At 71.8% G+C, this 56,797-nt stretch carries 52 protein-coding genes, 1 rRNA gene and 1 pseudogene (1 of these 54 cut by a window edge); 38 read left to right on the forward strand and 16 right to left on the reverse strand.

All coding sequences use genetic code 11. The features are described 5' to 3' along the window. The first annotated feature begins 115 nt into the window (after window positions 1-115). From rrf to AQJ27_RS09625, 3 genes are all read left to right on the forward strand, one after another. Window positions 116-232 (forward strand): 5S ribosomal RNA (rrf, locus tag AQJ27_RS09620). A 230-nt stretch (window positions 233-462) separates the two neighbouring features. Further along, complete coding sequence (locus tag AQJ27_RS57315; RefSeq protein WP_162489347.1) at window positions 463-1,878, forward strand: hypothetical protein; 1,416 nt, start codon at window positions 463-465, stop codon at window positions 1,876-1,878. Further along, complete coding sequence (locus AQJ27_RS09625; protein ID WP_341866069.1) at window positions 1,770-2,645, forward strand: tetratricopeptide repeat protein; 876 nt, start codon at window positions 1,770-1,772, stop codon at window positions 2,643-2,645. Before AQJ27_RS57315 ends, AQJ27_RS09625 begins: the two co-directional genes overlap by 109 nt. A gap of 105 nt (window positions 2,646-2,750) precedes the next feature. Here the strand turns inward: AQJ27_RS09625 and AQJ27_RS09630 are convergent, their stop codons facing one another. Further along, the gene (locus tag AQJ27_RS09630) at window positions 2,751-4,043 is read right to left on the reverse strand and encodes a DUF1015 domain-containing protein (protein WP_067364880.1); all 1,293 of its coding nucleotides are present in this window, start codon (window positions 4,041-4,043) and stop codon (window positions 2,751-2,753) included. A gap of 72 nt (window positions 4,044-4,115) precedes the next feature. Between AQJ27_RS09630 and AQJ27_RS09635 the strand changes: the two genes are divergently transcribed. From AQJ27_RS09635 to AQJ27_RS09650, 4 genes are all read left to right on the forward strand, one after another. Beyond that, on the forward strand, window positions 4,116-5,144 hold the full coding sequence (locus tag AQJ27_RS09635) for an HAD hydrolase-like protein (RefSeq protein ID WP_067364882.1): 1,029 nt from the start codon (window positions 4,116-4,118) through the stop codon (window positions 5,142-5,144). Window positions 5,145-5,236: 92 nt separating this feature from the next. Continuing rightward, window positions 5,237-6,280, forward strand: a complete 1,044-nt coding sequence (locus AQJ27_RS09640; protein WP_067364884.1) for a FecCD family ABC transporter permease — start codon at window positions 5,237-5,239, stop codon at window positions 6,278-6,280. Continuing rightward, a complete protein-coding gene (locus AQJ27_RS09645) occupies window positions 6,277-7,320 on the forward strand; it encodes a FecCD family ABC transporter permease (RefSeq protein WP_067364887.1) in 1,044 nt (347 codons plus the stop codon). The genes AQJ27_RS09640 and AQJ27_RS09645 overlap by 4 nt, the downstream gene beginning before the upstream one ends. Further along, window positions 7,317-8,234, forward strand: coding sequence for an ABC transporter ATP-binding protein (locus AQJ27_RS09650; RefSeq protein WP_079064888.1), 918 nt, complete (start codon window positions 7,317-7,319; stop codon window positions 8,232-8,234). The genes AQJ27_RS09645 and AQJ27_RS09650 overlap by 4 nt, the downstream gene beginning before the upstream one ends. Here the strand turns inward: AQJ27_RS09650 and AQJ27_RS09655 are convergent. Beyond that, window positions 8,218-8,565, reverse strand: a complete 348-nt coding sequence (locus AQJ27_RS09655) for an SCP2 sterol-binding domain-containing protein (RefSeq protein WP_060901712.1) — start codon at window positions 8,563-8,565, stop codon at window positions 8,218-8,220. The genes AQJ27_RS09650 and AQJ27_RS09655 overlap by 17 nt on opposite strands. Window positions 8,566-8,607: 42 nt before the next feature. Between AQJ27_RS09655 and AQJ27_RS09660 the strand changes: the two genes are divergently transcribed. The 6 genes from AQJ27_RS09660 (at window position 8,608) to AQJ27_RS09685 (ending at window position 14,835) form a co-directional block, all read left to right on the forward strand. Next, window positions 8,608-8,919, forward strand: a complete 312-nt coding sequence (locus AQJ27_RS09660; RefSeq protein ID WP_067364891.1) for a hypothetical protein — start codon at window positions 8,608-8,610, stop codon at window positions 8,917-8,919. 7 nt (window positions 8,920-8,926) lie between these two features. Further along, entirely contained in the window at window positions 8,927-9,742 is an 816-nt protein-coding gene (locus AQJ27_RS09665) for a TlyA family RNA methyltransferase (protein ID WP_067364893.1), read from the forward strand. Beyond that, a complete protein-coding gene (locus AQJ27_RS09670) occupies window positions 9,739-10,644 on the forward strand; it encodes an NAD kinase (protein WP_067364895.1) in 906 nt (301 codons plus the stop codon). The genes AQJ27_RS09665 and AQJ27_RS09670 overlap by 4 nt, the downstream gene beginning before the upstream one ends. Window positions 10,645-10,782: 138 nt before the next feature. Further along, window positions 10,783-12,501 (forward strand): DNA repair protein RecN, encoded by a 1,719-nt coding sequence (recN, locus tag AQJ27_RS09675; RefSeq protein ID WP_067366328.1) that lies wholly within the window; start codon window positions 10,783-10,785, stop codon window positions 12,499-12,501. A gap of 194 nt (window positions 12,502-12,695) precedes the next feature. Beyond that, on the forward strand, window positions 12,696-13,439 hold the full coding sequence (locus AQJ27_RS09680) for a hypothetical protein (protein ID WP_067364897.1): 744 nt from the start codon (window positions 12,696-12,698) through the stop codon (window positions 13,437-13,439). Window positions 13,440-13,698: 259 nt separating this feature from the next. Next, window positions 13,699-14,835, forward strand: a complete 1,137-nt coding sequence (locus AQJ27_RS09685) for a glycosyltransferase family 4 protein (protein WP_067364900.1) — start codon at window positions 13,699-13,701, stop codon at window positions 14,833-14,835. A 15-nt stretch (window positions 14,836-14,850) separates the two neighbouring features. Here AQJ27_RS09685 and AQJ27_RS09690 read toward each other — a convergent pair whose 3' ends face one another. The 3 genes from AQJ27_RS09690 to AQJ27_RS09700 all read right to left on the reverse strand — a co-directional run bounded on the left by AQJ27_RS09690 (window position 14,851) and on the right by AQJ27_RS09700 (window position 19,867). Then, the gene (locus AQJ27_RS09690) at window positions 14,851-16,503 is read right to left on the reverse strand and encodes a PucR family transcriptional regulator (protein ID WP_425275196.1); all 1,653 of its coding nucleotides are present in this window, start codon (window positions 16,501-16,503) and stop codon (window positions 14,851-14,853) included. Between the two features lie 57 nt (window positions 16,504-16,560). After that, window positions 16,561-17,898, reverse strand: a complete 1,338-nt coding sequence (locus tag AQJ27_RS09695; RefSeq protein ID WP_067364902.1) for an FAD-binding oxidoreductase — start codon at window positions 17,896-17,898, stop codon at window positions 16,561-16,563. A gap of 166 nt (window positions 17,899-18,064) precedes the next feature. Continuing rightward, window positions 18,065-19,867, reverse strand: coding sequence for a glycoside hydrolase family 15 protein (locus tag AQJ27_RS09700; RefSeq protein ID WP_067366332.1), 1,803 nt, complete (start codon window positions 19,865-19,867; stop codon window positions 18,065-18,067). A gap of 496 nt (window positions 19,868-20,363) precedes the next feature. On the opposite strand from AQJ27_RS09700, the gene AQJ27_RS09705 reads away from it, so the two are divergent. The 12 genes from AQJ27_RS09705 to AQJ27_RS09760 all read left to right on the forward strand — a co-directional run bounded on the left by AQJ27_RS09705 (window position 20,364) and on the right by AQJ27_RS09760 (window position 34,256). Further along, on the forward strand, window positions 20,364-22,013 hold the full coding sequence (locus AQJ27_RS09705) for a CTP synthase (RefSeq protein ID WP_067364904.1): 1,650 nt from the start codon (window positions 20,364-20,366) through the stop codon (window positions 22,011-22,013). Between the two features lie 86 nt (window positions 22,014-22,099). Continuing rightward, on the forward strand, window positions 22,100-22,726 hold the full coding sequence (locus AQJ27_RS09710; RefSeq protein WP_067364906.1) for an NUDIX domain-containing protein: 627 nt from the start codon (window positions 22,100-22,102) through the stop codon (window positions 22,724-22,726). Between the two features lie 159 nt (window positions 22,727-22,885). Further along, a complete protein-coding gene (locus AQJ27_RS09715) occupies window positions 22,886-24,994 on the forward strand; it encodes a tetratricopeptide repeat protein (RefSeq protein ID WP_067364908.1) in 2,109 nt (702 codons plus the stop codon). Window positions 24,995-25,159: 165 nt separating this feature from the next. After that, the gene (ald, locus tag AQJ27_RS09720; RefSeq protein ID WP_067364910.1) at window positions 25,160-26,284 is read left to right on the forward strand and encodes an alanine dehydrogenase; all 1,125 of its coding nucleotides are present in this window, start codon (window positions 25,160-25,162) and stop codon (window positions 26,282-26,284) included. 423 nt (window positions 26,285-26,707) lie between these two features. Continuing rightward, a complete protein-coding gene (locus AQJ27_RS09725) occupies window positions 26,708-27,835 on the forward strand; it encodes a ParA family protein (protein ID WP_075027827.1) in 1,128 nt (375 codons plus the stop codon). After that, window positions 27,820-28,389 (forward strand): hypothetical protein, encoded by a 570-nt coding sequence (locus AQJ27_RS09730; RefSeq protein WP_067364913.1) that lies wholly within the window; start codon window positions 27,820-27,822, stop codon window positions 28,387-28,389. The genes AQJ27_RS09725 and AQJ27_RS09730 overlap by 16 nt, the downstream gene beginning before the upstream one ends. A gap of 18 nt (window positions 28,390-28,407) precedes the next feature. Next, the gene (locus AQJ27_RS09735; protein ID WP_067364915.1) at window positions 28,408-29,559 is read left to right on the forward strand and encodes a segregation and condensation protein A; all 1,152 of its coding nucleotides are present in this window, start codon (window positions 28,408-28,410) and stop codon (window positions 29,557-29,559) included. Continuing rightward, a complete protein-coding gene (gene scpB / locus AQJ27_RS09740) occupies window positions 29,556-30,212 on the forward strand; it encodes an SMC-Scp complex subunit ScpB (protein WP_067364916.1) in 657 nt (218 codons plus the stop codon). Before AQJ27_RS09735 ends, scpB begins: the two co-directional genes overlap by 4 nt. Beyond that, on the forward strand, window positions 30,212-31,384 hold the full coding sequence (locus AQJ27_RS09745) for a pseudouridine synthase (RefSeq protein ID WP_067364918.1): 1,173 nt from the start codon (window positions 30,212-30,214) through the stop codon (window positions 31,382-31,384). Before scpB ends, AQJ27_RS09745 begins: the two co-directional genes overlap by 1 nt. A gap of 295 nt (window positions 31,385-31,679) precedes the next feature. Further along, window positions 31,680-32,423, forward strand: a complete 744-nt coding sequence (locus AQJ27_RS09750; RefSeq protein WP_067364920.1) for an NUDIX hydrolase — start codon at window positions 31,680-31,682, stop codon at window positions 32,421-32,423. After that, a complete protein-coding gene (locus AQJ27_RS09755; RefSeq protein ID WP_067364922.1) occupies window positions 32,420-33,445 on the forward strand; it encodes an ADP-ribosylglycohydrolase family protein in 1,026 nt (341 codons plus the stop codon). The genes AQJ27_RS09750 and AQJ27_RS09755 overlap by 4 nt, the downstream gene beginning before the upstream one ends. Before the next feature lie 25 nt (window positions 33,446-33,470). Beyond that, window positions 33,471-34,256 carry a nucleotidyltransferase domain-containing protein gene (locus AQJ27_RS09760; RefSeq protein WP_425275197.1) on the forward strand — a complete coding sequence of 262 codons (786 nt, stop codon included), beginning with the start codon at window positions 33,471-33,473 and terminating at the stop codon, window positions 34,254-34,256. Here the strand turns inward: AQJ27_RS09760 and AQJ27_RS09765 are convergent. The 4 genes and pseudogenes from AQJ27_RS09765 to AQJ27_RS09780 form a co-directional block, all read right to left on the reverse strand. Next, window positions 34,152-34,937: pseudogene (locus AQJ27_RS09765) on the reverse strand (nucleotidyltransferase domain-containing protein); the annotation flags it as partial. The gene AQJ27_RS09760 and the pseudogene AQJ27_RS09765 sit on opposite strands and share 105 nt — an antisense overlap. 19 nt (window positions 34,938-34,956) lie before the next feature. Beyond that, a complete protein-coding gene (locus tag AQJ27_RS09770) occupies window positions 34,957-35,394 on the reverse strand; it encodes a Rieske (2Fe-2S) protein (RefSeq protein WP_067364928.1) in 438 nt (145 codons plus the stop codon). Next, window positions 35,391-35,984: a DUF6529 family protein gene (locus AQJ27_RS09775; protein ID WP_067364930.1), complete on the reverse strand. Its 594-nt coding sequence runs from the start codon at window positions 35,982-35,984 to the stop codon at window positions 35,391-35,393. Before AQJ27_RS09775 ends, AQJ27_RS09770 begins: the two co-directional genes overlap by 4 nt. Window positions 35,985-36,090: 106 nt before the next feature. Continuing rightward, window positions 36,091-36,759, reverse strand: a complete 669-nt coding sequence (locus tag AQJ27_RS09780; protein WP_067364933.1) for a hypothetical protein — start codon at window positions 36,757-36,759, stop codon at window positions 36,091-36,093. A gap of 217 nt (window positions 36,760-36,976) precedes the next feature. Between AQJ27_RS09780 and AQJ27_RS09785 the strand changes: the two genes are divergently transcribed. The 6 genes from AQJ27_RS09785 (at window position 36,977) to der (ending at window position 42,280) form a co-directional block, all read left to right on the forward strand. Continuing rightward, a complete protein-coding gene (locus AQJ27_RS09785; protein ID WP_425275198.1) occupies window positions 36,977-37,411 on the forward strand; it encodes a YidB family protein in 435 nt (144 codons plus the stop codon). 155 nt (window positions 37,412-37,566) lie between these two features. Beyond that, window positions 37,567-37,929, forward strand: coding sequence for a chorismate mutase (gene aroH / locus AQJ27_RS09790; RefSeq protein ID WP_054234458.1), 363 nt, complete (start codon window positions 37,567-37,569; stop codon window positions 37,927-37,929). After that, entirely contained in the window at window positions 37,926-39,011 is a 1,086-nt protein-coding gene (locus AQJ27_RS09795) for a prephenate dehydrogenase (protein WP_067364935.1), read from the forward strand. Before aroH ends, AQJ27_RS09795 begins: the two co-directional genes overlap by 4 nt. A gap of 340 nt (window positions 39,012-39,351) precedes the next feature. Further along, the gene (gene cmk, locus AQJ27_RS09800; RefSeq protein WP_067364937.1) at window positions 39,352-40,047 is read left to right on the forward strand and encodes a (d)CMP kinase; all 696 of its coding nucleotides are present in this window, start codon (window positions 39,352-39,354) and stop codon (window positions 40,045-40,047) included. Beyond that, complete coding sequence (locus AQJ27_RS09805) at window positions 40,005-40,718, forward strand: lysophospholipid acyltransferase family protein (RefSeq protein ID WP_067364940.1); 714 nt, start codon at window positions 40,005-40,007, stop codon at window positions 40,716-40,718. Before cmk ends, AQJ27_RS09805 begins: the two co-directional genes overlap by 43 nt. 77 nt (window positions 40,719-40,795) lie before the next feature. Next, window positions 40,796-42,280, forward strand: coding sequence for a ribosome biogenesis GTPase Der (der, locus tag AQJ27_RS09810; RefSeq protein WP_067364942.1), 1,485 nt, complete (start codon window positions 40,796-40,798; stop codon window positions 42,278-42,280). Between the two features lie 63 nt (window positions 42,281-42,343). Here der and AQJ27_RS09815 read toward each other — a convergent pair whose 3' ends face one another. Together AQJ27_RS09815 and AQJ27_RS09820 are read right to left on the reverse strand one after the other, a co-directional pair. Then, window positions 42,344-42,751, reverse strand: a complete 408-nt coding sequence (locus AQJ27_RS09815; RefSeq protein ID WP_067364945.1) for a hypothetical protein — start codon at window positions 42,749-42,751, stop codon at window positions 42,344-42,346. 240 nt (window positions 42,752-42,991) lie between these two features. Continuing rightward, the gene (locus tag AQJ27_RS09820) at window positions 42,992-43,765 is read right to left on the reverse strand and encodes a hypothetical protein (RefSeq protein ID WP_067364947.1); all 774 of its coding nucleotides are present in this window, start codon (window positions 43,763-43,765) and stop codon (window positions 42,992-42,994) included. Window positions 43,766-44,304: 539 nt separating this feature from the next. Here AQJ27_RS09820 and AQJ27_RS09825 point away from each other — a divergent pair. Together AQJ27_RS09825 and AQJ27_RS60140 are read left to right on the forward strand one after the other, a co-directional pair. Further along, window positions 44,305-45,021, forward strand: a complete 717-nt coding sequence (locus AQJ27_RS09825) for a transglycosylase family protein (protein ID WP_067364950.1) — start codon at window positions 44,305-44,307, stop codon at window positions 45,019-45,021. A gap of 100 nt (window positions 45,022-45,121) precedes the next feature. After that, a complete protein-coding gene (locus AQJ27_RS60140; protein ID WP_425275199.1) occupies window positions 45,122-45,583 on the forward strand; it encodes a transglycosylase family protein in 462 nt (153 codons plus the stop codon). On the opposite strand, the gene AQJ27_RS09835 is transcribed toward AQJ27_RS60140, so the two are convergent. The 3 genes from AQJ27_RS09835 to AQJ27_RS09845 are packed head-to-tail and all read right to left on the reverse strand — an operon-like array spanning window position 45,580 to window position 49,453. Then, window positions 45,580-46,236, reverse strand: coding sequence for an ATP-binding cassette domain-containing protein (locus AQJ27_RS09835; protein ID WP_067364953.1), 657 nt, complete (start codon window positions 46,234-46,236; stop codon window positions 45,580-45,582). The genes AQJ27_RS60140 and AQJ27_RS09835 overlap by 4 nt on opposite strands. After that, complete coding sequence (locus AQJ27_RS09840; protein WP_067364956.1) at window positions 46,233-48,959, reverse strand: ABC transporter permease subunit; 2,727 nt, start codon at window positions 48,957-48,959, stop codon at window positions 46,233-46,235. Before AQJ27_RS09840 ends, AQJ27_RS09835 begins: the two co-directional genes overlap by 4 nt. Beyond that, window positions 48,959-49,453: a hypothetical protein gene (locus AQJ27_RS09845; RefSeq protein WP_067364959.1), complete on the reverse strand. Its 495-nt coding sequence runs from the start codon at window positions 49,451-49,453 to the stop codon at window positions 48,959-48,961. The genes AQJ27_RS09840 and AQJ27_RS09845 overlap by 1 nt, the downstream gene beginning before the upstream one ends. Window positions 49,454-49,584: 131 nt before the next feature. Between AQJ27_RS09845 and AQJ27_RS09850 the strand changes: the two genes are divergently transcribed. The 4 genes from AQJ27_RS09850 (at window position 49,585) to AQJ27_RS51935 (ending at window position 53,508) form a co-directional block, all read left to right on the forward strand. Further along, window positions 49,585-50,127, forward strand: coding sequence for an MTB12 C-terminal domain-containing protein (locus AQJ27_RS09850; RefSeq protein WP_067364962.1), 543 nt, complete (start codon window positions 49,585-49,587; stop codon window positions 50,125-50,127). A 48-nt stretch (window positions 50,128-50,175) separates the two neighbouring features. Continuing rightward, window positions 50,176-51,438 carry an ABC transporter substrate-binding protein gene (locus AQJ27_RS09855; protein WP_067366342.1) on the forward strand — a complete coding sequence of 421 codons (1,263 nt, stop codon included), beginning with the start codon at window positions 50,176-50,178 and terminating at the stop codon, window positions 51,436-51,438. A gap of 134 nt (window positions 51,439-51,572) precedes the next feature. Then, a complete protein-coding gene (locus tag AQJ27_RS09860) occupies window positions 51,573-52,403 on the forward strand; it encodes a hypothetical protein (protein ID WP_425275200.1) in 831 nt (276 codons plus the stop codon). A gap of 67 nt (window positions 52,404-52,470) precedes the next feature. Next, the gene (locus tag AQJ27_RS51935; protein WP_107120675.1) at window positions 52,471-53,508 is read left to right on the forward strand and encodes a helix-turn-helix transcriptional regulator; all 1,038 of its coding nucleotides are present in this window, start codon (window positions 52,471-52,473) and stop codon (window positions 53,506-53,508) included. Here AQJ27_RS51935 and ctaD read toward each other — a convergent pair. Beyond that, entirely contained in the window at window positions 53,390-55,084 is a 1,695-nt protein-coding gene (gene ctaD, locus AQJ27_RS09865) for an aa3-type cytochrome oxidase subunit I (protein WP_067364965.1), read from the reverse strand. The genes AQJ27_RS51935 and ctaD overlap by 119 nt on opposite strands. Window positions 55,085-55,498: 414 nt before the next feature. Here ctaD and AQJ27_RS09870 point away from each other — a divergent pair, with 414 nt between their 5' ends. After that, window positions 55,499-55,714, forward strand: a complete 216-nt coding sequence (locus AQJ27_RS09870) for an I78 family peptidase inhibitor (protein ID WP_067364968.1) — start codon at window positions 55,499-55,501, stop codon at window positions 55,712-55,714. A 107-nt stretch (window positions 55,715-55,821) separates the two neighbouring features. Here the strand turns inward: AQJ27_RS09870 and AQJ27_RS09875 are convergent, their stop codons facing one another. After that, window positions 55,822-56,797: the 3' portion of a phosphatase PAP2 family protein gene (locus AQJ27_RS09875; protein WP_067364971.1), read on the reverse strand. Its footprint extends 65 nt past the window's final position; the window shows 976 of its 1,041 coding nt (coding positions 66-1,041); the start codon falls outside the window, past its right edge; the stop codon is at window positions 55,822-55,824.

The raw sequence follows: 56,797 nt of genomic DNA on the forward strand, positions 1-56,797 counted from the left end.
AGTTCCCAGACAACGAACGGTTGTGCTGGCTGAACAGTTCCACTAATCAATTGAATAGTGTGCTTGTTCGCTGCCCGTTCAAGACTCCGCTTTATCGCGGGGTGTCTGAAAGGGTTTCGGTGGTCATAGCGTGAGGGAAACGCCCGGTTACATTCCGAACCCGGAAGCTAAGCCTCACAGCGCCGATGGTACTGCAGGGGGGACCCTGTGGGAGAGTAGGACGCCGCCGAACAATCTTTGGAGGACCTCTGGTCCCAGCGACTCGCTGGGACCAGAGGTCCTTTTTTGCTTTTCCGAAGCGCGCCGGGTACCCGGCTGCGCGAGAATGACTTGCGGTACCGATGACAGGAGTCACCATGTCCACCAACTCTCCCGACGAGCGACCGGAGCGCGATCAGCGCCGCCGGGACAGTGGTGACCGCGGCGGTTACCGCGGAGGTCCGCGCCGCGACAACGACCGGCGTGACGACCGCCCCAGCGGTGGTCCGCGTCGTGACGACGACCGGGGTGGGTTCCGTCGGGACGACAACCGCGGTGGTGGTGGCGGCGGTTTCCGGCGCGACGACAACCGGCGCGACGACAACCGGCGCGACGACAACCGGCGTGACGACAGCCGTGGTGGCGGCCGCGATGACAACCGTGGCGGCGGCGGTTTCCGTGGCCGTGACGACCGGCGTGAGGGCGACCGGGGCGGTCGCCCGCCGTTCCGCCGTGACGACCGACCCACCAGTGGTCCGCGTCGCGACGACCGTGACCGTGGGGTCCGTCGGGACGGGGACCGTCCGGCGTTCCGTCGTGACGACCGCCCCAGCAGCGGCCCGCGCCGCGACGACCGCCCCAGTGGTGGTCCTCGTCGTGACGACGACCGCGGTGGGTTCCGTCGGGACGACAACCGTGGTGGCGGTGGCGGCGGTTTCCGGCGCGACGACCGCGGTGACTTCCGTCGTGACGACCGTCGGGACGACCGGCGTGACGATCGCCGAGGCGACGACCGCGGTGGGTTCCGTCGCGACGATCGCCGTGATGACCGTCGCGACAGCGGCGACCGCGGCGGCTTCCGCCGTGATGATCGCGGTGACTTCCGGCGTGACGACCGTCGGGGCGACGACCGTGGCGGGTTCCGTCGCGAAGGGGACCGTCCGGCGTTCCGTCGTGACGACCGGCCCAGCAGCGGCCCGCGCCGCGACGACCGGCCTAGCAGTGGCCCGCGTCGTGACGACCGCCCCAGCAGTGGTCCCCGTCGTGACGACGACCGCGGTGGGTTCCGTCGCGATGACCGCCGTGATGACCGTCGCGACAGCGGCGACCGCGGTGGGTTCCGTCGTGACGAGCGCCCCAGTGGTGGTCCTCGTCGTGACGACGACCGCGGTGGGTTCCGTCGGGACGACAACCGTGCTGGCGGTGGCGGCGGTTTCCGGCGCGACGACCGCGGTGACTTCCGCCGTGATGACCGTCGGGACGACCGCCGTGACGACCGTCGTGAGGGCGACCGTCCGGCCTTCCGCCGCGACGACAGGCGGGACGACCGGCGCGACGACCGTCGTGACGACAGCCGTGGCGGCGGTTTCCGCGCCCGTGACGACCGGGGGCGCGACGACCGCGGACGCGGTGGCCCCCGTCGTGACGACCGGGGTGGCCGTCCCGGTGGCACCGGTGGCCCCGGTGGCTTCCGTGGCCGTGACGACCGTCGGGGCGACGACCGACGCGGTGGCGGCTTCCGTGGCCGCGACGACCGCGACCGGGACCGGGACCGTGAGCCGATCAAGCGGCTGCCGATCCCCGATGACGTCACGGGCGAGGAGATCGACGCCGACGTACGGCAGGAACTGCTCAGCCTGCCGAAGGGGCTTGCGGAGGACGTCTCCAGGAACCTGGTGATGGTCGCCCGGCTCATCGACGAGGACCCCGAGGGCGCGTACGCGTACTCGAAGATCGCCCTGCGGCTGGCGTCGCGTGTGGCCGCCGTACGCGAGGCGGCCGGGTTCGCCGCGTACGCCAACCAGAAGTACAGCGAGGCGCTCGCCGAGTTCAGGGCGGCTCGCCGTATGACCGGGAACGTGGACCTGTGGCCCGTCATGGCGGACTGCGAGCGCGGCCTGGGCCGGCCCGAGAAGGCGCTGGACATGGCGGGTGCGCCCGAGGTGCACAAGCTGGACAAGGCCGGTCAGGTCGAGATGCGGCTCGTGGCGGCCGGCGCCCGGCGCGACATGGGGCAGCTCGACGCCGCCATCGTGACGCTCCAGAGCCCGGAGCTCGCCTCGAACTCCGTGCAGCCCTGGACGGCCCGCCTGCGTTACGCCTACGCCGACGCGCTGCTGGCCGCCGGTCGTGAGGACGAGGCGCGCGAGTGGTTCGCGAAGGCCGTCGAGTCCGACAAGGACGGCAGCACGGACGCCTCCGACCGGCTTGCCGAACTGGACGGCGTCGAGTTCGTCGACGCGCTCGTCGAGCACGAGGACGACGTCGAGGTCGAGGTCGAGGTCGCGACCGAAGCTGAGGCTGAGGACGAGATCGAGGCCGACACCGACATCGAGGTCGGGACCGAGGACGACGATGAGGACGACGATGACTTCGACATCGTCGAGGCCGAGCAGACCAAGCCGGTCGTCGAGGCCGACGACGATGACGATGCTCCGCGGGGCTGACGTACAGCGGTAGTCGTAGGACACGGGCGGCGGGATTCCGGAAGGGATCCCGCCGCCCGTGGCGTTTCAGCCCCTGTTCTCGCCTGGGAGCCTCGCCTGGGCGCCTCAGAGAGGCAGCGCCCGCAGTACCAGCCCCGACGCCGGCTTCGGGCCGAACGACGTCGACTTGCGGGGCATCGTGACGCCCTGGCGGGCGAGGTCGCGTACGACCTCCTCGCGGACCGGATGCATCAGGACGGCCGTGCCGCCGTCGCGCTCCGCCTTGTCCACCGTGGCGGCCGTGTCGTGGATGTACGCGATGTGGGCGGGCGAGTCCTCCGGGATGCCCCAGATGTGGGCCAGGAGTGTGGCGTGCAGGACGGTCGCGTCCAGGGTGCGCCAGGCCTCGGGGCGGTCCGCCGGGACCGTACGGGCGAGGAGGTCCGGGGAGGGGCGGTCGACCAGGTGGAACGAGCCGTCGCCCGCGAGGAGGAAGGCGTTGCCCTCGGCGGCGGCCGCGGCGAGGGCTTCCAGGGCCTCAGGGAGCGGAACGTCGAGGTGACGTACGCGGAACGAGTCCGTGAGGGCGGTCAGCGCCTCCGCGACCGGCAGATTGTGCAGCAGGCGGTGGATCGCGCGGACCCGGAGCGGGTAGCGCGCGGTGTCCACCAGGAGCACGAGACCGTAGTCCCAGGGGCTGGGCGAGGGGTGCTCGGCGCGTAGCCGCAGGTACGTCGCCCAGCGGTGGTGGCCGTCCGCGATGAGAGCCTGGTGCCGGCCGAGATCCGTCTGGATCTCGGCCAGGTCCGCCGGGTCGGTGATCGCCCACAGGCGGTGGTTGAAACCGTCCTCCGTGGTCGTCGAGAGCAGCGGGTCGCCCTCCGCGGCGCGCTCGATGACGGCGGCCGTGCCCACCCGGGAGCCGTTGCCGCGGTAGGTCAGCAGCAGCGGTTCGAGGTTGGCCGAGGTGGCACGCATCAGGGCCGCACGGTCCGCGATGATGTGCGGCATGACGTCCTCGTGCGGGAGAACGACGCCGGCGGACGGCTCCGACAGGCGCAGGGCGCCGATGATGCCGCGTTGCAGCATCCCGTCGTCGTGCTGCTCGTAGACGTACAGGCCCGGCTCGGGGTCGGCGGCCAGGACGCCTTCGGACACCCAGTCGTGCAGGGTGTCCGCCGCCTGGCGGTTGCGGGCCGTCGGGGTCGTGTCCTGGGGGAGGATCAGCCTGACGATGTTGTGCGGGTCGGCGGACTCGAGGTGGAGCAGACCGTCCGGCCGCACGATGACGTCGTACGGCGGAGATGTCACGGCGGCGAGGCTGCCGACCCGGTCGGGGTCGTAGCGCAGGCCCCGGAACGGGGTCAGTTCGAGGCCGCTGCGCGCCGGGGTCTCCTCCGCGGGACCTGCATAGTTCATTGAGGCATCGTAAGTGTGCAGACGCTGTGCGGGATGATCGGGGGAAAGAGATCGAACGAGGAGCGATGCGTAATGAGCCAGACCGCCAGGACCCGGCCCGAGGCCAGTGAACAGGCCCTGAGTGACGCCTACGACACGGCTCTGCTCGACCTCGACGGCGTGGTGTACGCGGGCGGCAACGCGATCGCGCACGCCGTGGCGTCACTGGGCACGGCCCGTTCGGGAGGGCTGCACCTCGCGTATGTCACGAACAATGCGCTGCGTACGCCCGATGCGGTGGCGGAGCATCTGAGCGAGCTCGGCATACCGACGGTCGCCGATGACGTCATCACCTCGGCGCAGGCCGTGGCGCGGCTGATCAGCGAGCAGGTGCCCGCAGGTGCGCGCGTGCTGGTCATCGGCGGCGAGGGACTGCGGGTCGCGCTGCGCGAGCGCGGGCTCGAACCGGTCGAGTCGGCGGACGACGACCCGGCGGCGGTCGTCCAGGGGTTCGGCGGTCCCGACCTGCCCTGGGGGCGCTTCGCGGAGGCCTCCTACGCCGTCGCGCGCGGGGTGCCGTGGTTCGCGTCCAACACCGACCTGACGATCCCGAGCGCGCGGGGGATCGCGCCCGGGAACGGGGCCGCGGTGGAGGTCGTACGCATCGCCACGGGCGCCGAGCCGCAGGTGGCGGGCAAGCCGTTGCCCCCGATGCACCGCGAGACGATCCTGCGGACCGGGGCGAAGCGGCCGCTGGTGGTCGGCGACCGGCTGGACACGGACATCGAGGGCGCGTTCAACGGCGAGGTGGACTCGCTGCTCGTGCTCACCGGGGTGACGGACGGCGCACAGCTCCTCGCCGCCCCGCCGCAGCACCGGCCGACGTATGTGGACGAGGATCTGCGCGGGCTGCTCACCGGGCAGCCGGAGGTCGTGGAGGAGGGTGACGGGTTCCGCTGCGGCGGCTGGACGGCGCAGGCCGGGAGCGAGCATCTGGAGCTCGCGGGCGACGGTGAGGCGCTCGACGGGCTGCGGGCGCTGTGCGCGGCGGCGTGGACGGCCGCGGGGGACGGGACGTGCGAGCTGGACGGGGGGAAGGCGCTGGCGCGGCTGGGGCTCTGAGGGCCCAGGGCTCGTCGGCGGTGGGGCTCGTCGGCGGTGGGGCGTAGTCACCCGGGATCGAAGCGTGAGCGAGGGTAGGCTAACCTAACCACGTGTTGGTCGACAGTCCCCCCGAACAGCGCGCGGAGACCGCCCCCGCGCCCCCAAGCCGTCAGGCGATACGCGCCGCTGGGCTCCTCGCGTCCCTGGCCCTCCTGGTGCTCGTCGCGTTGGCGAGTATCGCGATCGGTGCGAAAGCGCTGCCGCTGGACCAGGTCTGGCACGGCCTGTTCCATGGCACCGGGACGTACTCCGACGTCGTGGTGGACGACCGGATCTCGCGTACCGTCCTCGGGCTGCTCGTCGGCGCCGCGCTCGGACTGTCGGGCGCCGTCCTCCAGGCACTCACCCGCAATCCGCTGGCCGACCCCGGGCTGCTCGGCATCAACGCGGGTGCGTCCGCCGCGGTCGTCACCGCCATCACCTACTTCGGTGTCACGAGCCTGAGCGGCTATGTGTGGTTCGCCTTCTTCGGCGCGGCCGCGGTCGGGGCGCTGGTCTGGTTCCTGGGTGGCAGCCGCGGCGCCACCCCGGTGCGGCTCGCGCTCGCCGGCACGGCGATCAGCGCCGCGCTCTACGGCTATCTGCAGGCCGTGATGATCATGGACGACGCTGCGCTCGGCAAGATGCGCTTCTGGACGGTGGGTTCGCTGGCCTCGGCCACCGACTCGACCATCAGGCAGGTGTTGCCCTTCCTGGTGGTCGGTACGGTCGTCGCGCTGGCGCTCGCCCGGCCCCTGAACGCCATGGCCATGGGCGACGACACCGCCCGCGCGCTCGGCGCCGACCTGAACCGCACCCGGGCGCTGTCCATGGCCGCCGCCACCGTGCTGTGCGGCGCCGCGACCGCCGCCTGCGGGCCGATCGTCTTCGTCGGGCTCATGGTCCCGCATGTGGTCCGCTCCTTCACCGGGCCCGACCTGCGCTGGATCCTGCCGTACGCGACCGTGCTGTCGCCCGTGCTGCTCCTCGGCGCCGACGTCGTGGGGCGGATGGTCGCTCGGCCCGCGGAGCTGCAGGTCGGCATCGTCACCGCGGTCCTCGGCGGGCCGGTCTTCATCTATCTCGTACGACGGCGGAGGACGGCCCAGCTGTGACGACCACACGTACCCGAGCCGTGCGGACGCGCGGCGGCCTCTCCGTCCGGTTCGACGTCCGGGCGTTCACCGTCGTCGTGCTGCTGCTGGTGGCCGCGCTCGCCGCGAGCGTGGTGCTGATCGGCACCGGCGACTTCCCGATCCCGGCCGTCGACGTCCTCAAGACGCTCGTCGGCAACGGGAACGCGGGCCAGGAGTTCATCGTCAACGACCTGCGGCTGCCTAGGGTGCTCGTCGGCCTGCTGGTCGGGGCCTCGCTCGGGCTCGGCGGGGCGCTGTTCCAGTCCATCTCCCGCAACCCGCTGGGCAGCCCGGACGTCCTCGGCGTCGGCCAGGGATCGACGGCCGGGGCGCTCATCATGATCGTGCTGTTCTCGGGCAGCGCGAACGAGGTCGCGCTGGGAGCGCTCGTCGGCGGCCTGGTGACCGGGTTCGCCATCTATCTGCTCGCCTGGAAGCGGGGCGTGCACGGATACCGACTGGTCCTGGTCGGTATCGGAGTCTCCGCGATCGTCACGGCGGTCAACGGCTATCTGCTGACCAAGGCGGACATCGTCGACGCGGCCCGCGCGATCGTCTGGATGACCGGCTCCCTCAACGGCCGTGACTGGGCGCAGGTCTGGCCGCTGCTCGTCCTGTGCGCCGTCCTCGTCCCGTTCGTCCTCGGCAACGCGCGCGGGCTGCGCATGATGGAGATGGGCGACGACGTGTCGTACGCCCTCGGAGTGCGCGTCGAGCGCGTACGACTGCTGCTGATGCTGGCCGCCGTGCTGCTCACCGCCGGTGCCACCGCGGCCGCGGGCCCGGTCGGCTTCGTGGCGCTCACCGCGCCGCAGCTCGCCCGGCGGCTGACCCGCTCGCCGGGGCCGAACCTGGTGCCGTCGATGTGCATGGGCGCGACCCTGCTGATCGTCGCTGACTGGGCCTCGCAGCGGGCCTTCGGCGCCGATCAGCTGCCCGTCGGCGTCGTGACGGGGGTCCTGGGCGGGATCTATCTGCTGTGGCTGCTGGTCACCGAGCGCAAGGCGGGCCGGATATGAGCGCCGCGGCGAACAGGAACACCCAGGCGCTTGTGAACACCCAGGCGCATAAGAACACCCAGGCGAACAAGAACACTCGAAGGAGCACTGTGAACCGCCTGTCCGCCGACAACGTCACCCTCGGCTACGACCAGCGCGTCATCGCGGAGAAGCTGTCGGTGGAGATCCCCGACAACTCCTTCACCGTGATCGTCGGCCCGAACGCCTGCGGCAAGTCCACGCTGCTGCGCGCCCTGTCGCGGATGCTCAAGCCCTCCGAGGGACGGGTGCTGCTCGACGGGCAGGTCATCCAGTCGATGCCCGCGAAGAAGGTGGCCAGGACGCTCGGGCTGCTGCCGCAGTCGTCGATCGCGCCGGACGGGATCACGGTCGGCGACCTGGTCGGCCGGGGCCGCTATCCGCACCAGGGCCTGCTGCGCCAGTGGTCGGCGCAGGACGAGCGGGTCGTACAGGAGTCGATGGCCTCGACCGGCGTCGCCGAACTGGCCGATCGCTATGTCGACGAACTGTCCGGCGGCCAGCGGCAGCGCGTGTGGATCGCCATGGCACTCGCCCAGCAGACCCCGCTGCTGCTGCTCGACGAGCCGACGACCTACCTCGACATCCAGCACCAGATCGACGTGCTCGATCTGTGCGCCGAACTCCACGAGGAGCAGGGACGCACCCTGGTCGCCGTCCTGCACGACCTCAATCACGCGGCCCGGTACGCCACCCACCTCATCGCCCTGCGCGAGGGCCGGGTCATCGCCGAGGGCGCGCCGAACGACATCGTCACGGCCGAACTGGTCGAGGAGGTCTTCGGGCTGCGCTGCCAGGTCATCGACGACCCGGAGACCGGGACGCCGCTGGTGGTGCCCGCGGCACGCAAGGCCCGCGTGAAGGTCGCCGCCGCAGCCGCTACAGAAGCTTCCTGAGGCGGAACAGGTCGAGCAGGGCCGCCTCCAGCCGCACCCGGCCCGAGCCCCAGGCCTTCGCGAAGTTCAGCTGCCCGTCGACCATGGCGACCAGATCGTCGCCGGACATGGCGAGTCTGATCTGGGCCTTCTCGACGGGTGGGCCCTGGAGGGTGTCGAGCACCTCGATCCGGCCGTCCTTGAGGCGACCGACGAAGGTGATGTCGAGGTCGGTGATTCGGCAGCTGAGCGAGCGGTCCAGGGCCGCCGCCTCGCGTACGTTCCCGTCCGCGCCCGCCATGTTGTCCGAGAGCTTGTCGAGTGCGCTGCGGCACTCCTCAATCGTGGCCATCGCGGTCGACGGTACCGCAGCGCTTCGAGGTAGCGTCGGGGCATGAACGAGTCAGTGTCGGAGGCCGGGGCTCCGCAGGGCCCGACGCCGGAGCCCGAGGTTCCGGTCGAGGTCGAACCCGAACTCGAGTACGACCCCGCCGCCCCGGCCCCGCTGGACGTGGACCGCACCCCCACCGGGAACGCCGAGGTCGACGCCCAGCTCGACCGGCTGGGCGACGCCGACCACCTCGCCACGGACGGACATGTCGAGGTGTACGAGGATGTACACCGGGGGCTGCGCGACGCGCTGACCGCGCTCGACGCCCGCCCGGGACCTCCGGCGCCCCCTACACCGTACGACCGCAGGAGCTGAACCCAACGTGGCAGGAGTGGCACGCCGCCGCCTCGACGCCGAGCTGGTCCGCCGGAAGCTCGCCCGCTCGCGCGAGCACGCCAGCCAGCTGATCGCCGCCGGCCGGGTGAGCGTCGGCAAGACCCTCGCGACCAAACCCGCCACCCAGGTGGAGACCGCGGCCGCGATCGTGGTCACCCAGGACGACAGCGACCCCGACTACGTCTCGCGCGGCGGGCACAAGCTCGCGGGCGCCCTGGCGGCCTTCGTACCCCAGGGACTGAAGGTCGAGGGGCGGCGGGCGCTGGACGCCGGAGCGTCCACCGGAGGCTTCACCGACGTACTGCTGCGCTCGGGCGCCTCCCATGTCGTCGCCGTCGACGTCGGCTACGGTCAACTCGCCTGGTCTCTGCAGAGCGATGAACGCGTCACCGTCAAGGACCGTACGAACGTACGCGAGTTGACGTTGGAGGCGATCGATGGGGAGCCCGTGGATCTTGTTGTCGGGGATCTGTCCTTCATCCCGCTCGGCCTGGTGCTGCCCGCCCTCGTGCGGTGCGCGGCGCCCGACGCCGATCTGGTGATGATGGTCAAGCCGCAGTTCGAGGTGGGGAAGGAACGGCTGGGGAGTGGTGGAGTCGTACGCAGTCCGGAACTGCGCGCCGAGGCGGTGCGCGGAGTGGCCCGGCGGGCCGCGGAGCTGGGGCTCGGGGTGAAGGGCGTGACCGCGAGTCCGCTGCCCGGACCCTCGGGCAATGTCGAGTACTTTCTGTGGCTGCGTGCCGAGGCACCCGAACTCGACCCGGCCGACGTTGACCGTGCAGTGGCGGAGGGGCCGCGTTGACAGAGACCCGAGCTCGTACTGTTTTCCTGCTCGCCCACACCGGGCGGCCGGCCGCGATCCGCAGCGCAGAACTCGTGGTCCAGGGGCTGCTGCGCTCCGGGATCGGGGTGCGTGTGCTGGAGGCGGAGGCGGCCGATCTGCCGCTGCCGCCCGAGGTGGAGCTGGTGAAGGAAGCCACTCCGCAGTGCCTCGACGGATGCGAACTGCTGATCGTGCTCGGCGGTGACGGCACACTGCTGCGCGGCGCCGAGTTCGCCCGCGCCTCCGGCGTGCCGATGCTCGGCGTCAACCTCGGCAGCGTCGGCTTCCTCGCGGAGGCCGAGCGTGACGACCTCGACAAGGTCGTCGACCGGGTCGTGACCAAGGCGTACGAGGTCGAGGAACGCATGACCGTCGACGTCGTCGTCCACCAGAACGGCGACATCGTGCACACCGACTGGGCGCTCAACGAGGCCGCCGTGCAGAAGGTCTCCGCCGAGAAGCTCCTCGAGGTCATCCTGGAGATCGACGGGCGGCCGGTCACCGGCTTCGGCTGCGACGGCATCGTCTGCGCGACCCCGACCGGGTCCACGGCGTACGCCTTCTCCGCCGGCGGACCCGTCGTCTGGCCCGAGGTCGAGGCGCTGCTCATGGTGCCGATCAGCGCGCACGCGCTGTTCGCCAAGCCGATGGTGACCTCGCCGAACTCGGTGCTCGCGGTGGAGGTGCTGCCGCACATTCCGCCGGGGGTGCTGTGGTGCGACGGGCGGCGGACGGTGGAGCTGCCGCCGGGGGCGCGGGTCGAGGTACGGCGGGGGGCCGTGCCGGTGCGGCTGGCCCGGCTGCACCACGCCTCGTTCACCGACCGGCTGGTGGCCAAGTTCGCGCTGCCGGTTTCCGGCTGGCGCGGGGCGCCGCACTGACACTCCCGTCAGGTCCACTCCCGTGGGTGACAAGGCACTGTTTGTAGGTGCTTGTCACCTGCGGGTTCGCGGCTGCGGGGCGGGGGCCGTCGCACATCCGTGGCTGGACCTCGTAAGGTCGTGTCCGTGTTGGAGGAGATGCGGATACGGTCGCTCGGAGTCATCGACGACGCGGTCGTCGAGCTGTCACCAGGCTTCACCGCCGTGACCGGTGAGACCGGTGCGGGCAAGACGATGGTGGTCACCAGCCTCGGGCTGCTGCTCGGCGGGCGCGCGGACCCCGCCCTCGTACGGATCGGCGCCAAGAACGCCGTCGTGGAGGGGCGGATCACCGTACCCACGGGCGGTACGGCGATCGTACGGGCCGAGGAGGCGGGCGCCGAGCTCGACGACGGCGCGCTGCTGATCAGCCGTACCGTTTCGGCCGAGGGACGCTCACGGGCACACCTGGGCGGCCGTTCCGTCCCGGTCGGCGTGCTCGCCGAGCTGGCCGACGAGCTGGTGGCCGTGCACGGGCAGACCGACCAGCAGGGGCTGCTCAAACTGTCCCGGCAGCGGCAGGCGCTCGACCGGTACGCCGGGGACGCGGTCGCCGTGCCGCTCGCCAAGTACGCGGGGGCCTACCGGCGGCTGCGGGCCATCTCGGCCGAGCTGGACGAGATCACCACACGCGCGCGTGAGCGGGCCCAGGAAGCCGACCTGCTGCGCTTCGGACTCGACGAGATCGCCGCGGTCGAGCCGCGCGCCGGCGAGGACGCGGAACTGTCGGCGGAGGCGGAGCGGCTCGGGCACGCGGAGGCGCTCGCGTCCGCCGCCACGGCCGCCCACGCCGCGCTCGCGGGCAATCCCGAGGACCCCGAGGGCATCGACGCGGCCACGCTCGTCGCGGGCGCGCACCGGGCCCTGGAGGCCGTACGGTCGCACGACGCCGCGCTCGCCGGGCTGTCCGGGCGGATCGGGGAGATCAACATCCTGCTGCGCGACGTGGCGGGGGAGCTGGCCGGGTACGCCGACGACCTCGACGCCGATCCGTTGCGGCTCGCGGCCGTGGAGGAGCGCCGCGCCGCGCTCACCCAGCTGACCCGGAAGTACGGCGAGAACATCGACGCCGTACTCGCGTGGGCCGAGCAGGGCGCCGCGCGGCTCCTCGAACTCGACGGCGACGACGAGCGGATCGACGAGCTGACCGGCGAGCGGGACGCGCTGCGGGCCGAACTGGGCGGGCTTGCGCAGGCGCTGACGGATGCCCGCACCGAGGCCGCCGAACGGTTCGCCGCCGCCGTGACCGCCGAGCTGGCCTCGCTCGCCATGCCGCACGCGCGCGTGTCGTTCGAGATCCGGCAGAGCGACGACCCCGAGGGCGTGGAACTCGGCGGGCGCACCGTCGCGTACGGGCCCGCGGGCGTGGACGAGGTCGAGCTGCTGCTCGCCCCGCATCCCGGGGCGCCGCCGCGGCCCATCGCCAAGGGGGCCTCCGGTGGTGAGCTCTCACGCGTGATGCTCGCGGTGGAGGTCGTCTTCGCGGGGACCGACCCTGTGCCGACGTATCTCTTCGACGAGGTCGACGCCGGTGTGGGTGGCAAGGCCGCGGTCGAGATCGGGCGGCGGCTGGCCAAGCTCGCCAAGAGCGCCCAGGTCGTCGTGGTGACCCATCTGCCGCAGGTCGCCGCGTTCGCCGACCGGCAGCTGCTGGTCGAGAAGACCAACGACGGGTCTGTGACGCGCTCCGGGGTGAAGGTGCTCGAGGGGGAGGAGCGGATTCGGGAGCTGTCCCGGATGCTGGCGGGGCAGGAGGACTCGGAGACGGCCCGGGCGCATGCGGAGGAGTTGCTGGCCACGGCTCGGGGCGACCGGTAGTTCCCTGCGTCCGCGGGCGGGGCCGGCTTTTTGCGTCGCTCCGCGACGGGCGCCTTGACCGCTCCGCGGTCCTTATCTTCGCCGCTCCGCGGCGCGTTCCCCGCCCCTTCGGCCGCTCCGCGGCGCGTTCCCCGCCCCTTCGGCCGCTCCGCGCCCCCGACCCCGCCCGCTCCGCGGGCCCCTGGAGTCGTCGCATGATCACCAGCTTCGGTACCGCCGTCGCCGCCACCCGCGCCACCCTCGCAGGCCTGCGCACCAAGGCCCCGGGTGGCCCGGAGCGCTGGCAGCGTACGAACTACGCCGGACGCACCGTCGAGTTGTACGCCGGCCCCGCCACCGCCCTCGGAGCGGCGCTCGCGGCCGCGCGCGTCCACCGGGGTGCCGGGGCCGCGGTCCTGGCCGCCGGGGCGTGCGGCGCGTACGACGACGTGGTCGGGGCGGGGGACCCGCGCCGGGGGTTCCGGGCGCATCTGGGGGCGCTGAAGGACGGTGAGGTGACCAGCGGGGCGGTCAAGCTGTTCGGGATCTCGGCCGCGGGGCTGGTGGCGGGGGCGCTGCTCAAGGAGCGGCCTGTGGACAAGCTGCTCGCGGGGGTCGTGATCGCCGGGAGCGCGCACTTCGTCAACCTCGTGGATGTCCGGCCGGGGCGGGCCGCCGGCGCGGTGCTCGCGCTGGGGGCTCCGGGGCTGCTGCGGGGCGGACCCGCCGGGCGGCTGTCGGCCGCGGCGATGGGCGCGGCGGCGGCCGTGTTCCCCGACGACCTCGGCCAGCGCGCGATGATCGGCGACACCGGGGCCCACGCGCTCGGCGCCGCGCTGGGCAGCGCGATCGTCGCGGGCAACGGGCGGGCCGGGCTCCTCGCCCATGCCGCGGCGCTGGTGGCCGCGACCGTGTACGGGGACAAGGTCAGCGAGACGGTCGCGCGAGCGCTGGGGTGAGGGGCGGACACCCCGTCGGGCGTCCAGCGAAGGACAACCCGTCGCGAAGACACGCGACTTGTCACTCTTGTGGGTGACAGGTGTGGTCGAGTTGGGCGCTGCGCCGCGAGGCTTGCTCCGATGGCGGTCCCGGAACACCCGTACGGCCTGGCATCCTTGGCGTAGTACGCGGAGCACGACGTGCGGTACCCCCCCTCTGCCTTTCCCCCCTGTACGTTCTCCGTGCCCGTCCGACGCCGAAACCAGGAGCCCCGGCCACGTGAGCCACGTGAGCAGCCACTCACCGCACGGTCAGTCGCCGCTGCGCACCGTGCAGGTGCTCGGCGGCGCAAGCGCGGGCAGCAGCGTGCATGTGCGGTCGCTGGCCTCGGGGCTCGTCGCCCGGGGGGTGCGGGTCACCGTGTGCGCACCCGCCGAGGCCGACCTCGCGTACGGGTTCAGTGGCGTCGGCGCCCAGCACGTTCCCGTGCCGCGCAGCAGCGATCCGGCCGCCGTGGCCGCGCTGCGGGCGGCCTGCGCGGACGCCGACCTCGTGCACGCGCACGGGCTGCACGCCGCGCTGCGGGCCGCGCTCGCGCTCAGCGGGCGGCGCACCCCGCTCGTCGTCACCTGGCACACCCGTTCGCACGCGGAGGGCGCGCGGGCGCATCTGCTGCGGTTGCTGGAGCGGCGGGTCGCCAGGGCCGCGGCGGTGGTGCTGGGTTCCTCGTCCGACCTCGTGGACCGCGCCCGCAGGCGCGGGGCACGGGACGCCCGGCTCGCGGCCGTCGCGTTCCCGACGCCACGCAAGGCCGTCGAGTACGGGGACCCCGACCGGCTCCGCCACAAGGCGCGGGCCGAACTCGGCGCCACCGAACGCCCGTTGCTCATGGCCGTCGGTTCCCTCGACCGGCACCGCGGATACGACACCCTGCTGGACGCCTCGCGCGCGTGGCGCTCGCTCGACCCCGTGCCGCTCCTGGTGATCGCCGGGGAGGGGCCGCTGCGGGCGGCCCTCCAGCGGCGGATCGAGGACGAGGAGCTGCCGGTGCGGCTCGTCGGGCGGCGCGACGACGTCTCCGAGCTGCTCCTGGCCTCCGATCTCGCGGTGCTGCCGAGCGGTCGGGAGTCCCGTTCCGTGCTCGCCCAGGAGGCCCTGCACGCGCGTGTGCCGCTCGTCGCGACCGCCGTCGGAGGTATCCCCGAACTGGTCGGCGACGCGGCCGAACTCGTCCCGCGCGCGGACGCCGACGCGCTCGCCGCGGCCGTCGTACGGCTGCTCGGGGACGATGATCGCCGGGAGTTGCTCAAGGAGCGGGGGGTGCGGCAGGCCGCGACCTGGCCGACCGAGGACGAGACCGTCGCCCAAGTGCTCAGCGTCTACGACGAGTTGACCCAGACAAGGCCCCTTGCCTAGGAGCCGTCCGGTGGCTCAGGGCACGTGCCGTCGCGCTCGTAGTGCCAGGCTCAACGCCAGTACCGTCTGCGGGTCGTCCAGGTCCGTGCCCAGCAACTCCCCGATCCGGGCGAGCCGGTTGTAGAGGGTCTGCCGGTTCAGGTGCAGCTCGCGCGCCGTCTCCGCCTTGCGGCCCGCGTGCGCCAGGTACGTCTCCAGCGTGGGCAGCAGCGGCGGCTTGGAGCGGAGGTCGTGGTCGCGGAGGGGGCCGATGGCGCGGTCCACGAAGGCCGCCAGGTCCGGATGGTCGCGCAGCCGCCACAGGAGCAGGTCGGTGTCGAGGCGGCGGGCGTCGTACCAGGGGCGGTCCGTCAGGCCCTGCGCGGCCGTGGCCGTCTCCGCCGCGTGCCGCAGGCCCGCCGAGGCCGCCGCCCAGCCGCCCGCGACCCCGACCACCACCACGGGCGGCTGGGCCCCCGGCCGCTGCATGCCCGCGCGCTCCACACCCGCCCTGAGGGCCGCCGCGACCCGGTCCGCGACCGCCGCGCGTTCGGACTCCGAACGCAGGCCCAGCAGCAGGGGGACGCGGCCCTCGACCGGGCGTACGCCCAGAAGGACCGGCACTCCCACCGAGGCCAGCTCCTCCGCGACCGCGCGCGCCAGGACGGCCCAGCCGCCACCGGGGGAGGGGCCGTCGGCGAGCCGCATCACGACCGGCAGGAGCGGGCTGTTGCCGGGCTTGAAGCCGAGCACGCGGGCCTGTGCGGGGGCGTCCTCGGCGGCGATACGGCCTTCCGCGAGGTCGGTGAGGAAGTCGCCGCGTCCGCGTGCCGCGAGTTCCTCCTCCTGACGGGCCTGCATGAGGACGACGGCCAGGATGCCCGCGGCCCGCTCCGCCGCGATCCGGTGCACGGGGGCGACCGGGGCGCTGACGGGCAGGAGGACCAGCCGGGCGCGTACCGAACCGGTGCCGGGGCCGCCGCCCGGCACGTCCACGAGGGTCGTCCCGGCGGGCGGCTCCTCCTTGTGCTGGCCGCGCATCCCCTCCCACACCTGGAGCGGATCGGCGCCCGCGGAGCCGGCCCCCGCGGCGTACAGGAGCTGTCCGTCCGCGGTTTCCAGGAAGACGGGGTTGCCGCTGAAGTCGGCGAGGATGCCGAGGACCTGGGGTATGCCCCCGCCGCCGAGCAGGGCCTCGGTACAGCGCCGGTGCACTTCCTCGGCCCGCTGCAGCAGCGCGTAGTGGCCGTTGACGATCTCGGTGTGGATCTCCTCCGTGACCGCCACGAAGGGCACCTCGCGGTGCAGCTGGACCAGCGGGAGACCGGCGGAGCGCGCCGTGTCCACGAGGGCCGAGGGCAGCCGGGTGAAGCGCGGGCCGAGCTCCACGACGAGCGCCGCGATACCGCGCTCCGCGAGCGTGCGGACGAACGCGCGCTGGTCGGCGGGGCGGGTGCCGAGGCCGTAGCCCGTGGTCAGGAGCAGCTCGCCGCCCTTGAGGAGCGAGGCGATGTTCGGGACCTCGCCCGCGTGCACCCAGCGCACGGTGCGGCCCAGCCGGTCGGCGCCCGCGAGGATCTCCGGCAGCCCGCTGCGCAGCCCGGGCAGCTCCAGAGCCCGCTGCACGGTGATTCCGGCGCCCTGGGTGTCGTATCGACTGTCCAAGTGGCTGTCCAAACGGCTGTCCATGCAGCGGACGCTACCCGGGGAGGCCTCCCGGAGGCATGTCCGAGGCCGGGCCGCTCACTACCGGGGCAGGATGTTGTGGTTGAAGCGGAAGACGTTGTCCGGGTCGTACGCGGCTTTCACCGCGGCCAGCCGTCGGATGTTCCCGGCGCCGAGGCCGGCCACCACGCGGTCGGCTCCCTCGTCGCCGACGAGGTTGAGGCAGACCGCGCCGGTGCTCCACGGCCGGAAGGCGGCGCGCACGTCCTCGACCCACTGGACGCAGCGCCTGTCGTCGGCCGGGTCCTCCCACATCCCGAAGGGGTGCACGGTCCACCGGGCGTCCCGGAACGGCACCGGGAAGCGGTCCGGGCCCGAGGCGACCGCGGCCCCCTGCGGGAACAGCGAGTACCGGGTGGTCGCGGGCACGGGCATGACGTTCCCCAGCTCGCAGAAGACGTCCACGGCCTCGTCGGGCAGACCGGTCAGGGACTCGGCGGAAGAGTGGTTCCTCAGGCCCGGCGGGCTGTCCAGGATGCGCTGGAAGGCGGCGTAGGGGAGGGGCGTGAGGACCACGGCCTCGTGCGGCAGCGCCAGCAGCGGCCGGGCGAGCTTGCGGAGGTCCTGTGCGGGGCCCGGGTACGTCAGGAGCGCGTCGACCAGCTGTGTGCGGATGATGCCGCCGCCGGTCTCCGGCGGGGCGGCCTCGATGATCTCGCGGTAGCCGCGGACCACGTCCCGGCCGGACTCCGGGCGGTATGTCAGCAGGGCGATCGAGAACTCCGGCAGCGGGTGCAGTCTCAGGGTCAGCGCGGTGGCGACGCCGAAGTTGCCGCCGCCTCCGTGCAGGGCCCAGAAGAGTTCCGGGTTCTCGTGATCGGTGGCCCGGATCCGCGAGCCGTCGGACGTGACCAGTTCGACGCCGAGCAGGTTGTCGACGGCGAGGCCGAAGGCGCGGTCGAGCCAGCCGGTGCCGCCGCCGAGGGCGAAGCCGGCCACGCCGGTGGTCGAGTTCCGGGCGCCGGTGGTGGCCAGGCCGTGGGGCCGGGTGGCCTGGTCGAGGTGGCTCATGAGGGCGCCGCCCTCGACCCGTACCGTCCGGGAGCCGGGGTCGACGGTCACCGTGCGCATCCGGCGCAGGTCGATGACCAGGCCGTTGTCGTTGAGCGACATCCCGGCCGGGCTGTGGCCGCCGGCCCGGATCGCGATGTGGAGGTCCAGGTCCCGGGCGAAGCGGACGCAATGGACCACGTCCGCCGTGGTCGCGCACTGGGCGATCACTGCGGGGTGGCGGTCGATGCGGGTGTTGAAGAGCTTGCGGGCGTTGTCGTAGCCAGGGTCTTCTGGCCTGAAAGCGTCGCCGGTCAGGTCCGCGCGGAGGGCGGCGAGGCGGGTGTGGGCCTTCGAGAAGGGGGACACCGCAGTTGCCCCCTTTTTTTTCAGTAGGGGACGGGACTGCTTTCAGCCTAGGGGCTTGTTGCGAGGCTGCGGGTCGGTGAGGGCTGGTCGCGCAGTTCCCCGCGCCCCCAAAGGCCGCGGCCCACGCCCCCCGCAAGGGGAGCGCGGGCCGCTGTCGCGGTCGTTGTCAGCCGCCGTATGCCCCGCTCGCCGTCAGCCTCAGGGCCGTGTCGATCAGGGGCACGTGGCTGAAGGCCTGGGGGAAGTTGCCCACCTGGCGCTGGAGGCGGGGATCCCACTCCTCGGCCAGGAGGCCCAGGTCGTTGCGCAGGGCCAGGAGCCTTTCGAAGAGCTTGCGGGCCTCGTCGACGCGGCCGATCATCGCCAGGTCGTCCGCCATCCAGAAGGAGCAGGCCAGGAAGGCCCCCTCGTCGCCCTCGAGGCCGTCCACGCCCGCGTCCTCGCCGGTGGTCGGGTAGCGCAGGATGAAGCCGTCCGAGGTGGACAGCTCGCGCTGGATCGCCTCGATGGTGCCGATCACGCGCTTGTCGTCCGGGGGGAGGAAGCCCATCTGCGGGATGAGGAGCAGCGAGGCGTCCAGTTCCTTGGAGCCGTACGACTGCGTGAAGGTGTTGCGCTCCTTGTCGTAGCCCTTCTCGCACACGTCCCGGTGGATGTCGTCGCGCAGTTCGCGCCACTTCTCCAGCGGGCCGTCCGCGTCACCGGACTCGATGAGCTTGATCGTGCGGTCGACGGCGACCCAGGCCATCACCTTGGAGTGCACGAAGTGGCGGCGCGGGCCGCGGACCTCCCAGATGCCCTCGTCCGGCTGGTCCCAGTGGTCCTCCAGGTAGCGGATCAGCTTCAGCTGGAGGAGCGAGGCGTAGTCGTTGCGGGACAGGCCCGTCATGTGGGCCAGGTGCAGGGCCTCGATGACCTCGCCGTACACGTCCAGCTGAAGCTGGTGCGCGGCGCCGTTGCCGACCCGTACGGGCCCCGAGTTCTCGTATCCGGGCAGCCAGTCGAGCTCCGCCTCGCCCAACTCCCGCTCGCCCGCGATGCCGTACATGATCTGCAGGTTCTCCGGGTCGCCCGCCACGGCGCGCAGCAGCCATTCACGCCAGGCGCGGGCCTCCTCGCGGTAGCCGGTGCGCAGGAGGGAGGAGAGGGTGATCGCGGCGTCGCGCAGCCAGGTGTAGCGGTAGTCCCAGTTGCGTACGCCGCCGATCTCCTCCGGGAGGGAGGTGGTGGGCGCGGCGACGATGCCGCCCGTGGGGGCGTACGTCAGGGCCTTGAGGGTGATCAGTGAGCGGACGACGGCCTCGCGGTAGGGGCCGTGGTACGTGCACTGGTCGACCCAGTCGCGCCAGAAGTCCTCGGTGGCCTCCAGGGCCTGCTCCGGCTCGGGCAGCGCGGGGGGCTTCTTGTGCGAGGGTTCCCACGAGATGGTGAACGCGATCCGGTCACCTGGTGCCACCGTGAAGTCCGCGTACGTGGTCAGCGCCTTGCCGTAGGTCTCGCAGGCGGTGTCGAACCACACCGAGTCGGGTCCGGCGACGGCGACCGTGCGCCCCTCGTGCTTGTGCACCCAGGGCACGACACGGCCGTACGAGAAACGCATCCGCAGCGCGGAGCGCATCGGGACCCGGCCCGTGACGCCTTCCACGATCCGGATCAGCTGGGGCGCGCCGTCGCGCGGCGGCATGAAATCGGTCACGCGGACCGTGCCGCGTGGGGTGTCCCACTCGGATTCCAGGATCAGCGAGTCGCCGCGGTACGTGCGGCGCGCCGCCGTCGGAGGTTCGGCGTCGGCCGCGTGGGCGGGCCCGAGCCGCCAGAATCCGTGTTCCTCCGTACCGAGCAGTCCCGCGAAGATGGCATGGGAGTCGAAGCGGGGCAGGCACAGCCAGTCCACTGTGCCGTCCCGGCAGACCAGTGCTGCGGTCTGCATGTCTCCGATGAGTGCGTAGTCCTCGATGCGCCCGGCCACGTGCATCTCCAGTCGAACGGCCACGTCGCCCCCGAGGGGCGGTCGCTCTGCGGTCAGGGAACAGGAACGTTAAAACGTTAGAAGATTGAACGTTAGAACGTTGGTAAAGCGTCGTTGCGGAACGTCAATTATCGGTGCGATTGTCGTTGCGAAACGAACTGACGAGCTCTCGTGGTTCCGGGATACGGGCGGGGATGGTGCCGCGTGCCGGCCGGACTCGGCAGCGAGTGTCCGAGCAGGATACGACGCACGTGGGTGATCCGCGTGCCGCTCCAGGCAACCCGGCTGGTCCGATCGAGTGAGTGCTGTGTGTGGTCTGTGCCGATGTGTGTGCGGAGCGTGGCCGGAAGCAGCCTCCTCGGGTCGCTGATACCCTGGTAGCCCGTGGACCGGTGGGCACGAAACCCCCGAACCGCAGCGACGGCACCTCCGGAAATCTTCGGACACCACGCCGGTACGCACCCCAGACCGCGACCACGGGAGCCCCCTCTTGGCCATGCCGCCCAAATCCACGACGACCAAGCACATCTTCGTCACCGGGGGTGTCGCCTCCTCCCTCGGTAAGGGCCTGACCGCCTCCAGCCTGGGTGCGCTGCTCAAGGCGCGGGGCCTGCGGGTCACCATGCAGAAGCTCGACCCCTACCTGAACGTCGACCCGGGCACCATGAACCCGTTCCAGCACGGCGAGGTGTTCGTCACCAACGACGGCGCCGAGACCGACCTGGACATCGGACACTACGAGCGCTTCCTCGACGTTGACTTGGACGGCTCCGCCAATGTCACTACAGGACAGGTGTACTCGACGGTCATCGCCAAGGAGCGGCGCGGCGAGTACCTGGGCGACACCGTGCAGGTCATCCCGCACATCACCAACGAGATCAAGCACCGCATCCGGCGTATGGCGACCGACGACGTCGACGTCGTCATCACCGAGGTCGGCGGCACGGTCGGCGACATCGAGTCGCTGCCCTTCCTGGAGACCGTCCGCCAGGTCCGGCACGAGGTCGGCCGGGACAACGTGTTCGTGGTCCACATCTCGCTGCTGCCCTACATCGGCCCCTCCGGCGAGCTGAAGACCAAGCCGACCCAGCACTCGGTCGCGGCTCTCAGGAACATCGGTATCCAGCCGGACGCGATCGTGCTGCGCGCCGACCGCGAGGTGCCCACCGCCATCAAGCGCAAGATCTCGCTGATGTGCGACGTCGACGAGGCGGCCGTGGTCGCGGCCATCGACGCCAAGTCGATCTACGACATCCCGAAGGTGCTGCACACCGAGGGCCTGGACGCCTACGTCGTGCGCAAGCTGGACCTGCCCTTCCGTGACGTGGACTGGACGACCTGGGACGACCTGCTCGACCGCGTCCACAACCCGCTCCACGAGATCAACCTCGCGCTCGTCGGCAAGTACATCGACCTGCCCGACGCCTACCTCTCGGTCACCGAGGCGCTGCGCGCCGGCGGCTTCGCCAACAAGGCCCGCGTGAAGATCAAGTGGGTCACCTCGGACGACTGCAAGACCCCGGCGGGCGCCGCGAAGCAGCTCGGCGACGTCGACGCGATCTGCATCCCCGGCGGCTTCGGCGACCGTGGCGTGTCGGGCAAGGTCGGCGCGATCCAGTACGCCCGCGAGAACAAGATCCCGCTGCTCGGCCTCTGTCTGGGCCTGCAGTGCATCGTGATCGAGGCCGCGCGCAACCTGGCCGGCATCCCGGACGCCAACTCCACCGAGTTCGACTCCGCCACCGCCCACCCGGTCATCTCCACGATGGCCGAGCAGCTCGACATCGTGGCGGGCGAGGGCGACATGGGCGGAACGATGCGGCTGGGCATGTATCCGGCCAAGCTCGCCGAGGGCTCCATCGCGCGCGAGGTGTACGACGGCAAGGAGTACGTCGAGGAGCGTCACCGCCACCGCTACGAGGTGAACAACGCCTACCGCGGCGAGCTGGAGAAGAAGGCCGGTCTGCAGTTCTCCGGCACCTCCCCGGACGGCAAGCTCGTGGAGTACGTCGAGTACCCGCGCGAGGTGCACCCCTACCTGGTCGCGACCCAGGCGCACCCCGAGCTGCGCTCCCGCCCGACCCGCCCGCACCCGCTCTTCGCGGGCCTGGTCAAGGCCGCCGTCGAGCGCAAGACGGGCAAGTAACGCAAGGGCTGTACGGTGGCCGGGGTACGCGTCTTTTGGGACACGTGCCCCGGTTTTCGTTCGGTGCGTAGGAGGAACAGGGCGACATGACGATCAAGGACACCCCCGAGGAGTGGGAAGTCAGGGCCACCGCGACTCCCTTCGTCGGCAACAAGACGTCCGTCCGCACTGATGACGTGGTCATGCCGGACGGATCGGTCGCCCGCCGCGACTATCAGGTCCACCCCGGCTCCGTGGCCGTCCTCGCCCTCGACGAACATGACCGCGCGGTGGTGCTGCGCCAGTACCGGCACCCCGTGCGCCACAAGCTGTGGGAGATCCCGGCCGGACTCCTCGACGTGCCCGGTGAGAACCCGCTGCACGCCGCCCAGCGCGAGCTGTACGAGGAGGCGCACGTCAAGGCCGAGGACTGGCGGGTGCTGACCGACGTCTACACCACCCCGGGCGGCTGCTCCGAGGCCGTGCGGATCTTCCTCGCCCGCGATCTCTCCGAGGCCGAGGGGGAGCGCTTCGAGGTCGAGGACGAAGAGGCCGACATGGAGCTGGCCCGGGTCCCCGTCGGCGACCTCGTGCGCGGGGTGCTCGCCGGCGAACTGCACAACAACTGTCTCGTCGTGGGCGTCCTCTCCCTGGTCGCCGCCCGTGACGGCGACGGACTCGACGCGCTGCGCCCGGCCGAGGCGCCCTGGCCGGCCCGCCCCTTCGAGTCCTGACGCACCCGGGCACCATCAGTCCTACGATCGGCTGATCCGATCGGGGGACGTCCCCGCCGTGCTCCGCCCGGATCGTCGCAGAGCGTGAACTAGGCTCTGGAAACGCCCGAACCGGAGTCCCGGCGGGCTTGCGCGCGCAGTGGGACGGGAGCGTGGCCCGTGGCGGATCAGGCGGTGGACACAGACGGCACGAAAGTGTCGTCGGCGGGGCGGCGCCCGGCTGCCGGGTCCGCTCCTACGGAGGGTCAGTTCCTCGGCCGCACAAGAGAGTTGAAGGAACTCAGGGCCGACATCGAGCGCGCGGGCCTGGACACCCTCGCGGGCCGCAAGGCACCTCGCGCGCGCGTGCTGCTCATCGCCGGCAGGCCCGGCTCGGGCCGCACCGCGCTCGCCGAGGAGCTCGTACGGCAGGTTGCGGGGAGTTACCCGGACGGGGTGCTGCGCGCCCGGCTCACCGAACCCGACGGCACCCCCGTGCCCACCGAGCGCACCGCGCGGGAGCTGCTGAGGACCCTGGAGCTGCCCGCGCCGGCGGGGGCAGCCGCCGACGACCTGAGCGAGGCGGTGCGCGAGGCCCTCGCCACCCGCCGCGTCCTGCTGCTGCTCGACGACGCGGCCGACGCCGAGCAGGTCGACGCGCTGCTCCCGGACACCCCCGAGTGCCTGGTCGTCGCGGTCTCCGGCGGGCCGCTGACCGGCATCGCGGACGTCCGCCCCTGCACCCTGGGCGGCCTGGACACCAAGTCCGCGCTCGAACTGCTCGACCGCTTCACCGGCTCGGTGCGCATCACCGTCGACCCGCTCGCGGCCGAGGGACTGGTCGAAGAGTGCGCCGGTCAGCCCGCCGCCCTGCGCCTCGCGGGAGGCTGGCTCGCCGCCCGCCCCACCTCGGCCGTCGCCGACCTCGCCAAACAACTGCGCACCGAGGGCGACGAGAGCACCCCACTCGGCCGGGTCTTCCACCTCGTCTACACCGCGCTGTCCGCCACCGCCGCGCGGATACTGCGTCTGCTCTCGCTCGCCCCGGCCGGCCTCATCGACCCGCACACCGCGTCCGCGCTGGCCGGCTGCTCGGTGGACACCGCACGGGCCGCGCTGGACGACTTCGTCGGCTTCGGCCTCGTACGGCCCGTCGAGTCGCCGCTGCCGCAGTACGAGGTGCCCGGCTGCCTGCTGCCGCTGCTGCGCTCCCTCGCCGAGAGCCAGGACCGCCCGGCCGAACTGCAGCTGGCCCGCGCCCGGATGCTGGAGCGGACCGTACGGCTGCTGGTGTCCTGCCGCGCCATCACCGAGACCGACAACGCGCCCGCCCGCGAGAAGCTCGCCGCGCTGCCCCGCGAACTGCGCTTCCCGACCCCCAGGGCGGCCGAGGACTGGCTACGCCTGCGGCAGCCCGCGCTGCTGGCCGCGGCCCGGCTCGCGGTCGCGGACGGGGAGCTGGACACCCTGGCCAGGCGGCTGATGGCCGCGCTGGTGCGGGCGATGGTCGCCCACTTCGGCACCCGGGCCGCGGCGCCCGAGCTGTACGGCATCCACCGCCTCGTCCTCGACGTCGCCGAGCGCCAGGGCCTGGCCCGCGAGAAGGCGGCGGCCCTGCTGAACCTCGCCGACCTGGACGCGCAGACCGGCCGTACGGCCGACGCCCTGACCCGCTACCGGGCCGCCCTGGACGCCGGACGCGAGGCGAACGACCCGTACGCGACCGGCCGCGCGATGGAATCCGTAGGCGGCGCCCACCAGGAGCTCGGGGACCACGACCGGGCCGCCGACTGGTACGGCAGGGCGCTCGCCCAGCGCCTGGCGCGGGACGAGCGGGAGGACGCCGCCCGGCTGTACGGCCGTATCGCCACCGCGTACACCTACGCGGGCCGCTACGGCGAGGCGCTGCGCAACTGGCGCGCCGCCGTCACCGGACACCGCAGGAACGGCGATGTGCCCGCGCAGGCGCGGGCGTTGAGCGAGCTGGCGCGCGTGCAGGAGTACGCAGGGCGGCCCGAGGAGTCGCTGCGCACCTGCCACGAGGCGGTCGAGTGGGCGCGCCGCGCCGAGGACCACCGGCTGCAGGCCGCGCTGCAGCTGCGGCTGGCCGACACCCTGGACCGGCTCGGCGACCCCGCCGCGGCGCGACTGCACCGCAAGGCGGCCGAGCGCATGCTGGGTGATGAGCTCCCGGAGAGCGCGACGGCCATGGAGGACCCAGAAGGCACAGAAGGCACGGAACAAGACGCTAACGCCTGCGAAATCCGTAGTACATCCGTCGAAGATTGATGCATTGAAAGGCTAGACAGAGAGAACCCCTTCATTAGACTGGCTCCGCCGCGTTCTTCCGTGGTGTCTCCCGGTGCGCCCCCGTGTATCCGGGTATGACATGCATTGCCCCGGCTTGCATCGCCCCGGCCGTGCATAGCCCCAGAACCCTCTGAGTCAAGGACCGTGATCGACGTGAAGGTCGGCATCCCCCGCGAGGTCAAGAACAACGAGTTCCGGGTGGCCATCACCCCCGCCGGTGTGCACGAGCTGGTGCGCAACGGCCACCAGGTCGTCGTCGAGCGGAACGCCGGTGTCGGCTCCTCGATCACGGACGACGAGTACGTTTCCGCCGGTGCGCAGATCCTGGAGACCGCCGACGAGGTCTGGGCCGCCGCCGACCTGCTGCTGAAGGTCAAGGAGCCCATCGCGGAGGAGTACCACCGCCTCCGCAAGGACCAGACCCTCTTCACCTACCTGCACCTGGCCGCGTCCAAGGAGTGCACCGACGCGCTCCTGGAGTCGGGCACCACGGCGATCGCGTACGAGACGGTCGAGCTGCCGAGCCGCGCGCTGCCGCTGCTCGCCCCGATGTCCGAGGTCGCCGGCCGCCTCGCCCCCCAGGTCGGCGCCTACCACCTGATGGCCGCCAACGGCGGGCGCGGTGTGCTGCCCGGCGGTGTCCCCGGTGTGCTGCCCGCCAAGGCGGTCGTCATCGGCGGCGGCGTCTCCGGCTGGAACGCCGCGCAGATCGCCATCGGCATGGGCTTCCAGGTGACCCTGCTCGACCGTGACATCAACAAGCTCAAGGAGGCGGACAAGATCTTCGGTACGAAGATCCAGACCGTCGTCTCCAACGCCTTCGAGCTCGAGAAGGCCTGCCTCGAGGCCGACCTCGTCATCGGTGCGGTCCTCATCCCCGGCGCCAAGGCCCCGAAGCTCGTCACCAACGAGCTGGTCTCCCGGATGAAGGCGGGAAGTGTTCTTGTCGACATCGCGATCGACCAGGGCGGCTGCTTCGAGGACTCCCGCCCGACCACGCACGCCGAGCCGACCTTCCCGGTCCACAACTCGGTCTTCTACTGCGTCGCCAACATGCCCGGCGCCGTGCCCAACACCTCCACGTACGCGCTGACCAACGCCACGCTGCCGTACATCGTGGAACTGGCCAACCGTGGCTGGGCCGAGGCGCTGCGCCGCGACCCCGCGCTGGCCAAGGGCCTCAACACGCACGACGGCAAGGTCGTGTACCGGGAGGTCGCCGAGGCGCACGGCCTGGAGCACGTCGAACTGGAGTCCCTGCTCGGCTGAGACACCGAAGGGTGACCGGACGAGTGGCCGGCTGACCCATCAATCAGCAAAAGGCGATACGTCAACACAGGTCGTCAACGCCCCGCACCCGGCCGGACCTTGCCCAGCGAGGTCCGGCCGGGTGTGTGTCGGGTCACTTTGCGACACTCGTTCAACTCGCCACGAACGTAACCCTTCAACCGATTCGCACACCCGTGAAACCTGCTGTGCGACGGCCTTACGCCCTTGACAGAGGGGTGTTCGGTTGCCGACACATCGGGTCGGGTCCGGCGGATTGTGTTGCTGCGGACCGGTGACACGCCATAGAGTCGCCAACCGTCGGCATGGTGCCACGCTGACCTATCTAGAAGTTTCCTGGTCACCAAGGAGGTAAGACGACTTGTGAATGAGTCGACATTTACTCCCGGGGGTGGTCAACCAGGAATGCCGGCGCGGGGCCAGGGCCCCACGGGGCTCGAGGCTGTCGGCTCCGTCGCTGTCCGAACCTTCGCAGCGCAAAAGAGTCCCCGGATGACTCAGACAGCACACCAGAGCATGGATGGCCATCACGTGAACGCCATGGCCGGCAACGGAAGTGGCGGGAACCACACCCACTTCGCCGACTACGACGAACTGCCCGAGGGGCACTTCTACGACCCCGACGCCGAGTACGAGCCCGATCCGGAGTACGCGGCCACGCTCGCGCCCGACGCGGCCCGTCAGCGCCGTGAGCGCGTCGGACCGACCGGACGCCCGCTGCCCTACTTCCCGATCCCGGGTCCGCTGACCAGCCACGGCCCCGCGACGATCATCGCGATGTGCAACCAGAAGGGCGGCGTCGGCAAGACGACGTCGACCATCAACCTGGGCGCCGCGCTCGCGGAGTACGGACGCCGGGTCCTGCTCGTCGACTTCGACCCGCAGGGCGCGCTCTCCGTGGGCCTCGGCGTCAACCCCATGGAGCTCGACCTCACCGTCTACAACCTGCTCATGGAGCGGGGCATGGCGGCCGACGAGGTGCTCCTGAAGACGGCGGTCCCGAACATGGACCTGCTGCCCAGCAACATCGACCTGTCCGCCGCCGAGGTGCAGTTGGTGTCCGAGGTCGCGCGCGAGTCCACGCTTCAGCGCGCGCTGAAGCCGCTGATGGCCGACTACGACTACATCGTGATCGACTGTCAGCCCTCGCTCGGCCTGCTCACCGTCAACGCCCTCACGGCGGCCCACAAGGTGATCGTGCCGCTCGAGTGCGAGTTCTTCGCCCTGCGCGGTGTCGCGCTGCTCACCGAGACCATCGAGAAGGTCCAGGAGCGGCTCAACCCCGAGCTGGAGCTCGACGGCATCCTCGCCACGATGTACGACTCCCGCACGGTGCACAGCCGTGAGGTGCTCGCGCGTGTGGTCGAGGCGTTCGACGATCACGTCTACCACACGGTGATCGGCCGGACCGTCCGCTTCCCGGAGACCACCGTCGCCGGTGAGCCGATCACCACGTACGCCTCCAACTCCGTCGGTGCCGCCGCCTATCGCCAGCTCGCCAGGGAGGTGCTCGCCCGGTGTCACGCCGAGTGAGTCTGCCGGGGGCCGACGAACTGTTCCGTACCACCGGGGGCATGGCGCTCCAGTCATCCACCCCCACCCGCCGGACCAACGGCGAGGCCCGGGTACCGGCTCCGGCCGGCGAGAGCGACCCGGCCGCCGTCGCGGAGGACGCGCCGCAGTCGGTGCCCGTGCGGGGCGGTGACGGCGAGGGCGACGAACACGTCGCGGCGGACGCCGAGGCGGACGCGGGAGAGTCCCGCAGCCGGGGTACGGCCCCGGAGCGCTCGGCGCGGCGCCAGGCGACGCAGGAGGGCGCGGGCGGCCAGCCCGCCCGTGGCAGCAAGCGCTCCCGCGCCGCCAACCGGCGGCCCAGCGGTCGGGAGCGGCACGACGAGAAGATCACGGTGTACGTGTCCGCCGAGGAGCTCATGGACCTCGAGCACGCCCGGCTGGTGCTCCGCGGGGAGCACGGGCTCGCGGTCGACCGCGGCCGGATCGTCCGCGAGGCGGTCGCCGTCGTACTCGCCGATCTTGAATCCCGCGGGGACGCGAGCATCCTCGTACGACGGCTTCGCGGGCGGTAGCGGTAGCCTGCGACGGCTATGACCTCGAACGACACCTCTGTCCCCGCCGGCTCCGGCGGCCGTCGCCGTGTCCTGGGCCGGGGCCCCGGCGCGACGCCGGTCCCGACGGAGGAGCGGGACGGGCGGCCCGAGGAGCGCGACGAGTCGGCCGAGGGGCCGCCGGTCGACGGGCGAGCCGAGTCGGTCGAGGAGTCCGTCGAGCCCGCTGAGGAACTCGTCGAGGCCGCCGCGGAGACGGCGCCCGAGCTTCCGGCGGACACGGCGCTCGAGCCTTCGCCCGAGCCTGCGGCGCAGGCCGCGGCCGGTGACGGGGTCTTCAAGGTGCGGCTCGCGAACTTCGAGGGGCCGTTCGACCTGCTGCTTCAGTTGATCTCGAAGCACAAGCTCGATGTCACCGAAGTGGCGCTGTCCAAGGTCACCGACGAGTTCATGGCGCATATTCGGGCGATGGGGCCCGACTGGGACCTCGACCAGACGACCGAGTTCCTGGTCGTCGCGGCGACGCTGCTCGATCTGAAGGCCGCCCGGCTGCTCCCGGCCGCCGAGGTCGAGGACGAGGCGGATCTGGCGCTGCTGGAGGCGCGGGACCTGCTGTTCGCGCGGCTGCTCCAGTACCGCGCCTACAAGCAGATCGCGGACATCTTCAACGCCCGGCTGGAGGAAGAGGGCCGCCGCTACCCGCGTACCGTCGGGCTCGAAGCTCACCACGCCGAGCTGCTGCCCGAGGTGGTCATCAGCATCGGGGCGGAAGGATTCGCCAGGCTCGCCGTGAAGGCGATGCAGCCCAAGCCCAAGCCGCAGGTGTACGTCGACCACATCCATGCCCCGCTGGTGAGCGTGCAGGAACAGGCCGGGATCGTGGTGGCGCGGCTGCGGGAGCTCGGGGAGGCCAGTTTCCGCGCCCTCGTCGAGGACACCGAGGACACCCTCACCGTCGTGGCCCGGTTCCTGGCCCTGCTGGAGCTCTACCGGGAGAAGGCCGTCGCCCTCGACCAGGAGGAGGCCCTCGGGGAGCTCATGGTGCGCTGGACGGGCGGCGACGGCGACGGCCAGCCGAGGGTCACGGACGAGTTCGACCGCCCGCCGGAAGTGGCCACGGACGACCGGGCCAAGGACGGCGACACCAAGGACGACAAGATCAAGGACGGCGCCAAGGAGGAGAAGGCGTGAACCAGGAGACCACCGACACCCCGGCGGGCCTGCGTACCGTCGCCGACCTCGATCTGAAGCCCGCCCTGGAGGCCGTCCTCATGGTCGTGGACGAGCCCGCGACCGAGGAGCACCTCGCGAAGATCCTGGAGCGGCCCAAACGGCAGATCAAGGACGCGCTGCGGGAGCTGGCCGACGAGTACACCGTCCAGGGCCGCGGTTTCGAGCTGCGGCTCATCGCGGGCGGCTGGCGCTTCTACACCCGGCCCGAGTACGCGGCGGCCGTCGAACGCTTCGTCCTCGACGGGCAGCAGGCCCGGCTGACCCAGGCGGCCCTTGAGACCCTGGCGGTCGTCGCCTACCGCCAGCCGGTCAGCCGATCACGGGTCTCGGCGGTCCGCGGAGTGAACTGCGACGGTGTGATGCGCACCCTGTTGCAGCGCGGTCTGGTCGAGGAGGCGGGCACGGAACCCGAAACAGGTGCGATCCTGTACGTGACGACGAACTACTTCCTGGAGCGAATGGGCCTGCGCGGTCTGGACGAGCTCCCGGAGCTCGCGCCCTTCCTCCCCGAGGCGGACGCGATCGAGGCCGAGACGCTGGAAGGGGTCCCGTCGTTCGATCCGGATGCACCGGATGCAGATGCAGACGACACGACGACGACGGAACTTTGATGCGAAGCAGTGGCAGTGGCAGTGGCAGGAACAGCGGGCGCGGCAACCCGCGCGGGACCGGTGGAGGCGGTAGTTCCCGCGGGACCGGCGGAGGCGGCAACCCCCGCGGGACCGGCGGGAGCGGCAACCCCCGCGGCACCGGTGGGGGCGGCTCCCAGCCGAGGAGCGCGGGAGGGCGCGACGACAAGCCGAAGCGCGCCGGCAAGCCCCGCCCCGAGGAGCGCCGCTACGACGTAGGCCCCGCCGCGTCCCACGAAGGCCCGAAGTCCGGGCGCGGCAACGCGGCCCGCGGCGGCGCCAAGGGCGGCCCCAAGCAGGGCCAGCAGCGCGGCGGCCGTACGGAGCCCGCGCGTTCCCGCGAGTACGAGACGCGGGCCGAGGAACGCAACCGGGACCGTTACGCGGGCAAGCCTGACGTCAAGCTGCCCAAGACCTTCCCGGGCGCCGAGGAGGAGGGCGAGCGCCTGCAGAAGGTGCTCGCGCGTGCGGGCTACGGCTCCCGCCGCTCCTGCGAGGAGCTGATCGAGCAGGCCAGGGTCGAGGTCAACGGCGAGATCGTCCTGGAGCAGGGTCTGCGCGTCGACCCGGAGCACGACGAGATCAAGGTCGACGGGCTGACCGTGGCCACGCAGTCGTACCAGTTCTTCTCGCTGAACAAGCCCGCCGGTGTGGTCTCGACCATGGAGGACACGGAGGGCCGGCAGTGCCTCGGTGACTACGTGACGAACCGCGAGACGCGGCTCTTCCACGTCGGGCGGCTCGACACCGAGACCGAGGGCGTCATCCTGCTCACCAACCACGGCGAGCTGGCGCACCGGCTGACCCACCCCAAGTACGGCGTGAAGAAGGTCTACCTCGCGCACATCGTGGGTCCCATCCCGCGCGACCTGGGCAAGCGGCTCAAGGACGGCATCCAGCTGGAGGACGGGTACGCGAAGGCGGACCACTTCCGCGTCGTCGAGCAGACCGGCAAGAACTACCTCGTCGAGGTGACCCTGCACGAGGGCCGCAAGCACATCGTGCGCCGCATGCTCGCGGAGGCCGGCTTCCCGGTCGACAAGCTCGTGCGCGTGGCCTTCGGTCCGATCACCCTGGGCGACCAGAAGTCGGGCTGGCTGCGCCGCCTGTCGAACACCGAGGTCGGGATGCTCATGCAGGAGGTCGATCTCTAGGCCCCGCCCGGCGGCTCTGGAGGGCGCTGTGCGCCCTCCGCCCGCCTTCAGCGCCCTCGGGGAGCATGGCGGGCTCCGACGCGCTCCAGAGGCCGCTGAGGGCTTCCGTCGCGGATGCGCCGAGAAGCCGAGAACGCCGAGAACGCCGAGAACACGGATGTGCCGAGAACCGCGCCCTAGGTCTTGTAGGGCGCGGTTCGGCTTTTTATAGTCGTACTGACTATTACTCGTACTGACTATTACTCGTGCCGGCCATTACCGGCCATGAACTCGTGCGGAACCGGGGGCGGGTGACTTGCGCGCAAGGGGAGGCCTCGCTCCCGAGGGCTACGACAAGTACGCCTTCGAGCCCTTCGCCGTCACCGTCGACCTCGCCGTCCTGACCGTCCGCGCGGGCGAACTCGAGGTGCTGCTCGTCGAACGGGGGCAGGAACCGTACGCCGGCCGCTGGGCACTGCCCGGCGGCTTCGTGCTGCCGAAGGAATCCGCGGAGACGGCCGCCCGGCGTGTACTCGCCGTGGAGACCGGCATCCCGGACCTCTCCCGCCTCCACCTGGAACAGCTGCGGACCTACAGCGAACCCGACCGCGACCCGAGAATGCGGGTCGTCTCCGTCGCGTTCGCCGCGCTGCTCCCCGACCCTCCCGAGCCGCACGGCGGCGGTGACGCGGCGCAGGCCCGCTGGCTGCCGTACGGCTCGGTCGGCCCGCTCGCCTTCGACCACGAGCGCATCCTCGCCGACGCCCACGAACGCGTCGGCGCCAAGCTCGAGTACACCTGTCTCGCCACGTCCTTCTGCCCGCCCGAGTTCACCCTCGGTGAGCTGCAGCGGGTCTACGAGACGGTGTGGGGCGCCGTCCTCGACCGGCCCAACTTCCGGCGCAAGGTCCTCGCCACGCCCGGGTTCGTCGAACCGGTACCGGGGGCCGCACGCCTCACCGGAGGCCGCGGCAAACCCGCCGCGCTCTACCGCGCGGGCGGCGCCACCGCCCTGCAGCCACCCCTGCTGCGTCCCCCTTCGGAAGGACGGCCCTCATGACCACCACCCCGACGCTCGCGAAGCACGCCGCCACCGGATCCCTGCTCGGCCTCGCCCTCGGCGACGCGCTGGGCTTCCCGACCGAGTTCAACGACGTCCCCTCGATCCTGGCCAAGTTCGGCCCCTGGCGGGAGATGAAGCTGCCGCGGCCCGCGATCGTCACGGACGACACGCAGATGACGCTGGCGCTGGGGCGGGGGCTGCGGTCGGCGATGGACCGCGGCCTGCTCACACCGCTGCGAATGGAAGGGCCGGTGCGCGAGGAGTTCGTGGACTGGTACCAGTCGCCCGACAACAACCGCGCGCCCGGCCGCACCTGCCTCGTGGCCTGCGACCTTCTGAAGACCGAGGGCCGGCCCTGGCAGGAGGCCAGCCAGATCGGCTCCAAGGGATGCGGGGCCAACATGCGGGTGGCGCCGGTCGGGCTCGTACGGGGGCTGAGCGACGAACAGCGTTCGGGCGCCGCGCAGTTGCAGGCCGCGCTCACCCACGGCCATCCCACCGCGCTCGCCGCCTCGGACCTCACCGCCCACGCCGTGTGGCTGCTCGCCGCAGGCGCCGAGCCGACCGAACTGATCGGCCTCCTGCGCTCGTACGCCCGGGAGAACCGCGGCCGCTACCTCTCCCGCTGGCTCGGCGACCTGTGGACCCGGAGCCAGGACCCGACACCGGAGCACTTCATCGAACGCGGCTGGGACGAGTGCCTGGAGGTCCTCGACCGGCTTCAGGACGCCGTGCGCACCGCCTCGCCCGAGAGCGACCCGTGCCTGGCCACCGGCGCGGGCTGGATCGCCGAGGAGGCGCTGGCCACCGGACTGCTCTGTTTCCTGCAGTTCGTCGACGAGCCCGTCACCGCGTTGCGCCGCGCCGCCTGCACCTCCGGCGACTCCGACTCCATCGCCTGTCTGACGGGCGCGTTCGCCGGTGCCCACCACGGCTCCGACGCCTGGCCGACGGAGTGGGCCGACCGCATCGAGTACCAGAGCGACCTCATGTCGCTGGGGGCGCTCTGGGATGCCTGAGAGACGGCTCTGGGATGCTTGAGCGATGATCGACGACGTCCTGGACATCGACCTCGCGGGCGTGGTGGCCGAGCAGCCCGATCCGGTGCTGTTCGCCACCGTCTCCGGGGCGCATCTGTACGGCTTCCCGTCACGCGACTCGGATGTCGACCTGCGGGGTGTGCACCTGTTGCCGACGGCCGAACTGGTCGGCCTGCGCGAGCCGGAGGAGACCCGGTCGCGGATGTGGGACCGGGGCGGCGTCGAGATGGACCTCGTCACCCACGACCTGCGCAAGTTCGTACGGCTGATGCTGCGGCGCAACGGCTATGTGCTGGAACAACTGCTCTCGCCCCTGGTCGTGCACACCGGAGAGGCGCACCGCGAGCTGGTCTCGCTCGCCCCCGGAGTCCTCACCTCCCACCACGCCCACCACTACCGGGGTTTCGCGGCGACCCAGTGGCGGCTCTTCGAGAAGACCGGTGAACTCAAGCCGCTGCTCTACACGTTCCGGGTGCTGCTCACCGGCATTCATCTGATGCGCGGCGGCGAGGTGCAGGCCGATCTGCGCACGCTGGTCGCGCAGGTCGGGGAGGCTCCCGTGTATCTGCCCGACCTGATCGCGGCGAAGGCGGAGCGGGAGCACGGGGACGCGGACGTCGACCACGCGCGTGTGGCGGCCGACGTGGAGCGGCTGCACGGTGTGCTGGACCGGGCGCAGGACGCCTCAGCGCTGCCGGACGCCCCCTCCGCGTACGACGCCCTGCACGCGTTCGTCGTCCGGGTCCGGCTGGAGGGTCCGGGGGGCTTCGCAGTCCGCGCGGAGGGCTGAGGCGCGGCGGGTGCGCAGGAGGAAGTCCTCGACGCGGGCGTGGTCCGGTTCGGCGGGCAGGGGGCTGCGGGTGGCCGCCTCGTCCGCCTCGGTTCCCAGCCGGGACATCCAGGCCTCGGCCTGCGACCACGGCACCTCGCCGCGCTTCACCGCGAGCAGCGCCTCGCGCTGCGCGCCGACGTCGATCGTCAGCGCGCCGGTGCGCAGCAGGTCACGGGAGCTCATGAGGAGGCGCAGGAGGTGCATGGCGTGCTTCCAGCGCGGGGCGCCGTGCTGCCGGATGTCGGAGTCCAGCTTCTTGCGCTGACCCAGCGCGTAGCGGGCGAACGTGTCGTGCGCCCGGCGGGAGAGGAACGCCTCGCGCAGGGCGAGGAGCTCGCGACCCGTGTCGTCGACGTACTCGACGAGGGGGGAGTGCAGGCACTCCAGGATGTTCGGGTTGGCGCGCAGCGCGAGGGCGCAGAAGCGCTCCAGTTCCCAGCTGAACTGTTCCTCGGCCGGCCCCTCGATGTGTGTCGGAGGCTTCTCGAAGCGCCAGAAGAGCGGGGTCGGCGCGAGGAACACGCCCCGGCGGTCCGTGTCGCTGCCGTCCGTGGCCAGCCCGAAGGCGCGCGAACCCATCACGCAGGAGTAGATCGTGTGGTCGCGCACCAGGGACACCGGGGTCTCGGAATGCATGTCCTGGAGCGTACGTGCCCGCTCACGCCAGGAAGATCGATTTTCCCTTCACCGTGATCTTCTCCGCGGGCAGTGGACGCGGGGCCGGGCCCGCGACCACCGAGGCGTCGGTGATGCGGTACTTGCTGCCGTGGCAGGGGCAGTCGATGGTGCCGTCGGCGACCTTGTTCACCGTGCAGCCCTGATGGGTGCAGATCGCCGAGAAGGCCTTGAACTCGTCCTTCTTCGGCTGGGTGACCACGATCTTCTGTTCCTTGAAGACCTTGCCGCCGCCGACCGGGATGTCGCTCTTCTTGGCGAGTTCCTTGCCGGCCGAGGGCTTGGAGGAGGCGATCGGGGAGGGGGTCGCGGTGGGGGAGGCCGCCGACGAACTGTTGCTGTCGCCGTACTTGCTGCACCCCGCGAGCAGGAAGGCCGCGCCCGTTCCGAGAACCGTGCGCCGCGCCGGGGGGTTCGTCATGTCGTCACTCCGAACGTACGGAAGAACCAGAGAGCCGACGTCAGCCAGATGGCCGTGAGGACGACGAAGACGAGTCCTCCGACCAGGGGCAGCAGCCAGCCGGGCAGTCGCTCCGAGCGGAGCAAGAGCATTTTGGCACTAAATGCACCGAAGAAGAAGCAACCCAGGAGCGAATGCCACATGACCCGCGGTTCGTACGTCTGATAGCCCAACGCGTACAGGCAGTGCACCGCGACCGGCACCGCCGCCAGGAACGCGACCCGTCCCGACCAGCGGTGCAGCGTCGGCGCCCAGCTCGGTCCCGGCAGCTTCCCGTAGACCATGAACGCCGAGACCAACTGGACCAGGGCGAAGGCGAACGCCGTCGTCGCCAGCCACGACTTCACCGCGCTCGTGCTGCTGAACCCCGCGAGGTTGAAGGCGGTCCCCGCCGGGTGGTGCGCCTTGCCGTAGGCGCCGAGGGCGACCGCGACCGCCGCGGCGACCAGGGCGGGGGCGAGATAGCGGGCCGCGCCCGGGCGGCGGTGGACGGCGGGCGGGGGAGGGGGAGGGGGGAAGCCCTGGGTGGCGGCGTTCGGATCCACGGTCATATCGGCTCCCGATCAGGAAAGGGCCAGGAAAGGGTTCACGAACGGGTGTTGGAGTAACGCGTCTTGGGGTCGCGGGTCTTGAAGCGACGGGTCATGCAGTGACGGGTCATGGAGTGACGGGCGAGGCGGTGAGTGTCTGTCCGTCGACCGTCACGGTGCCGGTCTGAGGGTCGATCGTCGGCGCCGCCGCGGGCTTGCCGTCCCGGTCGAGGATGCCCACCTGCTTGCCGCCGGGCAGCACGATCCAGCCGCCGTCGAGCTTGGCGCCGCGCACCGTGGCGGTCGCGCGGTAGAGCCCGGACGGCTTGACCGCCTTGTCGGCGGTGAACGCGTAGCGCTGCCCGCCGAGGTCGACGGTGCCGCGGATGCTCCTGCCGTCCTTGAGCGTGCCGTTCAGTTCGGCGCCGTGCTTGCCGGTGAGCTTCATGGTGCCGTCGTCCTTGACGTCGCCCTTCAGCCACGACTCCTTGCTCCGGCCGTCGCAGAAGTACGCGATCGCCTTGCCGCCCCGCAGGGAGACGGCGACCGCGGAGGAGTTGTCGTCGGTGCGGCCCGCGTAGTCGGCGTTCGGCGGCGCGCTCTTCGAAGGGGGCGGGGGGCTCGACGACGACGGCGCACCGGTGGGTGGCGGGCTCGCCTGCGGCGTGGCGCTGGGTGAGGCCTCCGGGGACGACGAGGACGCGTTCTTCGTCCCCGTCGTCGCGTTGAGCGTCAGCATGAACACGGCGAGCAGGAGCCCCGCCAGAAGGGTGAGCAGCGGTCCTGGGCGTTTCATACGGGCCATGCGGGCCTCCCCCGAGGCGAGTCTCCTGCCATGAGAGCGGACCCGTGCCCCGGCGTCCAGAGGCGCACGGGCGTGTTCTCACTACAAGTGGCGGAATAGGGCGATTCAGGTGACATTGGCGGAGGTCCGGGCCTGGCGGTGGCCTGCTCCCGGTCGCACTCCCGAACGACACTCCCCAGACACTTCCCGAAACTCATTCCCGAAAGGCGTGACCATGGCGGGTAACGATCTCGGCGGCCTGCTCGGCGGTCTCCTCGGCGGAGGCGGCCAGGGCGGTTCCGGCGGTTCCGGCGCGGGCAACATCCTCGGCGCGCTGCTCGGCGCCCTGGGCGGTGGCCAGGCGGCCGGCGGCAATCCCCTGGGCGGCCTGCTCGACATGCTCACCAAGTCCGGCCTGATGGACCAGGCCCAGTCGTGGATCGGCACGGGTGAGAACAAGCCCGTCAGCGGTGAGCAGATCACCCAGGCCCTGCCCGACAACACCCTCCAGGAGGTCGCCGCACAGACCGGCGTCAGCCCGCAGGAGGCCGCGGACCAGATCGCCCAGCACCTGCCCCAGGCGGTCGACAAACTGACTCCGAGCGGAGAGCTGCCGCAGCCGGGCGCCTCCCTGGAGGACCTGATCAAGCAGCAGTCGCTCTGAGACGTGCTCCTTTTCGTGCGCGGCGGCCGTCTCGTCAGGCGGGCGCCGCGCACTCGCGCGTTGCGGCCTGACTACGCTGGTGTGACAAGACGAGACACGACGACATACGACGAGATACGACAGGTGCGTAGCTCGGCTCAGCGAGGAGTGACACCGTGGCGGTACGAGCGGTCCGGGGCGCCGTCCAACTGGAACGGGACGAGGCCGGCCACATGGACGAGCAGGTCAGCGAGCTGCTCACCGCCGTCCTGGAGCGCAACGGTCTCACCACCGACGACCTCATCAGCATCTGGTTCACCGCGACGCCCGATCTGCACAGCGACTTCCCGGCCGCCGCCGCCCGCAAGCTCGGCATCGTCGACGTACCGCTGATCTGCGCGCAGGAGCTGGACATCGAGGGCGCGATGCCCCGGGTCGTACGGGTCCTCGCGCACATCGAGTCCGACAAGCCCCGCGCCGACATCGCGCACGTCTACCTGGGCGCCGCGGGCGCGCTGCGCAAGGACATCGCCCAGTGAGAACCGCGCTCGTCATCGGAACCGGGCTGATCGGTACGTCGGCGGCCCTCGCGCTCTCCCAGCGGGGCGTCGTCGTCCACCTCACCGACCACGACCCGGAGCAGGCCCGTACGGCGGCCGCGCTCGGCGCAGGCACCGACGTGGCGCCCGGCGGGCCCGTGGACCTCGCAATCGTGGCGGCCCCGCCGGCGCACGTGGCGGCGACGCTCGCGGACGTCATGCGGCGCGGGGTCGCGCGCGGCTACCTCGACGTGGCGAGCGTCAAGGGCGGTCCGCGCCGCGAGCTGGAGGCGCTCGGCCTCGACCTGTCCGCGTACATCGGTTCGCACCCCATGTCGGGCCGCGAGAAGTCGGGCCCGCTGGCCGCGACGGGCGACCTCTTCGAAGGCCGACCCTGGGTCCTCACCCCCACCCGGGACACGGACACCGAGGTCCTGAACCTCGCCCTCGAGCTGGTGTCGCACTGCCGTGCCGTCCCGGTCGTCATGGACGCCGACGCCCACGACCGCGCGGTCGCGCTCGTCTCCCACATGCCGCACCTGGTGTCCAGCATGGTCGCCGCGCGCCTGGAGAACGCGGAGGAGGCGGCGGTACGGCTGTGCGGGCAGGGCATCCGTGACGTGACCCGGATCGCGGCCTCCGACCCCCGGATGTGGATCGACATCCTCTCCGCGAACCCGGGCCCGGTCGCCGACCTCCTCGCGGACGTCTCCGCCGACCTCGACGAGACCGTCCAGGCCCTGCGGGCCCTCCAGTCCTCCGACGAGGCCAAGCGGCGCGAGGGCGCGAGCGGCATCGAGGACGTCCTGCGCCGTGGCAACGCGGGCCAGGTCCGCGTCCCAGGCAAGCACGGTGCCGCGCCTCTGACGTACGAGACGGTGGCCGTCCTCATCGACGACCAGCCCGGCCAGCTGGCCCGCATCTTCGCCGACGCGGGGGCCGCCGGGGTCAACATCGAGGACGTACGCATCGAGCACGCGACCGGACAGCAGGCCGGCCTCGTCCAGCTGATGGTGGACCCGAAGGCGGCACCGGTGCTGAGCACGGCACTGCGGGAACGGGGCTGGGCGCTGCGGCAGTAGAGCCGCGGTCCGGCCCGCGGCGGCCTGAGTTGCGGGCCGTGGCATGGGCTCATCAGCTGTCGCCGACGGCCGGAGGCCGGCGCAGCCGTGCGAAGCCTGAGAGGCGCCCTGGCGCCGAGCAGTGCGAGCGCGGCGTCGAGGTTCGGTGCGGGGCTGGGCGCTGCGGCAGTAGGGCCGTCGTCCGGCACGGGGCGGCCTGCCCCGGGGCGGCGCCGGGCCTTCCCGTGCGGTGGGCCCGGGAAGGGCCAGTAATGCGGGGTCCGGGGAGACAGTAACCTTGTGCTGGGCGCGATCGTGCCCAGCACAGACCTCCACCCCGCACCAGGAAGGTGTTCCCACCGTGGAAAACGGCGCCGCCCGGCCCGCCCCGGCAGTGATTGTCGCCATCGACGGCCCCTCCGGCACGGGCAAGTCGAGCACGTCCAAGGCCGTGGCCGCGAAGCTGGGCCTCAGCTACCTGGACACGGGCGCGCAGTACCGGGCGATCACCTGGTGGATGGTGACCAACGACATCGACATCACGGACCCGACCGCGATCGCCGCCGTGGCCGGGAAGCCGGAGATCATCTCCGGGACCGACCCGTCCGCGCCGGCCATCACGGTCGACGGGACCGACGTCGCGGGCCCGATCCGCACCCAGGAGGTCACCTCCAAGGTCAGCGCGGTCAGCGCGGTGCCCGAGGTGCGCACCCGGATCACCGAGCTGCAGCGTTCGATCGCGGCCGCCGCCGAGCTGGGGATAGTCGTCGAGGGACGCGACATCGGCACCACCGTGCTGCCGGACGCCGATCTGAAGATCTTCCTCACCGCTTCCCCGGAGGCGCGTGCCTCCCGCCGCAGCGGTGAGCTGAAGGGCGCGGACGTCAACAGCACCCGCGAGGCCCTGCTCAAGCGGGACGCCGCCGACTCCAGCCGTAAGACCTCCCCCCTCGCCAAGGCGGACGACGCGGTCGAGGTGGACACCTCCGACCTCACGCTCCAGCAGGTCATCGAGTGCGTCGTCACCCTTGTCGAGGAGAAGCGGGCCGCCAAGTGACCGCACCCTCCGAGAGAGGCGCCGAGGTAGGGCGCCGTATCGGCGTCGGCCTGATGTACGGGCTGTGGAAGCCGCGCGTGCTCGGCGCCTGGAAGGTCCCCGCGACCGGCCCGGCGATCCTGGCGGTGAACCACTCGCACAACATCGACGGCCCGATGGTCATGGGCGTGGCGCCCCGCCCCACCCACTTCCTGATCAAGAAGGAAGCCTTCATCGGCCCGCTCGACCCCTTCCTCCTCGCCATCGGCCAGGTGAAGGTGGACCGTGCGACCACCGACCGCACCGCCATCACCGACGCCCTCGGCGTCCTGTCGTCCGGTGGCGTGCTCGGGATCTTCCCGGAGGGCACCCGCGGCGACGGCGACTTCGCCTCGCTGCGTGCCGGACTCGCGTACTTCGCGGTCCGCTCCGGCGCGCCGATCGTCCCGGTGGCGGTCCTGGGAAGTTCCGAGAAGAGCAGCCGGTTGACAAAGGCGCTGCCCCCGCTGCGCAGCCGGGTCGACGTCGTCTTCGGAGACCCCTTCGAGGCGGGCGACGGCAGCGGACGGCGTACCCGCACGGCGCTCGACGAGGCGACCGCACGCATCCAGAAGCAGCTGAGCGCCCACCTGGACCACGCCAGGCGTCTCACCGGACGCCCGGAAAACGCCGGGCGCCCCACCGGGCACTAGGCGACACTTGAGTAGTGGATCACCCGATATGCGGGCGGTCCACCGATCACCACGATGAACGACGAGGTACGGACTTCATGAACGACCACATCCAGCCCGACGGCTCGGCCGGCCCGGCCGAGCACGAGCACGGGGCGCTTGGCGATGCCGAGTACGCGGAGTTCATGGAGCTCGCCGCGGAAGAGGGCTTCGACATCGAGGACGTCGAGGGCGCGATCGACGAGGCGGGCCACGGCCCGCTGCCCGTCCTCGCCGTCGTCGGCCGGCCCAACGTCGGCAAGTCGACCCTGGTGAACCGGATCATCGGCCGCCGCGAGGCGGTCGTCGAGGACAAGCCCGGCGTCACCCGCGACCGCGTCACCTACGAGGCCGAGTGGGCGGGCCGCCGCTTCAAGCTCGTCGACACCGGCGGCTGGGAGCAGGACGTCCTCGGCATCGACGCGTCCGTGGCCGCGCAGGCCGAGTACGCGATCGAGGCCGCCGACGCGGTCGTCTTCGTCGTCGACGCCAAGGTCGGTGCGACCGACACCGACGAGGCGGTCGTACGCCTTCTCCGCAAGGCCGGCAAGCCCGTCGTCCTGTGCGCCAACAAGGTCGACGGCATGAGCGGCGAGTCCGACGCCTCGTACCTCTGGGCCCTCGGTCTCGGCGAGCCGCACCCCGTGTCCGCGCTGCACGGCCGCGGCACCGGCGACATGCTGGACGCCGTCCTGGAGGCGCTGCCCGAGGCTCCGGCGCAGACCTTCGGCACCGCGGTGGGCGGCCCCCGCCGCATCGCCCTCATCGGCCGCCCGAACGTCGGCAAGTCCTCCCTCCTGAACAAGGTGGCGAACGAGGACCGTGTGGTCGTCAACGAGGTCGCGGGCACCACCCGTGACCCGGTCGACGAGCTCATCGAACTCGGCGGCATCACCTGGAAGTTCGTCGACACGGCGGGCATCCGCAAGCGCGTCCACCTCCAGCAGGGCGCCGACTACTACGCCTCGCTGCGCACGGCCGCCGCCGTCGAGAAGGCCGAGGTCGCGGTCATCCTGATCGACGCGTCCGAGACCATCTCCGTACAGGACCAGCGCATCGTGACGATGGCCGTCGACGCGGGCCGCGCGATCGTCCTCGCCTTCAACAAGTGGGACACCCTCGACGAGGAGCGCCGCTACTACCTGGAGCGGGAGATCGAGACCGAGCTCCTCCAGGTGGCGTGGGCCCCCCGCGTGAACGTCTCGGCGCGCACCGGACGGCACATGGAGAAGCTCGTCCCCGCGATCGAGGCGGCCCTGGACGGCTGGGAGACCCGTGTCCCGACCGGTCGTCTGAACGCCTTCCTCGGCGAGCTCGTCGCCGCCCACCCGCACCCGGTCCGCGGCGGAAAGCAGCCCCGCATCCTCTTCGGAACGCAGGCCGGCACCAAGCCCCCGCGGTTCGTGCTCTTCGCCTCCGGCTTCATCGAGCACGGTTACCGGCGCTTCATCGAGCGCCGGCTGCGCGAGGAGTTCGGCTTCGAGGGGACGCCGATCCATATCTCCGTGCGGGTGCGCGAGAAGCGCGGCGCCAAGAAGAAGTGACGTAGCGACAGGTGAGGGGCGGCTCCCATGGGAGCCGCCCCTCACCTGTTCAACCGTTTCTGCTCACAGCCCCCTGCGGGGCGCGGGTGGCAGCGCGGCCGGGATGGGGTGCAGTCCCGTACCGTGCTGGCGTGCCACCGGTTGCCAGACGCCGGTCGTCGACGCGCCGTGACCGTGCTGGGAGCCGCCGTTGCGCGCGGAGTACGCCCCCGCGCTGTAGGAGCTGTACGACGAAGGGTACGAGGATCCGCCGTACGCGCTGGAACCCTGTGTCAGGACCCCGAAAGCCGTGAAGCCGAGCTGGTCCTCGCCGTGGCGGTCGCCGGGCAGGGCCCTGAACGATCTGACCCACTCGGCGTAGAGCGCGTCATAGATCGGCGTGGCCGATGGGCCGACCGGAGGATCCTGAGCCGCTCGCGCGGCCGGGATCGGCTGGAAGGGCTGGCGGCGGGGGGCGTCGTAGGTGTGCACGTATGTGCCAACGACCCCACAGCCCAACAGATGCGGTCACACCATTGCTCCCCCCCCCGCCCCGCCAGGGGCGCAAGCCCTTCAGGGGCGCGGGGAACCGCGCGCTCGGCCACGACGGACCCGCGGCCGAGGAACGCACCTGTCGCGCCCCGACAAGGGGCGCGGGGAACCGCGCGACCAGCCACACACGACCCGCAGCCGACCACGCACCCCCGCACCCGGTTCAACCCAGTGGAACGCTCACGTTCCGGCGAGCGGCATCGCGGCAGCCACCAACTTCCCGTTCGCCGCCGCCTTGTCCAGGGCGTCCCGCAGCAGATCCTCCCGCGGCTGCCGCCCGATCGACCCGACCGGCGCAGCGAACAGCAGCACCTGCTGGTGCTTGTTGGCGGCGGCCCGCCAGCTCTCCGCGACCTGGAGCGCCTGGTGCGCCTGCCACCAGGCGACGGGCGACCCGCCCCCGGTGCCCGGCTGGAGCACGGCGTGCAGCTGTCCCATGGCGAGCAGCACGGACCACCCGTGCAGCACCGGCGGCACCGAGCTCAGCTCGGTCACCGGCATGAACCCCTGTTCGATGAGGAGCGGCAGGAAGTCGTCACCGATGTCCGTCGAGCCGGGCCGCACGATGGGCCCCGTCGGTTCGACGACGAGCGCGGGGTGCAACTCGCCGCTGATCAGGACGAGTCCGCTGGTGACGCCGAGCACGGCCTGCTCGGGCGCGGCCTGGGCGGGCACGCCGTCGGGGTTGATCGAGCGTACGGCGCCCTGGAGTTGCGCCTCGGTGACCTGGACGACCTGTGAGGGCAGACAGGTGGCGTGGGCGAAGGCGAGGACGGCGGTCTCGTCGCCGATGAACAGGACGGTGCTGGTGCGCTCCTGTTCCGAGTCGCCCGGGGTGCGGCAGGACGTGCAGTCGTAACTGCCCGGGGCGTTCTCTCCGGCGAGCAGCCGGTCGGCTTCTTCGTCGCCGATCTCGGCGCGTACGTCGTCGCTGACGTCGAGCATGCGCGGCACGGGTGGCTCCTCGGGATGCGGTGCGTGGCGATGCCGGGTGGCTCCCGGCCCATGAATCCGGGGGTCCCGGCTCATGAAGATGACAACGGGCGATCTGTGGCCGGAGTCACGCCCGGGAGCGAACGGAATCGAACCATCCGACGCGCAGGGTGATCCCTTGTGCGGAATCTGTTACTCCGAGCCAACTTCGTGCGTGTTCAAGGAAGTTGGTTCCGTGAAGTGGGTCACAGGTCACTTGAGCGGCTGGTCGACAAATCCTGAAATCAGCCTATGAAGTGGGTGGCTGAAAATCGCCGATACCCGCGGTAACTATGAACTGGCCTCGAATGACATGGAGTTGGTTGATATCGGGGCGACCTTCTCCATAGATTTCTCGGCCGTGTGCACAGAGCACCGCTCGGGTACGTCCGCCGGCCGAACCGTACGACTGGTTCGCAGCACCACCTCCGGCGGACGGGGCGGAGCACGACGACCGCGTCCTACGCGCAGGAAGTCGCGCCCCGCCTTGGGGGATCCCGGGTGTTTCGAGAGGGAACTACATGTCCGCATGTGCCGATAACACTCGTAAGGTTCGTACGACGCGTACGACGGCGGTCCTCACCGGGGCGGCTCTGCTCGCCCCGCTCGGACTGCTCGCCGCGACCGGCAACGCCGCCGCGGCCGACAGCGCAGTGTGGGACCGCATCGCCAAGTGCGAGAGCGGCGGAAACTGGCACATCAACACCGGCAACGGCTACTACGGAGGACTGCAGTTCTCCGCCGGCACCTGGCGGGCGTACGGCGGTGCGGCCTACGCGTCGACCGCCGACAAGGCCTCCAAGACCGCCCAGATAGCCGTTGCCACCAAGGTCCAGAACGCACAGGGATGGGGCGCCTGGCCCACCTGTTCGGCGCGGGCCGGAGCGTACGGCAACGCACCCGCGTCCTCGGGCGCCGCGTCGTCCGGAGGGTCGGCCACCACGAAGTCGGCACCCAAGGCGGCACCCAGGTCGACATCGAAGTCGGCCTCCGAGTCGGCTCCCACCAAGTCGACGACCAAGTCGGCCCCCGTACAGACGTCCGAGGCCCCGGCGCGCGCATCCGGCCACACGAACCGCGCGGCGTCCCGCGGCGACTACACCGTCCGCGGCGGCGACACCCTGAGCGGCATCGCGGAGCGGCACGGAACGACCTGGCGGAAGATCTACGCCGCCAACCGGGCGGTCATCGGCGGTGACCCCGACCTGATCATGCCCGGCCAGCGGCTCGACCTCTGAGCCCCGGCTCCACCCCGCCGCCCCACCCCGGTCCTCCGACCGGGTGGGGCCCCGGGCGCGGCGGGGCGGATGTGCCCGGTGTGCTGTTTAGCGTGACCCGATGCACCTCGAGCCGACGCCATCGCCCCTGTTGAGCATGCGCATGCGGTACGTGGCCGCGACCGCGGTCGCCGCCACCCTGGCCGTCCCCGTTCCCGCGAGGGCGGCCGTCGCGTCCCCGTTCCCGGCCTCGTTCTCCGGCCCGTGGGCGGGGCGGGTGTCGCACGGCTGCGCGCGGGACCACTGGCCCTGGGGCTGCCTCGCCAAGTGCGAGAGCGGCGGCCGCTGGCACGCGAACACCGGAAACCACCACTACGGAGGACTGCAGTTCAGGCAGTCCACCTGGGTGGCGTTCGGCGGCCGGGCGTACGCCCCGCGCGCGGATCTGGCCCGGCGGAAGGAGCAGATCAAGGTCGCCAAGCGGGTGGTGGCCGCCCAGGGGTGGGGCGCCTGGCCCGTCTGCGCCAAGAGGTACAAACTCCGGGGCCATACACGTGTGGTGAACCCCGGTCGGACGTTCTAGGTCTGCCGGCGGCGCACTTCGGCCGCCTCCCCGCTGAACGCGACCGCGCCCCGGCGCAGTTCATGGACGTACGTCGTGCGGCCCGCCCGTTCGCGCAGACCGGGCGGCAGCCGCTGCTCGGCGACCACCACGCACGCGTCGAGGCCGCCGAGGAGTTCGTACGTGCGGGCCGCGACCGCCGGTGACATGCCCTGCGCGGGCTCGTCGACGAGCACCACACGCGCGTGTGCCAACAGGGCGCGGGAGAGGGCGAGCATGCGCTGCTCGCCCCCGGAGAGGGTGCCGGCGCGGCGCGGAAGGAGGGGCTCCAACTGCGGGTACGCGCCGAGGACGGGAGCGAAGTCCGGCGTGGTCAGCTCCAGGTGCTCGCGGACCGTGAGCGAGCCGAAGACGGCCCCACGCTCCGGGACCAGGCACAACCCGCGCCGGGCCCGCTCGAAGGCGGGCAGCCGGGTCACGTCCACCCCGTCCCAGACGACGGCGCCGTCGGACAGCGGCACGGTTCCCGCGAGGGCGCGCAGGGCGGTCGTACGGCCCGAGCCGTTGCGGCCGAGCAGCACGGTGAGGCCGGGGCCGGGCGCGACCAGGGTCACGCCGTGCAGGGCCTCCAGGGGGCCGTAGCGCACGCGCGCGTGGCGCAGGGAGATGTTCATCCGCGCCCCCGCTCCAGTACGTGGCCTGCGGGTCCTGAGGTGACGACGCGTCCGGCGGTCATGACATGGACGACGTCGGCGAGGTCGGCGACCAGATCGAGGTCGTGCTCGACGACCAGCAGGGCCGTGCCGTCCGCGGCGAGCGCGCGCAGTACCCGGGCCAGCGCGGTCACTTCGGCGGTGTCCAGGCCCGCGGCGGGCTCGTCGAGCAGCAGCACGTGCGGACTTCCCGCGAGGGCCCGCGCCAGCTCGACGCGTCTGAGCGTCCCGGTCGGCAGTCCCTCGGCGGGCAGCGCGCGGACCGGCCCGTCGAGCCCGAACAGCCGCAACGCCCTCTCCGCCGCGGCGGGGTCCGCGATCCGGCCCTGCTCCGCCCCCACCTGGACGTTCTCGGCCACCGTCAACGAGGGGAAGACGGCCAGCTGCTGGAAGGTCCGCGCGATGCCGAGCCGGGTCCGGGCGTGCGCGGCGAGCCGGGTGATGTCCCGTTCGCCGAACAGTATGTGGCCGTGCGACGGTCGGAGCGTTCCGGCGAGGCAGTGGAACAGGGTGCTCTTGCCGGCCCCGTTGGGCCCCACGACGGCGGTGACCCACCCGGGCCGGACCTCGAGATCGATCCCGTCGAGCGCGGTGAACCCGTCGTAGGCGACCCGTATCTGTTGGGCGAACAGAGATCCGGGCGGCGGCACGGCCGGAGGGTGCGGGGCGCTCGGCCTGCGCGATGTCGTGTCCCGCCCGGGTGTTGCTGCTTTTGGACCTCGGGCCGTCCTCGTGGGTCCGTCGGGACCTGGACGGTCACCGGCGCCCGGTGGCGCGGCGGCCGCTTCCGGCTCGATGCCGTCCGGCCGGCCGGTGGGCCCCGTCTCCACCGCCCGCAGCCGTCGCCGCACCCGCGCCCCCAGCGGGGTCGGCGTCGCCCGGCGGCGCGGCCGGAGCCGTGACGTCGCCGTGCGCAGAGCCTCGTACGGGCCACCGGGGAACCGGCCGACGAACACCGCGAGCACCCCGAACAGTGCGGCCGCCACCCCGCCGCGCGCCCCCGCGTCGAGCCCCACCAGCAACGCCGCCGCGGCCAGCGCGCCGAGGGCGCTGTCGGCGCCGAGGACCACGACCGCCGCGAACCAGAGCAGCCCGCGCACCGGGTCGTACGCCGTCGCGTCGAAGGCGCGCAGACCCATGCCGAGCATCCCCCCACCCAGCGCGGCCAGGGCGGCGCCCGCCACGAAGGCCGTCAGCTTCAGCGAAGGGACCCGCACGCCCGCCGCGGAGGCGCCCGACGCGTGGTCGCGCATCGCGGCCAGGGCGCGGCCCGTACGGCCCTGGCGCAGCGCCGCCGTCACCAGCAGCGCGGCCGCCAGCAGCCCCAGTTCGAGCACGTAGTACGCGCGGTCGCCGTCGAAGCCCGCCGGGCGGTCCAGGGACAGCCCCGAGGTCGCGTAGGGCTGGGCGAAGACGAAACGGCTGACGCCCACCCCCACGGCGAACGTCGCCAGGGCCAGCGCCAGACCGTGGCGGCCGATCGCCGGCCAGCCGGTCAGGACCCCGAGCGGGGCGACCAGCACCACCGCCACCGCCAGCGCGGCCAGTTCGGGCAGCCGGGGCAGTCCGGGGAAGCGGCCGGCGGCCAGCAGTGCGGTGAAGAGGGCGCCCAGACCCGCGTACGCCGCCTGCCCGAGGGAGATCTGGCCGCCGCGGCCGGTCACCACGACCAGGGACAGGAGCACCACACCCAGCGCGGGCACCTGCACCGAGGTGTGCAGGTCCGAGCCCGCGAGGCCGAGCGGCAGCAGGAACAGCACGACCGCGACGATCCACGCGCCCGGGGGCGTCGCCACCCGGGCCGTCGCCGTACGCGGCAGGACGTCCCGGTCGCCGATCCCCGGCAGGACGAGCGCCGCGACCAGCAGGGCCACCACGAACAGGTTCGCGCCCACCGCCTGGAGCAGCGGCTCCGCCCAGCCCGCCGGATGCAGCCGCGTCAGCTGACTCTGCGCGACCCCGAGACCCAGCGCCACCACGACGGCCACCGGCAGGCTGCGCATCCGGGCGGCGACGGCCACCGCCATCACCTCCATGACGAGCAACGGCATGCCGTACGGATCGAGTCGTACGTACGGCGCCAGGAGCACGCCCGTCAGGCCCGCCGTGAAGGAGCCGAACGCCCAGCCCGCGGCGGCCACCCGGTCCGCGTCGATGCCGCCGAGCACGGCGAGCGAGCGGTCGTCGACCACGGCCCGCAGTTTCGTGCCGAAGCGCGTCCAGCGCGTCACGCCCCCCACCCCGACCGCCAGTGCGACGGCGACCGCCAACTGCCCCCACGGGTCCGCCGACACCAGCGTCGGCGCGTCCGCGCGCGCCCCGGTGCCCCACACCAGCGCGGCCCCGCCGACCAGCAGCACGAAGACGCCGAGGGAGGCGACCAGCGTCTGCGCCGGGTCGCCGCCGAGGACGGACAGGGGGCGGAAGACGAACCGTTCCAGGGCCACGCCGATCGCGGGGGCCACCAACAGCAGCGTCACCGCGGCACCGAGCGCGAGCGGCCAGCCCCACACCACCGTGAACTGCCGCAGCAGATACGCGCACACCATCGCGATCGCGCCGTGCGCGAAGTTCAGCACCCCGGTCGCCCGGTGGGTGACGACCAGCCCGATCCCGGTGAGCGCCGCCGCGCCGCCGACCGAGAGCCCGGCCAGCGTGAGGTCGTACGTCAGGGAACCGCTCATCACCGCTCCGGCGCGGGCGACCGCTCGGCCGCGGGCGGCTCACAGATCGGGCACGGGCCCAACTCCCCGCTCGCCAGCACCCGCGAGTCCACCGGCACGGCGGCCGGCTTCCCCGCGACCAGCGGGCAGTCCGCGCGATGCCACAGCGTGCCCCCGGGGACCATCAGCAGCTCCCCGCTGACGGCGAGCGGCGCCACGGCCGCCTGTTCGGACCGCTCCGCGTCGGCGGGCTCGGTCGCCACCAGCAGCCCGTACAACTCCTCGACGCGCGCCGCCGCCAGGGCGTTCCTGCCGTGCGTGAGCAACACCGCGCCCGCGACGATCAGCGCGGCCCCGGGAACCGTGCAGGACGCGAGGAAGGGCAACTGCCGTTCCGCGTACCGCTCGCCCGAGACGCCGTACCAGCCGATGACGCACAGCACCGCCCCGGCGGCGAGCGCGGCGCACCCGGCCCACAGGACGGGGTGCACGGTCCGCAGTCGAGATGTCCGCATCCTGGCTCCCAGACGTCGTGTGGCTGTCTGTCTTCCAAGTCCGCCAATGGACTTGCACTATGCCTTCTGGAAGCTGACCCTGAAAGCTCCGGGCGCGGTCGGCCCGGACCGACACCCGGTGGTGAGCCAGCATGGTTCTCGGGAGCGACCTCAGGCGGGACAACGGCCGGGGGGTGGCGGCGCTGGTCGCCCTCCTCCTCGCCGGGGCCCTCACGGCGTGCGGCGACAGCAGCGGCGGCGGGAGTTCGGCCCCTCCGCCCACCCCCACCGTGGAGCGGCCCAGCAGTGCGTCACCCAGCCCGACCGGCCCGGACGACCCGGCGGCGGCCGAGAACCAGGTCAGGCGGAACTGGGAGAAGTTCTTCTCCCCGTCCGTCCCCGTCAAGGACAAACTGAACTACCTGGAGAACGGCGACAGGATGACCGCGGTCGTCCAGGGCTTCAACGGCGACAAGCGTGGTCAGCAGGTCGCGGCCCAGGTCCAGAAGGTCGTGTTCACCGCGCCGGCCGTCGCCGAGGTGACGTACGCGCTGACCCTGAAGGGCGCGACCGCCCTGCCGAACGCCTCCGGGACCGCCGTCTACGAGAACGGCACCTGGAAGGTCTCCGACAACACCCTCTGCGCACTGGTCGCGCTGAGCGGCGACGGATCCGCGACCCCGGCCGGCTGCTGACCCGCCGTGCGCCCCAAGGGAGTTCCCGAGGGAGTCCTCGCCGCGGGCCTGCCGCTCCTGCTGGCCACGGCACTCGTCCTGGGCACGGCGGCCTGCGGCAGCCGCCTGCCCGAGAGCGACTTCGAGCACCGGACCACGCCCGCCCCCCAGAGCACCGCGCCGCTGCGCGTCGGGATCGTCACCAGCGCCACCAGCCCCGTCGGCGGCTCCGCCTTCACCGGCCCCCGCGACGGGGCCAAGGCCTACTTCGACCGCCTCAACGCGCGCGGGGGCATCGACGGCCGCCCGGTCGAGGTGCGCACCTGCGACGACGGCGGCAGCGGCGTGGGCGACAACGAATGCGTGCACCGGCTCGTCGACGAGGACAAGGTCGTCGCCCTCGTCGCCACCACCGCCCTCGACTACGCGGGCGCCTCCCGCGTGTCCGCCGCCGGGGTGCCCGACATCGGCGGACAGCCCATCGGCGCGGCCTACGACACCTATCCGCACCTCTACGGGATCTACGGCAGCCTCGCGCCCCGCGAGGGAACACCGGGCTGGGGCGGGAAGCTGTACGGCGGCACCGAGGTCTACCGCTACTTCAAGCACGTCCAGGGCGCCCGTACGGCTGCGGTGATCTCCTACAACCAGTCCGCGTCGGCCGCGTACGCCCGGCTCGTCACCCGGGGGCTGAAGGCCGAGGGCTACCAGGTGGTCACCGAACAGGTCGACTTCGCGCTGCCCAACTTCCGTGCCGCAGCGGCCGATCTGAAGGACCAGGGCGCCGACCTCGTCTTCGACGCCCTCGACACGCACGGCAACGCCCAGCTGTGCAAGGCGATGGACGACGTCGGCGCCAAGGTCATCGCGAAGGTCACCAACGTGCAGAACTGGACGTCCACCGTCCCCGAGGACTACAAGGACGCCCCGCGCTGCCGCAACGCCCTGTGGGCGACCGGATCCAGCCGGAACTACGAGGACACCTCCGACGCCGCCGTCCGCGCGTTCCGGGACGCCACCAAGGGCCTGCCGACGCACTCCCAGTGGCAGCTGGAGGGCTGGGCGGCTGCGATGTGGTTCACGGACGCCGCGAAGTCCTGCGCGAAAACGGGCGTCACACGCGCGTGTGTCGACCGCTTCATGAACCGCGGCGCCCCGTACACCGCCGGCGGCCTGCTGATCCCCGTCTCCTCCGAGCGCCTGCCCACGCCCCCGAAGACCCGCCGGACCTGCGTCTCGGTGGCCCGTTGGGAGGACGGCAGGGGCTGGGTCTCCCAGGGCGACATGAACAGCGACTGCTTCGAGGTGCCACAACTGTCGTACGAGCCCTGACGCGCCTCGGCTGTCCTGCGCGCCCTGATGTGCACATGAGAGGCAACCATTCACCCGGGCCCGGGGTCTGTCCCGACAGGAGGCGGATCCGACGGAGGACCCGGCGGCGCCGCCCCGCACGAAAGGGCGCTCGCATGATGACGCCGGTCCCGCGGATTGCTCGGCACCGCGCCGACCCGGGCGCCGCCGTGCCCCCGTCCGCCGACTGCATCGCCGACTCCGCGGGCGGACTGACCTTCGACGTCACCGAGACCGGCGAGCCGGGCGCCGCGCTCCTGGTGCTGCGCCGCCGCGAGGGCCACGAGCAGGTCAGCCTGCCGCTGACCCCCACCGGGGACGGCCGGCTGCGCGCCGCGCTGCCCAGCGGCGTCGCCCTGCCCGAGGGCCGCTGGGACGCCTACGCCCAGGTCGCGGGAGGCGCGCCGCGACGGCTGGCCCCGGGCGTCGACGACCTGCGCTCGCTCGTCGCCCGGGTCCCCAGCGGCTCCCTCGGCCATGTCGCCGTCCGCATCCCGTACGCGACCCGGCACGGCAACCTCTCCGTGCGCAGCTGGCTGCGGGCCCCGCACGCGGAGGCCGTCGAGCTGTACCGGGGGGAGCGGGGACTGGGCGTACGAGGCCGGGTGTACGGCGTTCCCCTCGCGCCGGACGCGTATGCCGAGGTCTGCCACCGGGACGCGGCCGGTCCGCCGATCCGCGTGGAAGTGGCCGTGGAGCAGGCGGAGTTCGGCTTCACGGTGACATACGGCGCCCTGCGGCCCGGCGTCTGGGACCTGTGGCTGCGCCCGGCGGGGGAGGGCGGGCCCCGGGTACGGATCGCGCGGCTGCTCGACGCCATCGCCGACAAGCGCCCCTTCCTCATCCACCCGAGGGTGCCGGTGAAGACCCTGTACGGCCCGGTGGAGGCCGGGCCCTACTACACGCGGGACAACGACCTGTCCGTGACGGTCACCGCGGCCGGCTGACCGCGCCCGGCGCCCGGGAACACCTTGCGGACCATGGCTGTCCGCAAGGGCTGGCAGACTCGACGGCATGTTGGAGACATCGGCACGGCTGCTGCGGTTGCTCTCACTGCTGCAGGCCCACCGCGAATGGTCCGGGGCCGATCTGGCGGACCGTCTGGGCGTGACGCCCCGCACGATCCGCCGCGATGTGGACCGGTTGCGCGAGCTGGGCTATCCCGTCAACGCCAGCCCGGGCACGGGGGGCGGCTACCAGCTCGGAGCGGGAGCCGAGCTGCCGCCGCTGCTGCTGGACGACGACGAGGCGGTGGCCGTCGCGGTCGGGCTGCGCACGGCCGCCGGGCAGGGCATCGAGGGCATCGGCGAGACCTCCGTACGCGCCCTCGCCAAGCTCGAACAGGTGCTGCCGAGCCGGCTGCGCCGCCGCGTGAGCGCCCTCAACGCCTTCACCGTGCCGATGCTGCGCGGCCCCCAGCCCTCCGCCGTGGACCCGGGCGTGCTCACGGAACTCGCCCACGCCTGCCGCGACGGTGAGCGGCTGCGCTTCGAGTACCGCGACCACGGCGGCTCCCCGACCCGACGGACCGTCGAACCGCACCGCCTGGTGTGCACCGAACACCGCTGGTACCTGGTCGCCTGGGACGTCGACCGCGACGACTGGCGCACGTTCCGCGCCGACCGCATCACCCCCAGGCCCCCGCACGGACCCCGCTTCACCCCCCGTACGCCACCGGCCGAGGATCTGGCGGCGTACGTCTCCAAAGGGGTCTCCACCCGCGCCTACGCCTCGCAGGCGGTCGTCCGGCTCCTCGTGCCCCTGGAAGAGGCGGCCGAGCGGATCTCCCCCTCGGCGGGGACGCTGGAACCGGCCGGGGAGGACAGCTGCGTCCTGCGCACCGGCGCCGCGAGCCTCGACGTGATGGTGATTCACGTGATGCTGACGGGCTTCGAGTTCGAGGTCCTGGAGCCGGCCGAACTCACCGAGGCGATCAGGACGGCCCGGGACCGGCTGTCCCGGGCGCTGGAGCGGTCTCCTGATCGATCGCCCCGTACTGGGGATGGTGCAGGTCGAACGCCGGGCTCTCGGAGCGGATCCGGGGCAGCGTGACGAAGTTGTGCCGGGGCGGCGGACACGAGGTCGCCCACTCCAGGGAGCGGCCGAAGCCCCAGGGGTCGTCCACCTCGACCTTCGTGCCGTACCGGGACGTCTTCCAGACGTTGTAGAGGAACGGCAGCGTCGACATGCCCAGCAGGAACGCGCCGATCGTGGAGACGGTGTTGAGCGCCGTGAAGCCGTCGGCGGCCAGATAGTCCGCGTACCGGCGCGGCATGCCCTCGGCACCCAGCCAGTGCTGCACCAGGAACGTCGTGTGGAAACCGACGAAGAGCGTCCAGAAATGGATCTTGCCGAGCCGTTCGTCGAGCATCTTGCCGGTGAACTTGGGCCACCAGAAGTAGAAGCCGCCGAAGGTCGCGAAGACGACGGTGCCGAAGACGACGTAGTGGAAGTGCGCGACCACGAAGTACGAGTCGGTGACCTCGAAATCCATCGGCGGCGAGGCCAGGATCACTCCGGTCAGACCGCCGAACAGGAACGACACCAGGAAGCCGATGGCCCACAGCATGGGCGTCTCGAAGGAGAGCGAGCCATTGATCATCGTCCCGCTCCAGTTGAAGAACTTCACCCCCGTGGGCACCGCGATCATGAACGACATGAAGGAGAAGAACGGCAGCAGCACCGCGCCCGTCGCGAACATGTGGTGCGCCCACACCACGATCGACAGACCGGTGATGGTCATCGTCGCGGCCACCAGCGTCAGATAGCCGAAGACCGGCTTCCTGCTGAAGACCGGCAGGATCTCCGTGATGATCCCGAAGAACGGCAGCGCGATGATGTAGACCTCGGGATGCCCGAAGAACCAGAACAGGTGCTGCCACAGCAGCGCGCCGCCGTTGGCAGCCTCGAACACCACCGACCCGAAGCGCCGGTCCGCCTCCAGGACCAGCAGCGCCGCCGCGAGCACCGGGAACGCGAAGAGGACGAGGATCGAGGTGAAGAGGATGTTCCAGGTGAAGATCGGCAGCCGGAACATCGTCATGCCGGGGGCCCGCATCCCGACGATGGTCGTGATGAAGTTCACCGCGCCGAGGATCGTGCCGAAGCCCGTCAGCGCCAGGCCCATGATCCACATGTCGGCACCGATGGTCGGCGTGCGCTCCAGACTGTTGAGCGGGGCATAGGCGAACCAGCCGAAGGAGGCGGGTCCGTCGGGCACCATGAGCGAGCCGAGGACGATCAGGCCGCCGAAGAGGAACAACCAGTACGACAGCATGTTCAGGCGGGGGAAGGCGACGTCCGGGGAGCCGATCTGCAGCGGCATGATCTCGTTGGCGAACCCGGCGAAGGTCGGGGTGGCGAACAGCAGCAGCATGATCGTGCCGTGCAGGGTGAACAACTGGTTGAACTGGTTGTTGTCCACGATCTGCAGACCGGGCCGGGCGAGTTCGGCGCGCATCACCAACGCCATCAGACCGCCGATGAGAAAGAAGGCGAAAGACGTGATCAGGTAGAGGTGGCCGATCTTCTTGTGGTCCGTCGTGGTGAGCCAGTCCACGGCGAGCCGCCCCGGCCGCTGCCTCCTGTATACGGGTGGCGCCGTCGCCTGCGCGGTCTCCGTGCCCATTGCTCGCCCCTTCGCCGTCGCGCCGTGGGCCCGCCTGAAGCTCACGCCGTGGTGCTCGCATCGCTCCGCGCTCCGACAGAGGGTGTGCGGGGGTTCTGTGCTGGAACCGTGCATTTCCTATGCGGTGTCAGCTTCCGCGACATGCCCCGGAATCAGAATGAAAAGGCTTCCCCCCGCGGGATCTCGACAGGGGACTCCGCACTTTCCATTGGGTTATTCGGGACGGCGTCAAGGTAGTCCCGAATTACGTTCGAAGGCGTGCGGGACACGTACGGAACCCCTCGTACGTGTGACGGAGTTCGGCCGAAACGCGTGTCGTGATCCTGTGACAGAAGCGTGACCGGAGGGGCACAGGTGACCCATGGTCCGGGCCCGGACTTCCCCCGCCGCGGTCGGCCGCCTAACGTGGCGGTCATGGCACCCATTCCCACCCCGCCCGCAGAGCCCCAGGACAGTCCGCAGGCCTATGTCGGCCTGGAGGCGAGGAATGCCGAGCACCGCGCCCGGGAGCACGGCTGGTCCACGGTGCGCTCGCTGCCGCCCGGCGCGATCATCACCATGGAGTACCGCACGGGGCGGCTGAACTTCGAGGTCACCGACGGACGGGTGACCCGCTGCTGGAAGGGCTGAGGCCACGGAACGCGCGAAGGCCCCCGACTCACGAGCCGGGGGCCTTCGCCGTGCGGGGAGGTTGTGCGTACCGGCCCCGCTGTTCTCCATGATCGGTCCGTTGTGCCTCAGCCGCCTGTCAGAGGCCGGGCGGACGACGTCGTGGTGGTGCGCGCCACGCGGTCCGAGTGCGGTGGACGGCGGCTGCCGACCGGGGTGACCGGAGTGCGCTCGGAGCGGGCCGTGTGGGGTCCGGGCGCCAGGTAGACCGGCGCCCGGGGCGGGCGGGCGGTGGGCACCGCCCCGCGCACCGGAGCCTCCTCGTCCACCGGGACCGACTGCTTGACCAGCACGGGAGCACCGACCGGGGAGCCGACCGGAGCCTCGACGGGGGCGGGCACCGCACGGCGGCGGCGTGCACGCCAGGCGTCGCGCAGGGTGAACAGGCCGGTCTCGGCGCGGGCGATCAGCGGCTCGCACCACGGCAGCGCCAGCAGGATCAGCAGACCGGCGGCCCAGCCCAGCAGCACATCGCTCAGCCAGTGCGTACCGAGGTAGACGGTGGTGAGGCCGACGCCGAGCGAGGTGACGGCGGACAGCGCCGACAGCCAGCGCCTCGCCCGGGGGGTGGAGGCCAGGTAGGCCAGGATTCCCCAGGTCACGACGGCGTTCGCGGTGTGGCCCGAAGGGAATATATCGCCGCCCAGACCCATCTCGTTCGAGCCGATCGTGATGGCGTAGTGCGGGCCGAGGCGGCCCATGCCGAGCTTCGCTGCGCCGACCGTGATGTTGAGCAGCAGCAGTGAGGCGCCCAGCGTGAGCATCGGGCGCAGGGTGTGCTGCCGCCAGGAGCGCCACCCGAGCCACGCGGCGACCATCACGGCGGTGGGGCCGCGCTGGCCCAGCACCACGTAGTAGTCGAGGAACGCGTGGATCTCCGGCCACTGCTGATAGGGCCGGAAGAACATGACCTGCCAGTCGAACCGGACCAGCCACGATGTGATCGCAACGGCCCACACGATGGCCACGTAGAAGGCCAGGGTGGCTCCGAAGAGCACAACCCTGTGCCTGCTCATCTTCGGCACATCGATGTTCGCCGGCCGT

Origin of the sequence: Streptomyces olivochromogenes (genome assembly GCF_001514115.1) — a bacterium.
GTDB classification, from domain to species: domain Bacteria; phylum Actinomycetota; class Actinomycetes; order Streptomycetales; family Streptomycetaceae; genus Streptomyces; species Streptomyces olivochromogenes.

Excerpts from the sequence above, each read along its gene's own strand:
- AQJ27_RS09630 (WP_067364880.1), bottom strand. The coding sequence starts at position 4,043 with ATGAACTATGCAGGTCCCGCGGAGGAGACCCCGGCGCGCAGCGGCCTC.
- AQJ27_RS09635 (WP_067364882.1), top strand. The coding sequence starts at position 4,116 with ATGAGCCAGACCGCCAGGACCCGGCCCGAGGCCAGTGAACAGGCCCTG.
- AQJ27_RS09650 (WP_079064888.1), top strand. The coding sequence starts at position 7,317 with ATGAGCGCCGCGGCGAACAGGAACACCCAGGCGCTTGTGAACACCCAG.
- AQJ27_RS09655 (WP_060901712.1), bottom strand. The coding sequence starts at position 8,565 with ATGGCCACGATTGAGGAGTGCCGCAGCGCACTCGACAAGCTCTCGGAC.
- AQJ27_RS09660 (WP_067364891.1), top strand. The coding sequence starts at position 8,608 with ATGAACGAGTCAGTGTCGGAGGCCGGGGCTCCGCAGGGCCCGACGCCG.
- recN (WP_067366328.1), top strand. The coding sequence starts at position 10,783 with ATGCGGATACGGTCGCTCGGAGTCATCGACGACGCGGTCGTCGAGCTG.
- AQJ27_RS09680 (WP_067364897.1), top strand. The coding sequence starts at position 12,696 with ATGATCACCAGCTTCGGTACCGCCGTCGCCGCCACCCGCGCCACCCTC.
- AQJ27_RS09690 (WP_425275196.1), bottom strand. The coding sequence starts at position 16,503 with ATGGACAGCCGTTTGGACAGCCACTTGGACAGTCGATACGACACCCAG.
- AQJ27_RS09705 (WP_067364904.1), top strand. The coding sequence starts at position 20,364 with ATGCCGCCCAAATCCACGACGACCAAGCACATCTTCGTCACCGGGGGT.
- AQJ27_RS09710 (WP_067364906.1), top strand. The coding sequence starts at position 22,100 with ATGACGATCAAGGACACCCCCGAGGAGTGGGAAGTCAGGGCCACCGCG.
- AQJ27_RS09725 (WP_075027827.1), top strand. The coding sequence starts at position 26,708 with ATGCCGGCGCGGGGCCAGGGCCCCACGGGGCTCGAGGCTGTCGGCTCC.
- AQJ27_RS09735 (WP_067364915.1), top strand. The coding sequence starts at position 28,408 with ATGACCTCGAACGACACCTCTGTCCCCGCCGGCTCCGGCGGCCGTCGC.
- AQJ27_RS09745 (WP_067364918.1), top strand. The coding sequence starts at position 30,212 with ATGCGAAGCAGTGGCAGTGGCAGTGGCAGGAACAGCGGGCGCGGCAAC.
- AQJ27_RS09755 (WP_067364922.1), top strand. The coding sequence starts at position 32,420 with ATGACCACCACCCCGACGCTCGCGAAGCACGCCGCCACCGGATCCCTG.
- AQJ27_RS09760 (WP_425275197.1), top strand. The coding sequence starts at position 33,471 with ATGATCGACGACGTCCTGGACATCGACCTCGCGGGCGTGGTGGCCGAG.
- AQJ27_RS09770 (WP_067364928.1), bottom strand. The coding sequence starts at position 35,394 with ATGACGAACCCCCCGGCGCGGCGCACGGTTCTCGGAACGGGCGCGGCC.
- AQJ27_RS09775 (WP_067364930.1), bottom strand. The coding sequence starts at position 35,984 with ATGACCGTGGATCCGAACGCCGCCACCCAGGGCTTCCCCCCTCCCCCT.
- AQJ27_RS09780 (WP_067364933.1), bottom strand. The coding sequence starts at position 36,759 with ATGAAACGCCCAGGACCGCTGCTCACCCTTCTGGCGGGGCTCCTGCTC.
- der (WP_067364942.1), top strand. The coding sequence starts at position 40,796 with ATGAACGACCACATCCAGCCCGACGGCTCGGCCGGCCCGGCCGAGCAC.
- AQJ27_RS09825 (WP_067364950.1), top strand. The coding sequence starts at position 44,305 with ATGTCCGCATGTGCCGATAACACTCGTAAGGTTCGTACGACGCGTACG.
- AQJ27_RS60140 (WP_425275199.1), top strand. The coding sequence starts at position 45,122 with ATGCACCTCGAGCCGACGCCATCGCCCCTGTTGAGCATGCGCATGCGG.
- AQJ27_RS09835 (WP_067364953.1), bottom strand. The coding sequence starts at position 46,236 with ATGAACATCTCCCTGCGCCACGCGCGCGTGCGCTACGGCCCCCTGGAG.
- AQJ27_RS09840 (WP_067364956.1), bottom strand. The coding sequence starts at position 48,959 with ATGAGCGGTTCCCTGACGTACGACCTCACGCTGGCCGGGCTCTCGGTC.
- AQJ27_RS09845 (WP_067364959.1), bottom strand. The coding sequence starts at position 49,453 with ATGCGGACATCTCGACTGCGGACCGTGCACCCCGTCCTGTGGGCCGGG.
- AQJ27_RS09850 (WP_067364962.1), top strand. The coding sequence starts at position 49,585 with ATGGTTCTCGGGAGCGACCTCAGGCGGGACAACGGCCGGGGGGTGGCG.
- AQJ27_RS09860 (WP_425275200.1), top strand. The coding sequence starts at position 51,573 with ATGATGACGCCGGTCCCGCGGATTGCTCGGCACCGCGCCGACCCGGGC.
- AQJ27_RS51935 (WP_107120675.1), top strand. The coding sequence starts at position 52,471 with ATGTTGGAGACATCGGCACGGCTGCTGCGGTTGCTCTCACTGCTGCAG.
- ctaD (WP_067364965.1), bottom strand. The coding sequence starts at position 55,084 with ATGGGCACGGAGACCGCGCAGGCGACGGCGCCACCCGTATACAGGAGG.
- AQJ27_RS09870 (WP_067364968.1), top strand. The coding sequence starts at position 55,499 with ATGGCACCCATTCCCACCCCGCCCGCAGAGCCCCAGGACAGTCCGCAG.